The organism is Terriglobales bacterium, assembly GCA_035764005.1.
In the GTDB taxonomy this organism is placed as follows: Bacteria; Acidobacteriota; Terriglobia; order Terriglobales; family Acidobacteriaceae; genus Gp1-AA112.
In genome coordinates this window covers 1-57671 of record DASTZZ010000017.1, presented here as the reverse complement: position 1 = coordinate 57671, position 57671 = coordinate 1, and the positions used below count along the sequence as shown (strand labels likewise).

Genomic DNA, 57671 nt, shown 5'->3' with positions numbered 1-57671 from the left:
GTGTCACCTTGAATCGAAGCTTGAACTTTTAGCTTCGAGTCCTTGATTAGCTTAACGATCTCGCGCGCCTTCTCAATCGGAATTCCCTGCTGCAAGGTGATTTTCTGGCGCACCGTCGATCCCGCCGCCGGCTCTATCGCCTGGTATTGCAAGCCTTTCAGCGGCACTTGGCGCTTCACCAGTTTGGTCTGAAGGACGTCGGTGACGGCCTTCAGTTTGTACTCGTCGGCGGAGGAGAGCACGATTGCGTCCTTCCCTTCCATACCGATGTTCGATTTCGAGTCCTTCAAATCAAAGCGCGTGTGAATTTCTTTGAGCGCCTGCTGAATGGCGTTCGCCACCTCCTGCAGGTCGATCTTGCTCACCACATCAAATGAATTCTCAGAGGCCATAGAGGATTGTGTAGCACTCTAGCTTAATTGGTTCTGCGACAGGATGCACCTGTGGTGTGGAATCTTCGCTTGGATAAAGACCTACGGGCATCAACGGTGTACAGAGCGGACGAGGTCGGGCAGGATTTCGCGATTGCGTGATTTCGTTTATTTCGCGATCGAAATCACGCAATCACAAATCACGAAACGGCGGAACATTCGAAAGGCACACGCTGATTGCTCGTCTTCGAACAAGAGCTTACCGCAACGGAAGATATAGCCTACGATGCCTCTTGCTTCTGCGGGCCTTCGTTGGCGGCGCTGCGTTGCGGGCCCATTTTGGAGCGAGCTGCGGCCGAGTGCATGGCGCGTTGCGCCTGCACAATCTTGTGCACTACGCCTTCGCTGAGGCCGAAGCGGCGTGCGATGTCTGGCGGACGCACACCCATCTCGCGTAGCCGGAAGATTTTTTTTCTTTCGACGTCTGTGAGTCGGAAAATCGCCTTGATCATAGAGCGCCGACATTCTGCACACAGCACTGGAAATTGTGCAGTGGGTCGGAACCCGAGGAGTAAACAGCGCTGCCGATTTCCACTCTAGTGGTTGCACAGAGTCTACGGCGTGGAGGGGTGGATCTTCTCTCACCCCAACACATGTCTTCGGCAACTAACCGACGTGGCGGCGCCCGAGGGAAGACAATCTCAAAGGCAATGTCTAAGCTACGAGTTGCAAGTAGCGTGGCGTTTTACTCCCCGATAAAGTCCTGCCACACCGAATGTATAACGCTGCCATCGAGCTTTCATATAACCCGCTGCTTCCATTCGGCCGATGATCTCTGCAGGAGGAGGAAACCGCGACACCGAGGCCGGCAAATACGAATAAGGGCCGTTTACGCCAGAAATAGCGGCTCCTATTTTGGGAAGCACCCTTCTGAAATAGAACCCGTACAATTTTCCAAGTAGCCCGCCGGGTTCGCTGAAATCCAGAATGCCCAGTTCTCCACCAGGACACAGTACGCGATAAATTTCGCGCAAGCCCGCATCGTAGTTGGCGAGATTGCGAAAGCCGAAGGCGGAAACTACCAGTCCGAAGGTCTGATCTGGGAAAGGCAAGCGCAAAGCGTCGGCTTCAACGGGAGCGATATTGTGCTCGTGAAATTTCGCTTCGCCGCGTTTCAACATACCGCGCGAAAAATCTACGCCGACGATAGTCGCTTTCGGAGCTTGCTTCCGAAGAGCGCGCGCCATGTCGCCGGTACCACAGCATAAGTCCAGCGCGCGGGCGCCCGGGTTCTGCAACGCCGAACGCAAAGAGCGTGCGGTGCGCCACCACCACAGGCGATCCACGTTCATCGAGAGCACATGGTTGAGCAGATCGTAACGCGGAGAGATCTCGTCAAACATCTGCTGCACTGCCTGGGCGGCAGCGCGCTCGTCCGTTGCACCTGCGGGGGCAGCGCCGGTCACGTGCTCCTCATGATCTCTCATCGTTGTAGACATTAGCTGCGGGACAATACGTGCAGTTGCTCTACCGCGTGCGCAACGACTTCGTCGGGCACACGATTGGAAATGATCACTTTGCCGATTTCTGTCGCCAGAATGAAATTCACTTTACCGTCGAGCGTCTTTTTGTCTCCGCGCGTGCGGCGCACGATCTCTTCGGGGCGGCTGTTCACTTCCGGAAGCGGCGAATAGGCGAGCACGCAGGAGACGATCCGTTGTGCCAATTCGGGAGATGTTTTGTGCACGGCAGTGCCGATCATTGCTGCGGCGGCCATACCCCACCCGACAGCTTCGCCGTGCAGAAAATGGCGATATCCGGTGTCCGCTTCCAACGCGTGACCGACTGTGTGCCCAAAGTTGAGGATACGGCGCAGGTTAGATTCTTTTTCATCCGCCGCCACGACTTCAGCTTTGATGCGCGCGCAGTCGTGAATTACTCGTTCAAGAAGTGCTGGATCGCGAGCCAGCAGCTTCTCGCGATCTTTCTCGGTGATTTCGAACAGCTTACGATCGCGAATGACTCCGGACTTGATCACCTCGAACAAGCCCGCACGAAATTCCCGATCTGGGAGGGTGGAAAGGACTTCGGGGTCGGAGATCACGATCAGCGGATGGTGAAACGTTCCGAACAGATTCTTTCCTGCGCGCAGATTTACGCCTGTCTTCCCGCCAATGGCTGCATCAACCTGTGCCAGGAGCGTGGTCGGAATCTGAACGAATTCCACCCCACGCATGTAAACCGAAGCCAGCAGTCCGGCGAGGTCGCCGACCACGCCTCCGCCGAATGCGATCACTACAGCATTGCGATCAGCTCCTTTTGTGGCCATCCGTTCTGCCAGTTGCTCGACTGTCGTGACGCTCTTATTGCGCTCGCCGTCCGGCATCTGTAGCACGAAATAATCGATCTTCGCGTCCGCAAGACTCCTCTGCAGCGCTTCTCCCCAGAGCCTCCAGACCGGTTCAACCGTGACCACGAAGCATCGAGACTTCTTACTTGGGAGCAGCTTGGAGATCGTCTTGCCGGCTCGCTTGAGAATGCCTCCCTCCACCAGCACCGGATAAGACGCGGTCTTAGTTTTTACCGTGATCTTTTTCACAAGCTTTTCATCATATCCCACGCGTTCTCGCGCGATTGTGCGCCACGCTAATCCAGTGAGTAAGTAAGCAAATCGCGCGTGCTACCATCGAAGTTTCCTTTTATGGCATCGCTTCCATCCGAGACAGATTTCATCGTGGTCGGAGGCGGAATCGCCGGACTCCGCGCTGCCATAGGTCTTGCCGAAGCTGGCCGCGTTCTCGTTGTGACCAAGCAGGAAGTCACCGAGAGCAATACGCAATATGCACAGGGCGGAATCGCTGTTGCCCTGAGCGACGACGACGAAGTCGCGCTTCACCTGCAGGACACGATCGATGCCGGCGATGGGCTAGTAAATATAGAAGCGGCTCGGGTGCTCGTAGAAGAAGGGCCGCAACGGATCCAGGAGCTGATCAACTGGGGAACGGAGTTTGACCGCAGCGGCAGCCGGCTCAGCTTTACGCGCGAAGGCGCGCACAGCCGCTCGCGCATTCTGCATGCCCATGGGGATTCCACGGGACGCGAAATCGGACGAGCTCTCATCGCTCGCGCGCGTGCTATTCCTAACATTTCCTTTACTGAGTTTGAGTTCACGGCTGATCTCTGCGTCAACGAGGGCGCAATCACGGGCGTCTTCCTGCTTTCCCCGGATGGAACCCGGACCAGCGTCCGTGCTCGCGCAGTTCTGCTCGCCACCGGGGGCGCAGGACAAGTTTATTCCGACACAACCAATCCATCGGTCGCCACAGGTGATGGTATAGCCATGGCCTATCGCGCGGGAGCTGCGATCAGTGACATGGAGTTTTTCCAGTTCCATCCAACCGCGCTCTCAGTACCTGGCGCACCGCGGTTCCTGCTTTCTGAAGCGCTGCGGGGTGAAGGTGCGTTGCTCTTGAATCCCGCGCGCGTACGCTTCATGCCGCAATACCACCCAATGGCTGAGCTTGCTCCGCGTGACGTGGTGGCGCGCGCAATCGTGCAGGAGATTGCAGCCAGCAAAAAAGCCCAGGCGACTGCATATCTGGATATGCGTCATCTCGACGCGGCCATACTGCGCGCCCGCTTTCCGCGCATTTACTCTACGTGCCAACAGTATGGAATTGATATAACCCGCGATCTCATCCCCGTGCGTCCCGCCGCGCATTACCTGATGGGAGGGATCAAGACGGATTTGCATGGGCGAAGTTCGGTGCCGGGGTTATATGCTGCCGGCGAGACCGCCTGCACTGGAGTGCACGGAGCGAATCGCCTTGCCAGCAATTCTCTGCTTGAGGGACTGGTATTCGGCGCGCGCGTAGCGGGGGCGATGCGAGAAGAACGAGGAATTGGTGCAGCACGACCTTGCGGAGAGTCTCAAGGTCACAGCCCCGGCGACGCCGCTCGGATTGCTGCGCAGCTCCGTCACTCAATGTGGGAGTATGCGGGAGTTGTCCGCAATCGAGCAGGCCTCGAGAAGCTTGAGCAGCAATTTCCAGATTGGGAGAGAGTGGCAGGGTCAGGCGTGGATCGGCAATCGATCGAAACCCGAAACCTGCTTACGGTGGGGGCGCTCATCACGCGTTCGGCGTTAGCCCGAGAAGAAAGCCGCGGAGCGCACTTCCGCAGCGATTTCCCTCATCACAATCACAGCGCATTCCTGAAGCACTCGACTGTGCGCGGGGACCAGATCAGCTTTGAGTGACGAAAAGGGCTGCGCTTGTGCGGGTTTAATCTAGCTTCCGAGGTACTCGAGTTCTACGGTGGTGCAGTCGTCAGAAGGGGGAGCGCCTTGCGCGAAGTCGCTGACGGCGGCGAAGAGATCTTTTCCGGCAAGCACGGTCGCTTCGAGGCGTTCATCCCCGAAGAATTCAGCTTCCCGATTTTGCGCTTCGTTCACGCCATCGCTCACGAGCACGATGCGATCACCAGGTTCCAGCCTGAAGGTGTAAGTCTCAAATTCAGCAGTGGGAATGAGTCCTAAAGGCAGATTACCCTCGCTCGGACGCAGGATGTTTCCATTCGCAACGCGAACGGCAGGGACATGTCCACAATTGAGGAACTCGCATTCGCCATTTGGCTTCACTTTCAGCACGTTGCACGTGGCGTATTTCTCGCCGAGCTTCTTCACGCAGAGGAAGCGATTGACCGCCGATGCAATCTCGCTGAGAGGAACGTGCGAAACAAGTTGCGAGTAGATCATTCCTTGCAGAATGGAAGCCAGAATTGCAGCGGAAACGCCTTTTCCGCAAATGTCGGCTAAAACGAGGTAGAGATTTCCATCCGCAATCACGGCGTCGTAGAAGTCGCCGCCGATCTCCTGGCAGGGTAGGCTTCGCGCGCGCAGGCGAGCGAAGTGCACTTCCGGAATCACAACGGTCATCAACCGCTGCTGAATGCTGGCGGCGATGGCGAGTTCTTTCTGATACAGGCGTGCGTTCTGTTCTGACTGGGCCAGTTGGGCGGTTTCGATGAGCGCCGCAGCTTCCGTCGCGACCGTGTTGAGAATGTCGCGACTCAGGCTCGATAGACCACGCGAAGCCAACCGGCTGTCGAGATAGAGAACGCCATTAATCGGTCGCTGCTGCTCGCCTTCCGCTGCTGTTTGGCTCTGCGCTGAAATATTCGTGCGAAACAACGGCATGCAGATCACAGTGCGCAGATCGTGAGCGACGATGCTCTGGCGGGCTGCGAGATCGGAGTGGCTCGCTGTGTCTGTAATGATCACGCGCGACGCGGAGGTCATTGCGTCCTGAAGGATGGAGTGCGAGATAGTGCTGTCGTCCTTGAGTTCGTCGCCTAGCGAATTGCGCCCAACTCCAAGACTGAGCTCTCCGTCCTTCTGCACCAGGAAAACAAAGCCGCGCTCGGCGCCGGTAATACGCAAGGTAGCCTCAACAAGTGTGACTAGAACGTCATCGAGCGCGCCACGGCTGTTGAGCTTGCGCGCTACTTCGAGGAAAAACGCAAGCTTCTCGAGGTCGGAAGCTTCCTTCTCGACCTGAAGTCCGGAAATCTGGCTTAGCAGTTCGCGCGCTGCGCTGCCCGTTTGCGATGTAGTTCCATACTGAAAAATTACAAAGTTGCGATCGTTGTTGCTGCCGAACTGAATGCGATCGTTGTTGATCAGCTTGTGACGCTTGACCGGCGTACCGTTTACGAACGTGCCATGCTTGCTGGCCAGGTCGAGCAAGAAGTATTCGCCACCCATTTGCACGATTTCGGCGTGATCGCGCGAAGCCATCGGATCGGTGATAACCAAGTTCTTCTCCGCACGGCGGCCAATCGTAAAAGGAAACGTGACCAGCGGAACCGCCTGCTGCTTGTCTCCCTCAATGCGGAGAAGCACAGGGAATTCCTGGGCAGCGACGATTGTGTTTTGCGCCGATGATGCCTGGCTGGACATAGCTGAGGAACTCGATAAGCGTAACACTACTTTTCTGGGCTTCGGTATACGGCCCGGTACAATAGCTGGCCTGAACCCAATGCCGAAGCGCGTCGTAATCTCGTGGAGCGGTGGCAAAGACAGCGCATGGACCCTATACACGCTGCGTCGACAGCCCAAGGAGTACGCGATTCTCGGACTGCTGACCACTATTAATCAGCAATACAACCGAGTAGCCATACACGGTGTTCGGAGGGAACTGCTCGAAGCCCAGGCATTGGCGGCAGGGCTTCCACTCTGGGTGGTCCCCCTTCCCTCACCCTGTACCAACGAACATTACGAACGCCGAATGACCAATGCTCTGCATTTCATGCAACGGCTGGGAATCGAGGCCATTGCCTTCGGCGATCTATTTCTGCAGGACATCCGCGCTTATCGAGAGAGCCGCTTCGGCGGCTTGGGGCTGGAGCTGCTATTCCCGCTTTGGGGCATTCCAACCGGGGAGTTGTCGCGAGACATGATCGACTCCGGTTTGAAGGCGCGGCTTACTTGCGTAGATCCGCGCTCTGTTCCGGCCGAATATGCTGGCCGGGAATACGACGAGCGGCTCTTGCGCGATCTGCCACCATCCGTAGATCTCTGTGCCGAGAACGGCGAGTTTCACACCTTTGTTTACGACGGGCCGATGCTTCGTTCTCCTATCAGCATCCGGAGCGGCGAAACGGTGGAACGCGAGGGTTTCGTCTTCGCCGATCTCCTCCCTGCCGGTCAGGAGGCTTCGAAGAGTGTTCCCGATCCCGCGATTCTTGCGGGCTAGGTGGAAACAGTAGTCCAAATCCGTACCCATCCGCTACCACGGACGTACTGACGAGCGCTCCTGCCAAGGTGGGGAACCGTTTACACTAGACCTTGTCCGCTGCAGTGGTGGCGGAGAACTCATATTCAGGCTTCTATTTTCTAATGAATACTCCTGCAACATCGGTGGCCGACTACGTAGCTCGAGCGGTCGGTCCAATTATTCTGCTTGGTCCTCCCGGCGCAGGAAAAGGGACTCAAGCCAAACAAATCGTGGAGCGGTATGGCGTGCCGCAAATCTCGACCGGAGATTTGCTCCGGGAAAACGTGAAGCTGGGCACCGAACTGGGCAAGAAAGCCAAGGCAGTAATGGATTCCGGCAAACTCGTGTCGGACGACATCGTTTGTGACATGGTGGCCGAGCGCGTTGCCCGTCCGGATTGTGCGCGTGGATACATCCTCGACGGTTTCCCTCGCACTGTAGCCCAGGCCGAGTGGCTTGATGGATTCCTTGCCGCTCGCGGATCGAAGCTGCCGCTGCGTGTGATTAAGATCTCCGTCGATTACGACAAGCTGCGGAAGCGTCTTACTGGGCGCCGCACGTGTCCGGTCTGCGGGACTATCTACAACATCTATACGACGCCTCCGAAAAATGACGAAGTGTGCGACAAAGATGGCGCGAAGCTCACCTTCCGCAAGGACGACAGCGAAGAAGCGATCGACATTCGGCTCACCGCATACGATAAAGAGACTCTCCCTCTCAGCGAGTACTACCGCAAACGAGGACTGCTCACGGAAATCGACGGCGATCTCGCGCCGGATCTGGTGACCGGAGAACTCTTCGCCGTGCTGGATAAAGGCACACTCTGATCCTCAAACGATCTCGCGGCCGGATGCTCTAAACCAGAGCGTCGGCCCGCCTCTGTCGCGCGTTCGCGAGCGGAATACCAGGCGATCACCAACCACGAAATTGAGCAGCGAACAGATGAGTATGCTCACCGCATTCGCGAGCAGATAGGGCATTCTGGCCCACGTTACCAGCGTCCACGTAAACACGACGTTGCCGACCATCGAAATTAGACCGTTGGCTGCATGAAAACGAAAGAGGCGACTCCCAACCCCGGCACGACCTGAAATGACATCTGCCCAGGTAACGCGCTCATGCCAGATGAAATTGTGAACCAAGGCAACTTCGACGGCACAGGCGGTCGCCAGCCGATAATCGAGTCCGACAAAGCGCTTGAAGAAGAAAAGCACAACGAGTTGAATTCCGAAGCCGAGTAGCCCTACAAGATTGAATATCCCCCATCGACTCCATTGCGATCGATCTGTTTTCATTTGAGTCTCTCCGCTTCGAAGAGAACTCGTCCATGCTTGATCGCCGAGAACAGAGCGATCCCCGTCATGCCGATCGCGCCAATTGCTCCACCGAAGTCGAGGAGGCTCAGCGGCAATCCAAACGGGTGGGCAGCAGGTTGAAAGAACAGGTACACATTGCCAATACACAGCAGGATGCGCAGCTCAGTAGGACCGAGCCCGCCATATGACATCTCGAATTTGCCCAGCGCGTAGGTAGCCAGAAAGATTTCGGCAGATAGCAGCAAGTACGCGATGAGGACCCAGGCAGCTACAATCGGCTGCATGAAGCCTGAAGCGCTGAGACCTGCAAGCACCGCGGTTACTCCGAAGCAGTCGATGATGTGGTCGACGTAGAAGCCATACCGGGGTCGTTGCCGGTTACGGTGTCGGGCCAGCGTTCCGTCAAGACTGTCGCCGAGCCAGTTCAGGGCGAGAAAAACACAGGCAAGCAACAGCCCATATTGGCCGTAGGCTGCGAATGCATAGGACGCTCCGGTGAGAAGCATGCCCAGTGCACCTAGCGCGGTGAGGTGATCAGAATTCACGGCCTCGGGCGTTCTTGATGCCAGCCACCTCAGGACCTTCTTTTCCGATGTGGCAATAACGTTCTGTTGCACCCGAATGGCTTCCTGAAAAACAGCCACCCTAGTTCCTTCCAGTCTGAGTTGCACTTCTGACATCTCTGCAATCCTCCAATCGAGAGTCGTTCGTTCGCAGCGCAGTGCGAACGTGCACGATTTGAGGGCGGTGGGATTGCGAGAACAATCCAGCGATGCTCGCCTGTGGGTAAATTCGAGGTAAAGCAGGATCTCGCGCGGACTCAGAGAGTTAGAGCTGGGGTGGAGATCGGCAAACGCGCGTTTCGCGATTTGAACGGCGACAGAGCTCTCCCGGATCCGGGGTGCGAGGCAAGAGCGCCTCACCCGTTCGCTACCGCGAACGGTACTGACGCAGCGACCCCGAGAGGATTGAACGTTACGACCAAGTGGCCCTAGCTGATCGTGTACTTCCCTGCCTCGATGGTCCTGGTAGCGATCTGCTGGCGTAGTCCGATCACGTTGGTCGGTTCGTGCTTCATGAGCCGGCGAAGGATCGTCGTCTGAATCCGCAGGTTGTCGCCTTCCGCAGCCGCAGCCAGCACGCGCCGGGCCGCGACTTCGATGCGCGCCATTGCTTCGGACAGATAAACCTGAGTCATAGCGACTGGAAGACCTGCCGTGCTTCCCCCTTGCGCCTGCACCAGCTTCATAGTTCGCAGGAGCGCCGAATCCATGGCAAAGACTTCGATGATTACGTCGGCCAGCGCGGCCATAACCTCCTGCTGATCGGCGAGCTCCATCATGTATCGCTGGGAAGCCACTCCCGCGACAAACAGCGCAGTTTTCTTGGCGTTGCCGACCAGCGTGCGCTCGGATGCAAGCGCTCCTTCCACTTCTTCGCCCATCGATGGGCCGGATAGCACCTCATCCATGAGCTTTTTGATAGCCGGCATCAACGCGAGCTGTCCGCTCATCGCCCGCTTCATCAGCCAGCCGGTGATGATCATGCGGTTGATCTCGTTCGTGCCCTCGAAGATGCGGTTCACGCGCGAGTCGCGATAGGCGCGCTCCGCCGGATACTCTTCGACGAAGCCGTAGCCACCATAAATCTGCACCACGTGGTCGACGACGCGATCGAGCATCTCCGAGCCCCAGACTTTCAGGATCGAGCACTCGACGGCGTATTCCTCGATCCCCTTCCGAATCTGGGTAGAAGCGTCGGGCGATTTCTTGTCGATATCCCGCAAAGCCTCATCGATCATGCCTACTGTGCGATAAGCCAAGGCCTCACCAACGTAAATGCCCGTCGCAATGTCCGCGATCTTTTCCCGAATCAGGCCAAACTCGGACAGAGTCTTGCCGAACGCCTTGCGCTGCTTGGCATATGAGAGTGCGGTCTGCAGCGAGTTTCGCGCGCCACCGACGCATCCGGCTCCCAATTTGAAACGGCCGATGTTCAAAATGTTAAAAGCGATGATGTGTCCTTTGCCGATTTCTCCCAGGACGTTTTCAACCGGTACCTGGCAATCATTGAGAATCAGCGGACATGTCGAAGAACCGCGAATTCCCAGCTTCTTCTCCTCGGCTCCCACTGAAAATCCAGGAAACGTGCGCTCGACGATGAACGCCGAGAACTTCTCGCCGCCAACCTTGGCGAAGATGACGTAGAGGTCGGCAAATTTGGCATTCGTGATCCACATCTTCTCGCCATTGAGCACGTAGTGCTTGCCGTCGGCGGAGAGTTCGGCACGAGAACGACAGTTGAGGGCGTCTGATCCTGAGGAAGATTCTGACAGCGCATACGCTCCCACCCACTCGCCTGATGCGAGCTTCGGCAGATACTTCTGCTTCTGCTCGGGCGTGCCGAAGTAAACGATCGGCAGCGTGCCTATGCCGACGTGCGCTCCCCAGGTAACGCTGAAGCTTCCCGATTTGGCAATGTAGTCGGCGATAATGGCGGAGGTGACTTTGTCCATGTCCATCCCGCCGTACTCTTCGGGAATGTCGACGGACGCGAGGCCGAGTTCGCTGGCTTTCTTGATGAGCTCGCGGCTGACGGAGTAGTCCTTGTGCTCGATCTTCTCGATGTTCGGGACAATCTCTTTCAGCGCAAATTCCTCCGTGGTCTGAGCGATCTGGCGATGCTCGTCGGTAAAGTCTTCAGGCGTGAAGACCTCGTCAGGACGGCGATCTTCAATGAGAAAGCTGCCACCAGCGATTTTCGTTTTAGGAATTGCTGCCGTTGCCATGAGAAACCTCCAAACCGGGAGTTAACACGAAGGTCACGAAGTTGTAATTCAAGGTCACGGAGAACTACTTCCAGTTGAAGCCGTTCACCACCCTGCGAATGCCTTCTTTCAGGTGCTCTACGTGAAAGTTGATGATCAATCCGAGTGGCCGATCTGTCAGACGCAAGTACGAAAGAAGCTGTGCTTTGTGCACCGGCGCGATTGCTTCTACACACTTGATTTCTACGATGACACAGTCTTCGACAATGAGATCGATGCGGTATCCCACATCTAACTTCAACCCGCGATAGACGAGCGGAAATGGAACCTGGGAACGAACTCGGAGACCACCTTCTTGGAGCTCATGCAAGAGACAAGCTTCGTATGCACTCTCGAGAAGACCAGGACCAACGGCTGTATGCACTCTCATCGCAGCGGTGATCACTCGACCACTGATCTCCTGAGCAGTCAATGCGCGCTTGGCACCCGATTCCATATCAGCACTCTCCGTGACCTCCGTAAAACCTCAGTGACCTTCGTGTTAACTCCCCGGCCTTACGCGATATTCTCGAAAATCCCCGCCGCGCCCATGCCACCGCCGACGCACATCGTCACTAAACCGTAGCGTGCATTTCGACGTTTCAGTTCGCGGATGATGCTCGCCGTCAGCTTGGCTCCGGTGCAGCCCAGGGGATGGCCAAGCGCGATCGCTCCGCCGTTTGGGTTCACTTTGGCCGGATCCAGCTCTCCTGCTTTGATGACGGAAAGCGACTGCGCGGCGAAGGCTTCGTTCAGCTCGATTACATCGATCTGGTCCAGTTTGAGTCCGGCAATCTTTAGTGCCTTGGGAATCGCGTACACCGGACCAATGCCCATTTCTTCAGGCTTGTATCCAGCGGTGGCGAACGCTATGTAGCGAGCCAGCGGCTTAATGCCGAGCGCCTTCGCTCGCTCGCCGGACGTAACGATCGTTGCCGCCGCACCGTCTGACATTTGCGACGAATTGCCGGCCGTCACGGTCCCTTTGGCGTGGAAAGCCGGCTTCAATCCTGCTAGAGCTTCGAGCGATGTGTCCGCTCGCGGCCCGTCGTCGATCTTGAATTCGATGTCGATTCGCTTCGGCTTGCTTCCATTCGGTGTGGTGAAGCTGACTGGAACGGGAACGAGTTCGTCGTTGAACTTCCCCGCCGCGATTGCGGCCAACGCTTTCTTATGGCTCTGGAGCGAAAATTCGTCGGCCTGTTCGCGCGTGATCCCAAAGCGCTGCGCCAGGCGCTCTGCTGTGAGTCCCATCGAAAGATATGCGTCCGGATAATTTTCGATCAGCCACGGATTGGCGCTGACTTTGTTGCCGCCCATGGGAATCATCGTCATCGACTCGACACCGCCGGCGAGGACTACATCGACGCTTCCCGATCCAATTCGCTCCGCGGCCATCGCAATCGCCTGCAGCCCGGAGGCACAGAAGCGGTTGATGGTCATCGCTGAGCACTCGACGGGAAGTCCGGCGCGTAGCGAAGCGATCCGCGCTACGTTCATCCCTTGTTCCGCTTCGGGCATCGCGCAGCCAAAGATTACGTCTTCAATTTCTTTCGGGTCGACCTGCGGCACACGCGCAAGCGCGCCTTTGATGGCCACGGCGGCCAGATCGTCTGGACGCGTATTGCGCAGACCGCCCTTGTAGGCACGACCCACGGGCGTGCGCACGGCACTGACGATAACTACTTCTCTCATTTCAAAACCTCCGGGGGTTAACACGGAGGTCACGAAGTCTGTACGAAGTTCACGAAGAACTCCGTGCCCTTCGTTCAACCTTCGTGACCTTCGTGTTAACCCCCGTTTTTAGTTCCTCAACGTCTTCCCTGTCTTCAGCGTGTATTGAATCCGTTCCTGCGTCTTCTTCTCCCCGCAAAGTGATTTGAACGCCTCGCGCTCCAGGTCGAGCAGGTACTGCTCGCTCACAGGCGTACCGGGCGTGACGTTTCCGCCGCAGAGCACTTCTGCCACTTTGTTTCCGATCTTCACTTCATGATCGCTGATGTATTCACCCTGACGCATAAGATGTACGCCGAGTTTCAACGTCGCAAGGATGCTCTCGCCCGGAGCGGGAACGTCGGTGCGCATCACCGGCGCGCTGTAGCCTTCTTCGACGAGTTCGAGCGCGCGGCGTTTGGCGTCGCTGAGCAGGCGGTCGCGGTTCATGGTAATCACGTCAGCTTCTGACAAGAATCCGATATGTCGCGCTTCGGCTGCGGAGGTCGAGACCTTCGCCATCGCGATGGTCTCGAAGTTCTTCTTCATTGCCTCCGTTAACTCGACCGACTCGCCGCGTCCGGCGGGACGGATGCTCGAAGCAGCATCGACGGCACGCAGCAGCATCTCTTTGCAGCCGCCTCCGCCGGGAAGGAGTCCGACTCCAACTTCAACCAGCCCCATGTAAAGCTCCGCATGAGGCTGGCGCGCAGCAGCATGCAGGCTTACCTCAGTTCCGCCTCCGAGGCACATTCCGAACGGCGCCGCGACCACAGGCTTCGGGCAAAACTTAATCGCCTGCGTCATACCTTGAAAACCGCGAATCGCGAGATCGACCTCGTCCCACTCGCCTTCCTGAATGGCCATGAGCAACAGCATAATGTTGGCGCCGACGGAGAAATGCTGCGCGTCGTTGGTGATGACGAAGGCGTCGAATTGTCCCAAAGCGGGACTGCCGGGTTTCAGCGTCTGGGTGACGAACTGAACGATATCGCCGCCGAGTGAATTCATTTTGGAATGGAACTCGATGCAGCCGACGCCATTGCCCAAATCCACCAGCGAGGTCGAGGCATTTTTCTTGACTACGCCATTGGATTTCTTGGCGACTCCAACTGACCACACTCCCTCGGGTACCTCGATCGGTGCATAGGACGAGCTTCGGACATCGAAGTAGCTGCGGCCCGAAGCTGCGTTCTTATCGTCCGCATACCAGCTCGTTTTTCCGCTCGCCAGCAGCTTCTCGACATTGGAGGCCACCGGACGGCCTTCCTTCTTCATGCGCTCGACCGTAGCGCTGACGCCGGCTGCGTCCCACATTTCAAATGGGCCGAGTTCCCAGTTGAAACCCGTGCGCATCGCACGATCGATCTCGACCACCGAATCCGAGATCTCGGGAATGCGATTGGCGGCGTAGGTCCAAAGTTCGGAGAGAGAAGTCCAGTAAAACTGAGCAGCTTTGTCGCGCGGATCGGCCGTGATGAGCATCTTCAGCCGCTCGGCCGGCGCATCGACGTTCTTCCCCATCTCCAGAAGTTGGAATCGCGCTTTGCCGCGCGGATGATATTCCAGCGTCTTCCAATCGATCGCGAAGCGCTCTTCGCCTGATTCCGATTTGGTCTTTTTGTAGAAACCCTGCCTGGTTTTGTCGCCGAGCCACTTTCGCTCGAGCATCTGGTTGTAGAAATCCGGGAGCTTCAGCTCCGAGCGCTCGTCGTGGACACTCTCCGTCATGTTGCCGACGACATGCGCGAGAATGTCGAGACCGACCAGATCAATGGTGCGAAACGTCGCCGACTTCGGCCAGCCGACGGCTGAGCCGGTGAGCGCGTCGATGTCCTCGATCGAGAATCCCATCTCCTGCATGATGCGCATCACGTTCAGCACTGAAAACGTGCCGATGCGATTGGCGATAAAGTTCGGCGTGTCCTTGGCGCGGACGATGGTCTTGCCTAGGCGCTGATCGCAAAAATGCGCGATCGCCTCCATCGCTGCGAGATCTGATTCCGGAGTGGGAATGATCTCTAGCAGCCGCATGTAGCGCGGAGGATTGAAGAAATGCGTGCCAAACCAGTTGCGGCGAAATGCCTCGCTGAATCCTTCGGCGATGCTGCCGACCGGCAGGCCGCTGGTGTTAGTGGTTACGATCGCCGTCGGCTTGCGGACCGCCTCGACTTTCTTCAGCAGCGCGCGCTTGATTTCGAGGTTCTCGGCAACAGCTTCGATGATCCAGTCGGTATCGGCGAGGAGTTTGAGGTCGTCTTCAAAGTTGCCGGTCTTAATGAGGCGCGCCAGCGATGGATCGAAGAACGCGGCAGGCTTTGACTTCTTCGCTCCTTCGAGTCCGCTGAGCACGATCTTGTCGCGCTCGGCGCTGCGCTCCCCTGGCTTCGGCGCCGGAGCTCCGGGCGGGACGATGTCGAGTAAGTAGCTGGGAATTCCAGCGTTTGCGAGGTGTGCCGCGATGCGGGAGCCCATGGTCCCCGCGCCCAAAACCGCAACTTTGTTGATCTGAATCGCCATGCCCCGGCTTTCGCTCGCCATAGGCGAGGTTCCCATCTTATCGGAGCTAAAGGTCAGCGTGGCTATACGGGAAAGGTTCGTGTCCAGGGTGGTCGGCATGGCCTTAGTGAGATGCTACTGAATGAGTATTCATTCAGTCAATTAGATGCTGGATCGCAGTTAACACGAAGGTCACGTCCGTGTCAGTAGCGTCCCGCGTTAGCCGGGATGAGTGTGGCGGCTCTGAGGGCTCGGGGTTCTCGAGGGTGATCGCTCATCTGGCACTTTGACTCGATAATCATCAGATTTCGCTATTCAGCTTTCGAAACCGCTTGATTGGCGCAATTCAACGTATGACTCCGACGCAACTAGCGGAGATGATTTTGCCTATGAGAGAGAGAGAGAGAGAGAGAGAGAGAGAGAGAGAGACTCGACAACGAGCTACAGCACGTAATAACGAGAGTGCAAAAGATACGTGAGAGGTCTCGCGCCACACGCCAACAATCCGCATGGCTGAGAGAGCAGAGCCTCATGCTTGCCAAGTTGACGCTCAAGAACTCAGGCAAGGACCGCGCAAGACGCAGTGGAAATGCTGGACTGCTCGCATAGACCCATTCGCTTACCCGCGAACGGTACTGACGGCTTCTGTGGCCCTCTCATAGAGTGCACCCGCATGGAGGCGCGGGAACGTATTTCTTCAGAAAGTCGGCCACTCGCGTGTAGGCGTCAATCTGATTTTCGACACGAGCGAACCCGTGGCCTTCGTTGTCGTAGATCTTCAACTCCACGGTCCCGCCGCGCTTTTTGATGGCATCGGCCACCTGCTGCGCCTCTGACTTCGGACATCTCGGGTCATTGCCTCCGGCCAGCAGCAGCACCGGAGCTTTGATGCGATCGACAAAATTGATCGGGCTGCGGTCCTCCCAGAGCGCCTTGTTCTTCACCGGATCGCCCATGGTGGCGAGATCGTATTCGTGCAGTAGAGGATCTTCGTTCTGTACCTCGGTGAACCAGTTCACAAATGGGACAATCGGCACGCCTGCGGCCCACACATCGGGAGCTTTGGTGAGCGCCATCATCGTCATGTATCCCCCATAGCTGCCGCCCAAGACAACCAACTTCTTGGGATCGACATAGCCCGTCTTCTGAATCCAGTCCGCGGCAGCCAGTACGTCCTCGAGATCGCCTCCGCCCATGTCGAAGCGATTGGCATCCATGAATTCCTTGCCGTAGCCGGTCGAGCCTCGGTAGTTGGGCGCGATCACCAGGTATCCCTGATTGGCGAGATACTGAATCACACGATTGAAGCCGTTGACGATCTGCGACGTTGGCCCGCCGTGGATATACACAATTGCGGGATGGGTATGATCGCGCGGCGCATTGTGTGGGACGTAAACAAAAGCGGAAATCTGCCACTTGCCGTCGCGGCTCGGATAATGCACGAGAAACGGCTCAACCATATCATCGGCGCTCAAGCCGGCGAGCAACGAGTGCGTGAGTTGCTTTGATTGCTTGCCGGCGAAGTCGTAAACCCAGACATCGTTCGGCGAGTTTGGACCGTTATGGTAATAAAGCAGCCGCTGACCGTCGGGCGAAAATGAAGTCACAGATCCTGCCGGCGTGTTGACGCCGGCGGGCAAAGGCAGCATCGTCGTCTGCTTCGAAGCGATGTCGTACACAAAGATCTGCGTATTGCCATCGACGTTTTCGATCCATGTGAGTCGCTTGCTGTCAGGAGAGAACGTGCCGGACCCAACCTCCCATTTCTCATCGGTGAGCCAGTCAATCTTTGTGTTAGCGATTTCCAGCAGCGCGGCATTGTCGTAGCCCTTCGCGTTGGAGGTGATGAGCAGATATTTGCCGTCTGGCGAAAACGCCGTTGCCTGGTAGTTGTGCTCGTCAGAGTGCGGTGTCAGCAGCGTAGTTTTACCGCTGGCTACTTCGAGCAGAAAAATGTTCGAGTTCTTCCCTGCTGCATCCTGCTGCGTGTACGCAATCGTCTTACCATCGCCGGACCAGATTGGTCCGGTGTTGCTCAGGTTCTTAAGCGTGTCCTTGGTCAGGGCGCGGTAGCGCTTGGTGAGCACGTCCATCAAGTCGATCTCAAAATTGGGCGAGCTGCGCGGCTTCCACATATAGGCGAGATAGCGCGAGTCCGGCGACCATGCCTGTCCTTCTTCGGCAACGTCGGGAGTGTTGGTGAGATTCACGACTTCGCCGGTATGCGGCGAAACCAGGAACAGATCCCATTGCTCGTCGCCATCATGATCGGAGGCGAAAGAAATCCATTTCCCGTTCGGGGACCACGCAGGATCGGTCTGCCGCTGGTCGCTGATGGTGAGCTGCGAAGGCCAGCCCCCGTCCGACGACATCAGCCAGACGTTGTTTCGTCCCGAGATGTTTGTGACGAATGCGACTTCTTTGCCGTCAGGCGACCAGCTTGTGGCGCCAACCACACGTGTCATGTACAGCTTCTCGATCGAGAAAGGCTGTACTTCCCTTTTCAGCACTCTGCTCGTGATCTGCCTGGGATCGGTGATCGGAACAGTGATCGGAGGTGTCGAAGCTGAATTTTGGCAAGAGCCCGGAAGGGACAGTAGAACGGTGAGCAACAACAGCTTGAACATTGCGATGAATTTACCATGAAGATGAAAGCGAATGGCTGGGGCGATGGAGGAACCCAACGCGTGCTCCTCACGCATTACGGCCGCGTTTTGTTGACCAGGCGTTGTAGTGAGTCAGTGTTCGCGCTCGGAAGATCCTTCAACGCGATGCGCACCAGGGAACCGTAGAGATCGAGCAGATCCGGATGTTCGTCCAGGACCTTGAGGTGCTTGCGAATGGTTTCCACGTCTCCGCGCCGAACTGGTCCGCTGAATGCCTGTTGCGGTGAAGTGCGGAAGCAATTGTCGATCGTCTGTCGCACGATCGGCTCCATTAGCGCCCGAACTCGTTTTCCTTCCAGCCCGGCCAGCTTGCCAACTTCGATAGCGGCTGCGATGAGCGCCACGATTCCCGGCGACGAAAAGAAACCGAAGGCGTGATACGCCGCTTTTTCTGTCCTCGCAATTCGAAACGCGTGCGCTTCGAAATCACTGATGATGGTCTCGACCGCAGTCAACGCCTTTGCGGTGCCTTCGAGCGCGAATGGCACGCCTTTCAGCTTTGGTTGGGAGGAACTAACGAAAGTCATCAGCGGGTGTGCCGAAGCGACCTCCGCGCCCTTGCGTCGAAGAAGCTCCAACGTATCGGAGCTGAGAGCGCCGCTCGAATGTACGACGATCTTGCCGCGCCAGTCGCGTTCGTCGGTCATTTGTTCAGCCAAGGCGGCAATCGCGTCGTCGGGCACACAAATCCAAACGATGTCGGCGGACATCTCGGCAGCTTGTATCGTTGTAGCCGAACTTTGAATCCGGTTGGCCAATATGCGCGCGCGCCGCAGCGACTGCGGGTTCGATCGCGACACGATCTCCGAGACTCGGTACTCCTTCGAATGGAGCGCGCGCGCCAGAGCGCTGGCCAAAGTTCCGGCGCCGATGATCGCAATTTCATATTTTTGACTTTTCGATCTAGCGGGCATGAAGACGGTACGTTTCGATGGGAACCGCGAGGGAATGTTAACCTATGCCTTCATGCCCGCCTCTCGTACGAGCAGTAAGAAGAAAAGAAAGCTCGATCTTCCCAAGCCAAAGCACGCCAAAATCCTCTCGCGCAAGATCGGCTACCGAGGCAAGGTGTACACCGTCGTGGCCGACAAAGTTCGCGAGCCCAAGGGAGTCGTTGCGCTTCGCGAAATCATTCGGCATCACGGATCAGTGGTAGTTCTGGCGGTCGACGATTCCACGTCTCCGCCGCGGGTCCTGCTGGAGCGCCAATACCGGTACGCGGCTGACGATTATTTATGGGAGCTGCCGGCCGGGCACATCGATCCGGGAGAATCCCCTGCAGTTGCAGCGAAGCGCGAGCTGCTGGAAGAAACTGGCCTGACTGCGAAGCGTTGGAAACATGCGCTGCATTTCTATGTAAGTCCGGGCATTCTGGACGAGACCATGGACGTCTATCTCGCGACCAGTCTCACCCGCGGCAAGGCTCAGCCCGAGGACGACGAGCGCATCCAGACGCGCTTCGTTACCCTGCCCTCCGCTCTGAAGATGGCGCAGAATGGAAGTATCCGCGATGCCAAGACGCTGGCCTCGCTATTCTGGTTAGATTCAGCGGTTTAGAAAACGCTTTATCAAGCTTTCCTTTGCGGCTCTTTGCCGCTGTGTACTACTTTGACAATACCTCCAAAGTGATTGATAATTTAGCTAACCAGTAACCTCACTAGGACCCCCAAGAATTACGGGCGTGCCGTTCCCCTCCTCTTCTCGGGCATGCGAGTAACTCTCCTTGTGCAGTCCCCAAGGGATGTTCTGGATAGTTCGGGTCCCAACGCACAGTTCGGCCCCAAAAAGGAATAAATGGAAGGTATGCAAGTGACGCGCATTAAAGGCACAGTCAAGTGGTTTAACAATGCCAAAGGGTTTGGATTCATCGGCCAGGAAAATGGGCCGGATGTCTTCGTTCACTACAGCGCAATTAAGACTGAAGGCTACAAGAGCCTTCAGGAAGGCGATCAGGTCGAGTTCGAGATCGTGCAGGGCCAAAAAGGTCCACAGGCCGACAGCGTGACCAAGGTTTCCTAGTGAGTTTGAGCCTTCTCAGGAACCCAGCCGATCTGGCTGGGTTTTTTGTTGGAAAGAAAGCTCCGGAGCCACGGAGCTCCGAAGCTTCGCAGCACGATTCTGAAAGTATTTAGAATCGTTCAAGCCTAAGACATGGAAAACCGGAATATTGCCGCGGTGTTCTACGAAACCGCCGATCTGATGGAGATTCGCGGAGACGATCCTTTCCGCATCCGCTCGTATCGTCGCGCGGCCGAGGCGATCGAAGGACTTCCCTACCGCGTCGCGGACCTAGCTTCGGACACGAAGAAGCTGCTCGAAGTTCCTGGCATCGGCAAAACTATGGCTACGAACATTCAGCAGCTTTTGAAGGAAGGCAATTTCGGCCTTCACGCCGATTTGCTGCAAAAATATCGTCCGTCCATGCTGGAGTTGCTGAAAATCCAAGGGCTCGGCCCGAAGACAATCGCGCTCATCTGGGACGCTTTCCAGATTTGCGATGTTGATGGTGTTGAGAAGCTCGCGCGCGAAGGTAAGATTCGCGAGCTCCCGCGAATGGGAGAGAAACACGAGCAGAAAATTCTGAAAGGCATTGAAGAATATCGGCGAATTTCCGGACGCTTTCTGCTCGATGCCGCCGAACGCACAGCGGAAAAAATCAAAGAGTTTCTAGCAGAGATGCCTGGCATTGAGAAGATCACTGCGGCAGGATCGTTGCGCCGTGGACGCGACACCGTTGGCGATCTCGACATCCTGATTACAGGCCCATGCTGTGCGGATGAACGGCTCGACCCATTGCTGGATCGAATTGTGACTTTTCCCGGAATTTCCGAAGTCCTTGCCAAGGGCGGTAACAAGGTCAGCTTCAAATTGCGCAGTGGGATGCAGGTCGATGTGCGCACGCTCAAGCCGGAATCGTTTGGCGCGGCGTTGCAATATTTCACCGGCTCGAAGACGCACAACGTTTCCATCCGCCAACGGGCGCTCAAGATGGGTTATACCCTAAGCGAATACGCGCTAACGCGTGTCTCCGACGGCAAGCACATCGCCAGCGCCACCGAAGAAGAGGTCTATGCCGCGCTGAAGCTCGACTACATTCCTCCCGAGCTTCGCGAAAATCAGGGCGAGATCGAAGCCGCTGCACAACACGCGTTGCCGAAGTTGATCGAATTGAGCGACATTCGCGGCGACGTGCACATGCACACCGCAGAGACTGACGGCCGGTGCACCATCGAAGAGATGATCGGCTCCGCACGCGAACGCGGTTACGAGTACATGGCGATCACCGATCACTCGAAGAATCTGGCCTTTGCTAACGGTCTCGACGATACGCGCGCGGCGGAACACATCAAGAAGATTCGCGCGGTTGGAAAGCAGACCGAAGGAATCAGAGTCCTGGCTGGAATTGAAGTTGATATTCTTGCCGACGGCGAACTCGATCTTTCCGGCTCCGTCCTCGACGAAATGGATCTGGTTATTGCCAGCGTCCACTCACACTTCCAGCAAGAACCGAAGCAGATGACCGACCGTCTGCTGCGGGCGATCACCAGCGATCACATTTCCATTCTGGGACACCCAACCGGGCGTATCCTATTGCGGCGCGAAGGTTACGATTTCGACCTCGATGCCATCATGCGCGCTGCCGCCGAATACGGAGTTGCAATGGAGTTGAACGCATATCCCGACCGTCTGGATCTATGCGATCGCCACTTGAAGATGGCGAAGGAGCGTGGCGTAAAGATCGTGATCAATACTGACTCGCACCACACTTCACATCTGGAGAAGATGCGTTACGGCGTTGTGCAGGCTCGCCGTGCCTGGCTTACACGCGACGACGTTTTGAACACATTACCGGCGGCGCAGTTTGCAGAGGCTATGCAGCGACGTGTCCATACGTCGGTGACACGGAAGCAGCATTCAGCATCTTAGCTTCAGAGCACCAGGTGAGGCATCTCGAGGAGGCGCTATGTCGAGTCCATCCAGTCCAGTAGTAAAGAAGGCGGAAGATGCGCGTCCCGACGCCGGGCACGTGCCGATAACCGAAGAGCTCGACAGCGCACGCTGGAGTCTGCCTCCGGTTGTGCCGGTGGTGGTCGCTGCTGCCGTGCTCGCAATCGTCCTCGGCATCTATCTCGCATCGTCGCGAAAGCCCCCGACCTCAACGGGCACTGCCGTCCGTGTGGTTGCACTGCCGATGCACATTGAGTCGAAGGGCTCGATTGCTCCGGGCCAGGAAGGAACAATCGATCAAAACGTAGAAAAGAGCGACTCCGTGCTGGTGAACATCGCTCTCGACGTGAAGAACGCGATTGGTAAGCCGATGTACATCAAGGGACTCCAGGCGAAGTTGGTTACCGAAAAAGGCGAGTTTACCGATGACGCCGCTCCAGCATCCGACCACGGACGCATCGTGCAGGCGTACCCGCAGTTAGCGATTCCCGATCTGAAACCTTTTCAAGTCGAATCCAGCATTCCTGCGAACGTTGATCAGAAAGGCCTGGCCATCTTCAGCTTTCCTGTACCACGGGATGATTGGGACAAACGTAAGTCCTTGCAGGCAACCGTCAACTTCTACGATCACTCGCCTTTGGTGATCGACGCGACCCAAGCTGCTGCAGCCCAAGATGCGACCCTTCCAACGAAGGTCATCAAGTAGTCTCTTTAAGGCTCGCGTAGCTAACAAGCGGATGTTTCTCGCAGACGCATTGCAGGGGCCCAACGCGTCTGCGCCGAACTCTCCTGGCTGAAAAAAATTCAAAAGGTTCTACTCTGGGCAGGAGCTTAGGCTACGGAATTGCATAGGGTATACACAGGTGCCGGTGTGAGAACCGGCTCAGTACCAGCAGTATTAAGGAAAGTAAATATTTGATTCTGCTGCTTTTGTCCGGCTCAGGTCAGCAATTCCGGAGGCATGAACGCAATGGAATCGCCAGGGACAGAGGTGGTATTTACGTTCTCATAAATAGTAACCAGGTAATAACGTACGGGCGCCATGAAAAACTTTCGTATCGCCGTCCTCATATTGCTGATCGCGATTGCGACACCTTTTGCCCTGCATCGGCGGGCATGGGCACTGCACCACGCTGTGGATACTGAGGTGGCCTCGGCTGCTGCAACTCCAGTGCACATCATTTCCCCGGCGGCGGGCGAAGAACTGGGCCGAGCCTACGCTGTCGTGCAGTATCGGCAAGTGTCGGCGAAGGCTGCGAGTAGCCCTACTTATGAACTCCGGATCGATGGCCGTGATCCGGTCGAGACGACCGAATCGAACTATACCTTCAACGGGCTCAAGCCGGGTGCCCACGACGTTGTCGTTCAGGTCGTAGATGCAAACGGTGCTCCCGTTTCGGGAACGCGATCCGAAGTCCACTTTAGCGTCGCCGCAACTGCGACTGCGGCAAACGCAACCGGAGCACAAAGCTCAAACCTTCCGCCACTGCCGCAGCCTTTGGCGAATGACCTGCCAAACGGCAATGGCTCGCTGCCGCTGCTCTCCATTATCGGATTCGGTATTCTCGTAGGCGGCGTCATCTCTGCCCTGCGTACCCGCCCAGTTCACAAATAATCGCGCTGCTCTGGATTTCTGCATCCAAACCTCTGCGGCGCTTTTGTGTCTCCTATGCAGAGATTTGACCCAGCAAAGATGCCCAACATTGCTCAGTCAATTTGGGCTCATCGACACGAGCTGACGAAGCGCCCGGAGTGGCAGAAGCTGCGCCGGCTGGTTGTTCGCCAGCGACTCTCGGCGATCCTGATGCTGATCGGGGTTGGCATTCTCGGCTACGTCGGCTCGGAATACTGGGCGATGTACCACGAGCAGAAGGTGCTCCAGCGCGAATGGCAGGAGCAGCAGAAGAGCGTAGCAACAACGAAGACCAGCGTGAAGGCTGTCGAAGAGGACGGCCTCACCCGCGTCTCGATCCCGAAAATCAATTTAGACGTAATCGTAGTGGAGGGCACCAATCATCGCGCGCTGCGCGTTGGTCCTGGTCATCTGAAGAGCACTCCAGCTCCCGGCGAAACGGGCAACTCCGTCATCTCCGCTCATCGCGACACGTTCTTCCGGCATATTTACGAACTAGCAAAGGGCGATGAGATCCAGGTTCGCCGCGGCGGTCACACCTACACGTTTCAAGTAACGGGAAAGAAGATCGTGGAGCCCAGCGATGTCTCCGTGTTGAAGAATTCCCCGGACGCGCGCCTCACGTTGATCACCTGTTACCCAACGTATTACATCGGACCGGCGCCACAGCGGCTGATTGTCTTTTCCAAACTGGTAGGCGACTCGCAAACAGGAGCACAGCAAGCGCAGACGGCGTCAGTTGCAGCTGGACGACAAGGTTCCTGAGAACGTTTCTATTTACAATCCTAGAGTGCACACTTCCGATGTAGTCATTGCCGGCGCGGGCATCATCGGGCTATCGATCGCTATTGAGCTGCGCAAGGCCGGCGCGACAGTTACCGTCCTTGATCGCGGAGAGCCCGGGCGCGAGGCGTCCAGTGCGGCCGCGGGGATGCTGGTAACCGGAGACCCCGATTTGGGAACTCCCATGCGTGAACTCGCACAGGCGAGCGCCGCACTCTATCCATCGTTTGTTGAAGAGTTGGAACTCCGTTCGGGCCTGCACTGCGACCTTCAGGCGCACGGTGCCTTGTATGTTGCGGTCGAGTCAGAGTGCGTCGATGGCCCGACTCTCTGTGCATCGGAAATAGCTGAGCAGGAACCTGGTCTCGCCGAGCATCCACGAGTTCACTTTCTTTCTGAACAGAGTATCGATCCGGCGCTGCTGACACGGGCTGCAATCGAAGCTGCCAAGAAAATGACAGTTAGCGTTCATCACGAATCCCAGGTTGAAGGTGTGACGCTCACGCGCGAGCATCTGCTTGAGGTACGCACGTCTCGAAATCAGTATCAAACCGCAACTTTCGTGAACTGCGCCGGCGCATGGGCGAATGAGATTTCCGGAGTGGCAGCCCCGGCACGTCCGCGAAAGGGCCAGATGCTTAGTGTGATTCCGCGCGATTGCAAGCTTCGCCATGTGATTCGCTCGCACGAGGTCTATCTCGTTCCGAGGAAAGATGGGCGTGTGATCGTCGGAGCTACGGTTGAAGATTGCGGGTTCGATAAGACGATCGATTCGACGAAAATTCAACAACTGCACCAGAAAGCCGCGAATCTTGTTCCGTCGATCGGTGAGGCGAAGATTCTGGATGCCTGGGCTGGCTTACGTCCAGGCTCTCCAGATGACCTGCCGATTATGGGAGCTGGGCGTCTGCCTGGAACTTACGTGGCAACGGGACATTTTCGCAACGGCATCCTGCTCGCGCCAATCACGGCAGTGCTGATGGCGGAGCTAATTCAGGGAAAGGATCCGCGCATGGACTTGCACACGTTCTCTCCGGCGCGTTTCGCTCCTGCGCACGTCTTAGCAGGATAGCCGACGCATCGCAGTACAACTTATGCTGGATGGTTTCAATCCATCACCTTCGTAAAGCAACTGTTGTTTCGAGCGTGGAGGTCACAGTGGCAACGCAGATCAAGTTTGGAACGTCGGGATGGCGGGCGATAGTTGCCGACGAGTTCACGATGGAGAATGTACGCCGCGCAGTCACAGGCATCGGCCGCTATGTAGCGTCAAAAAACAACAATGGGGCAAAACTTCTGGTGGGCCGCGATCCGCGTTTCATGGGCGAAGCTTTCGTGGCTGAAGCCGCCACCGTTCTCTCGCGCAATGGCGTGAAGCCGCTGGTTATTCCCGAAGCTGCTCCTACTCCCGCGATCGCCTACTCGGTTATTACGCGCAAAACCGATGGCAGCATCAACTTCACCGCCTCGCACAATCCGCCTGAATACAACGGAATTAAGTACTCAACACCGGACGGCGCACCTGCGCTGCCGGAAGTGACTAAAGCCATCGAGCAGGAAATTTCCGGGGTAAATCCCGGATCCCCCAACGGCACGGGCGAGCAAAAAGTCGCGAACGAGCAAGTGGACGTTCGTCCCGCGTACTTGAAGCGTCTTGGCGAACTGGTCGATCTTCCCGCAATCAAGAAATCCGGCATCAAAGTGGTCTTCGATCCATTCTGGGGCGCGGCTCGCGGATATTCCGACGTTCTGCTGCGAGAAAACGGGATTTCCGTTGCGTCCGTGCACGACTATCGCGACGTGCTTTTCGGTGGCCATGCTCCCGAGCCAGAGGGCAAGCTGCTGGACGAATGCCGTGCCAAAATGAAACAGACCGACGCAGCGATCGGAATTTGCACCGATGGGGATGCCGACCGCTTCGGCATCGTCGATCAGGACGGAACGTTCATCCAACCCAACTACGTCATCGCGCTGCTGTTCGACTACCTTCTCGCAAGCCGCAGCTGGAAAACCGGCGTGGGAAAGTCTGTCGCAACCACAAATCTACTCAACGCCATCGCGGACAAGAACAAACTGGAGCTTTACGAGACGCCAGTCGGATTCAAGTACATCGGCGAATTGATCAAGCAGGACAAGATCACCATTGGGGGCGAAGAAAGCGCCGGACTGACGATCCGAGGACACGTTCCCGAAAAAGACGGAGTCATCGCCGGACTCCTCTGCTGCGAGATGGTGGCAACGCGCAAGAAATCGATTCGCGAACTTCTTCAGGAGCTATTTGCCAAAGTTGGTTCCTTTTATCCGGTTAGGGAGAACTTTCGCTTGACGTCGGAAGTGAAGGAGAAGTTCACTAAGAAGGTTGCGGCCGATCCTGCTGAATTTTCAGGACGTAAGGTCTCGCAGGTCGTCCGCACCGATGGACTGAAATTGATTTTTGGCGACGGCTCCTGGGTGGCGTACCGCATCTCTGGAACCGAGCCTGTGGTGCGTGTTTACACCGAAGCTCGATCCGAAAGCGACTCGGCAAAATTGAGCGAAGCTGCAAAACAGTGGGTCCTGCAATAGCGAATGGAAAAACTTAAACCGGTTCTCGAAGCAGCGTGGCAAAAGGCATATGACTGGCGGCGTAGAGGTGCAACCTTAGCCTTGTGTCTCGTCGCCATGTGGGTTGCGTATCACGTGATCTTCGGAGCCAACGGCATGCTGATCTATTCCCATAAACGTACCGAGCATCGCGCGCTCAATAAAGAGATACTCGAACTCAAGCAGGAAAATCAGCAGCTAAACCAACGAGTAGATGCTCTCAAGAATGACCCGCAAGCCATCGAGAAGGAAGCGCGTGAGCAACTGCGTTTAGCCCGACCGGGAGAAGTCATCTATACCTTGCCCCAACCTGCGCGTACTCCTGCCACCGTCACCGCACAGAAACACTGACCAAAATCCAGTCTCGCTGATATCATCGGGCTTCTTTCCTCTCAATCCTTGGTTGTTCCCGCAATCTTCGAGGCAAGTATGCGTCCAATATTGATCGCGTTTACCGCAGTAGTGTTCACAACCGGAGCATGGGGACGATCTGCAGATGCTCCCCAACAGCTTTCATCCGCCGACGTACAGGCCCTGCTCACGCGCATCGAAAGGCTGGAACAGCGTGTTGCGGAGCTGGAGGCGAAGCAATTCACGACTGCGGCTACCGCAGCTCCCCATCCGCCATCATCGAGTTCCGAATCGGCGCCGAGTGCAGCTGTTGCTCAGTCGCCGCAGCCCAAGCCTGCACCGGCGATCTCCACGGCGGAAGAGATGCAAGGCATGCACACCGTGCTGGCGCGCGCCGGAGAGGAATACCCGAATCTTAAGATTCGGGGCTTTGCCGATGTAGATTTTGGCGCGAACAGCGCACGCGGGATAAACAGCGGATTCCAACTCGGACAATTCGTGCTGCACTTCGCTTCTGCGCTCTCTCCAAAGGTGAGTTACTTCGCCGAGGTCAGCCTCAGTGCGACGCCCGGTGTCTACAACGTCGATCTGGAGCGAACCATTATTCGCTATGACTGGAACGATCTGGCAAAGTTCTCGTTCGGCCGCTATCACACGCCGGTGAACTACTGGAACACAGCGTTCCATCATGGAGCTTGGCTGCAGACCACCATCGCTCGCCCGGACATGATCGTCTTCGGCAGCCGCTTTATTCCGGTGCATTTCATCGGCGCACAGTCGGAAGGATCGATTCCATCGGGCCCGCTCGGCGCTGGTTACAATTTGGGAATTGGCAATGGGCGTTCTTTCAACGTCGCCCGTGCCGGGGACAGCGGAGATGTAAACAACAATCGTGCGTGGCTGGGCAATTTCTATTTGCGCCCGCCGGCGCTCCGGCATTTTCAGATAGGCGGATCGGTTTATCACGATGAGATCACGCTCCCGGGAGCTCCTCTTCTTTCCGATGGCCAAAACTTCCGCGAGTGGATCGCCTCCGGGCATCTAATCTGGACAGGTGAGACACCTGAGTTCTATGCCGAGTTCGCGAACGTGCATCATCGCAGCGAGCTCACGGGACGTACCTTCGATAATCAAGGTGGCTACGTACAAATCGCGTATCGTCTTCCGTTCGACGCGAGGAAGTGGAAACCGTATTATCGATATGACTATCTGCAGGTGCCCACGAACGAGCCCACGCTTCCTGACTTCGTGAACGTGCGAAAATCGACGTTCGGCATGCGTTACGACATTTCTGATTTTGCTGCATTCAAAGCTGAATATCGCAACGGCAGAGGCAATCCTTTGCCGCAGCGATCCAATGCCTTGGCATTGCAGACCGCATTTACTTTCTGAGGAGCCACATGATTCGGAGAACAAGACCATTCGAACTGCTCTTGCTGACGGTCGTGCTCCTCGGAGGCGTGCTGAGCGGGAATGCGCAATCGAAATCGAATGACGTCGCCGTTGTCGTAAATCCAGCGGCGCCGGTGAGTGACTTAACGTTAAGCCAGGCACGAAGAATCTTTCGCGGCGATCAGCAATATTGGAATGCCGACCTGCCTATCGTCCTTCTGGTGCGGAATCCACCCAGCCGTGAGCGCGACATTATCCTCAAGCAGCTCTACTCAATGACGGAAGCGGAATTCAAGCAGTACTGGATCGCTAAAATCTTTCGCGCCGAAGCCACCTCCGGTCCGAAAATCGTCTATTCAAACAGCATGGCCGCAGACCTGGTAAAGGTGATTCCCGGAGCGATCGCGTTCATGGCGGCAAGAGATGTGGACCCCGGGTTGAAGGTCGTAAAGATCGACGGCCATTTGCCGGGCGATCCACAGTATCCTCTGCGATAATCAGGCTCGCTCCCGGAACAGCTAACTGGCGACTGCAACCGCCGCAATTGTTGCTTCGGCTGGACGTCCTAAAAGAGCGATCTCCACGACGGTACAGTCGTCGTTGAGAGGGGTTTCGCCGCAGAACGCGGTTACTTTGGCGAAGACCGCTTCGAAGGCGTCATCGCTCGCCACTGCGGCCTCAAGCTTCTCGTCACCGAACATTTCATCTTCGGCGTTTGCCGCTTCGGTTACACCGTCGGTCACGAGAACGATCTTTTCTCCCGGCTCAAGTTCGATCGTTCGCGATTCGTATTCGATGAACTCGAGCAGTCCCACTGGAGCGTTGTTCGATTCGAGACGCTCGACGCGGTCTTTACGAATAATCACCGGAGACACATGCCCGCAGTTCACGTATTCAATTCGTCCGCTCTCTTCAATAGCAAGAATGCAGATGGTCGCGTATTTTCCTGCGACATCGCGCTGAGTGAAAAAACGATTCGCGCCGGCAACGATCTCGGCGAGGGGTACATGGGCCGCGAGTTCTGCTCTCATCATTCCTTGCAGCATTGAGGCCATGATTGCTGCCGACATGCCTTTGCCTGAGACGTCACAGATAATGACCGCGACGCCGTTTTCGATTGGCACTACATCATAAAAGTCGCCGCCGATCTGCGTGCAGGAAATATTCTTGGCGCGAATCGTCGCGAACGGCAGCTCTGGCATGCGCACTGCCATGAGCCCTTGCTGGATCGTCGCGGCCATAGCTAGCTCTCGTGCTTGACGTTCGCGAATTTCCTGATTGCGATGCTCAAGCTCAACGTTTGCTTCCGTCAACTGCTTGCGCGAGACGTCGAGCCTCTCAGCCATGATGTTGAAGGTTTGGGCGAACCGGCCTAACTCATCTTTGGTCTGGAGATCGATGCGGTGTTCCAGGTTCATATTACCGATGAGGTCGGCGCCGTTTTGCAACGCGGCAAAGCCGCGTACGATGGATCGCGAGATTACGAAGGCGACGACTACGGCCACCAAAACGAAGAGGCTGAATGTAATCGCGTTCAGCCGAGTGGTTAGCTTTCCCACGCGCGCGAACTCTGCTTCGTCATTCTGCACACGTTGCTTTTCCGCCGTTTGCATCTGCGGCAAGGTGGACATCAGCAGCTTGTAGCTGAGTGCGTCGGCCTTGGCGGCGTTAGCGATCGCCCAACTCTGTTCGGCACCGAGCTGGTCATAGAATGCCCGCCAGCTCTGAGCAACGAGAGCATAGGTCGTGTCCAATTCGTCGATCAGCGAACCTTCCCCCGCCACTCTCAATTTCTTGAACTGTGCGATCTCCGTCGTGACATCATTCAGCTTGGCATCGAACAGATCGCGCGCTGATGAATTCGGCGCACCCTGATCGCTTTCCGTCGCCAAATTGCTCAACAGTGCAACCTCTTTGTGCAGGTTGTCGATGTCCTGCTGAATGCGTCCAAGCGTTACTTGGCGATTCAACGAGCGGTCCAGGCGTTCCATGGTCAGAGTGCGCAGGTGCGCGCTCCACAGGTAAACGAGAATCGTCGCCGCAAAGAGCAGGATCAGACTGGCAAACGAAAGATTGAGGCGATGGCGAATGGTCATCGGTGCGCAGCGGCGTCCGGGTGCTTGGGAGGGAGCAGCGCTATTTTACTGCCAGTTGGGACGGCCGGGCAGACTTTATTGCCGCCGCAAACGGACTTCCTTCAACTAGCGACCGAACAGCGTTCATCTGCCAGCACGCGACCTCGCACGGGAACGTCTGTGAACGAGCAAGCCGGTGTTCCGAATCGAAGTTGAGTCTCCGCAGTAACCTTGAGGTAAAAATAGCGGCTGTCTCCAAAAAAGCAGCACAGCTGTTATGTTGAAGATGCGCGGAAGCGAATGGGATCCGGTGATCCTCCCGGTCTTCAAAACCGGCGCTCGACACCTTCGCGGTGCCGAGGGTGTGTTCGACTCGCACACGCTTCCGCCAGATTAACCGGAGGATGACCTTCTTAGAGACCACTTCATTTCCGGTAATCTGCTCAGCCGTTCAACTGCAAAATCGCGAAATCACGAAATCACGCAATCGCGAAATAACAGCAGGTCGTCGGACTTTATATACTCGATTACATGATGAAGCAGATTGCGCAGTGGGCGATCGACACCGCCACCAAGCGCGGCGCCACGTACTGCGACGCACGCGTCGTTAACGACCGCCAGCGGGCTCTCGCTACCAAGAACGGCAAGATCGGCCATGCCGCTGACTCCGAATCGCTGGGCATCGGCATTCGCGTGATCGTGAACAACGCGTGGGGATTTGCCTCGACTGATGATCTCTCGCGCGAGTCGGTGGAGCGGACTGCAGCCCGTGCGGTGGAAATTGCGCGCGCCTCATCGCGCGTGCAGCAACATCCGATTCGGCTCGCACCCGAGAAGCCGGTCACCGCCGACTGGACCAGCCCATACAAGATCGATCCATTCAGCACCTCGATTGAGCAGAACCTCGCGCTGCTCATGGCCTGCGACAAAGAGCTGCGTTCCGTTTCGGGAGTGACGCTGGCCGAAGCGCAGATGACGCTTCGCCGCTACGAGCAATGGTTCCATTCGAGCGAAGGCTCCGACATTCATCAGACGCGCTTCATCACTGGCGCCGGATATGACGCCTATGCCTTCGCGGGAACCGAGATTCAGAAGCGGTCCTATCCCAATTCTTTCGGCGGGCAATATCAGAACAAAGGGTACGAATTGATCGACGAGCTTCATCTGGTCGAGAACGCGCGCCGCATTGGTGAAGAAGCGGTGGCGCTGCACAAGGCCGATCAGTGTCCGGAAGGCAAGTTCACCATCATTCTTGGCTCCTCCCAACTTGGGCTGCAGATTCACGAGTCCGTCGGACATCCCATCGAACTCGACCGCGTGCTTGGAATGGAAGCTAATTTCGCCGGCACATCGTTTCTGACCATCGACAAGCTGCGCAATCTGCGCTATGGCAGCGATCTCGTCAACGTCGTCGCGGACGCCACCGAGCAACACGGTCCCGGATTGGGAACGTTTGCTTACGACGATGAAGGCGTTCCGGCACAATGCACGCCCATCATCACTCATGGCCAGTTCACCGGATATCTCTCCTCGCGGGAAACGGCACATACTATCGGCGAGAAGCGCTCCAACGCCACCATGCGTGCAGAAGGCTGGAACCGCATTCCGCTCATTCGCATGACGAACGTCAGCATCCTTCCCGGAACGAAGCCGCTCACGCTCGATCAGCTCATCTCCGACACCGATCACGGAATCTACATGGAGACCAATCGCTCCTGGTCCATCGACGACAAGCGCTACAACTTCCAATTCGGCTGCGAGATCGGCTGGGAGATTAAAAACGGAAAGCTCGGACGCATGCTCAAGAACACGTCCTATTCCGGCATCACCACAGAGTTCTGGAACTCGATGGATGCCATCTGCTCACGCGACCAATGGCAGCTCTGGGGCACGCCTAACTGCGGCAAAGGACAGCCCATGCAAACCATGGGCACCGGCCACGGCGCCGCTCCTGCGCGGTTTCGCAATGTCACCGTCGGCAGCGCGTATAAAGGGACGTAGAATCCGGAGATCAGTTCTGGTTCGGGAACGAGATTTGCAAGCTGACCCTGTTCGTGTAGACTCGCCCGCAGCTCGGTCTAATCTCCTCCGACTCGCACTCGTATGGTTGCCCAGGAACAAACCACCAAGAGAGCCCTCGATCTACTTATCGCTTCAGCCGCGATACTGCCGGCAATTCCCATAATGGTCATGGTTGCTCTCTGCATCTGGTCGAAGATGGGCCGCCCGATTCTGTTTTGTCAAAGACGTCCCGGCCTGAATGCAAAGCCGTTCACAATCCTGAAATTCCGAACCATGAAGGCCGGTGCGGAGTGCGATGCAGAGAGGATCACTCGCCTGGGGGCTCTCCTCCGTCGAACCAGTCTCGACGAATTGCCCGAACTATGGAACGTGATCCGCGGAGAAATGAGCCTTGTAGGACCGCGACCGCTCCTGATGGAGTATCTCAATCGCTACTCGCCAGAGCAGATGCGCCGTCACGAAGTACGGCCCGGAATTACTGGCTGGGCGCAGATCAACGGACGCAACGCCATTTCCTGGCAGAAGCGGCTTGGATTAGACCTGTGGTACGTCGACCATCGCAGCCTCTGGCTCGATGCCAAGATCCTTTTTGGAACTCTCTCTTATCTCTGGACGCGACGTGGCATCAGCCACGGCGAACATGCGACCATGCCGCAATTCCTGGGAACTGTTGGAGCTGAACAAGACACAAGCACCACCATCGCGGCAGCCGATTGACCGTTTTGACGTTCCCAAAATGGGAATTTGAAAGCGGCAACACAATCTCTAGTGCGCACGAGATTATTCGCTGACGGCAGCGCCAGCAATCGCCGCGGCGGACTCATCAGGAATTTGGCCCTTGCCAGAGCCCTGGAGCAGCCGGTGATGGATGCAGTAGAGAGCCAGCTCAAGCCGGTCGGAGACTCCCAGCTTGTCATACACCTTGCGCAGATAGTTCTTCACTACCTGCTCGGTCGTGCCGATTTCGTTGGCGATTTCCTTATTCCGCATTCCCTGCGTGACGCAGGAGATGATGAGCAGTTCTTTATCCGAAAGTTTCGTTTTGGGACGCGGCGATGTAAGCTGCGCGGCCTGCGCGCGATAGGCTTCGATCACCCAGTTGACGCTCTGATTGTCGATCCAGGTTTCGCCGGCAAAGACTTTGCGGACGCACTTCACCAGCATCTCCGGAGCGATGTTGCGAGGCAGAAGTCCGCGCACTCCGCGGCGGAAGTATTCGACGGTTGTGTCCTCATCGTTCTCCGGCGAGAGCACAATCACCTTCAAATGCGGTGAGCGCTTCAGAACTTCGCCGATGGCTTCCGGCGAATTGGGAGATATGGATGCTTCAAACAGAAGAACGTCGGCAGGAAATTTGGAGACGGCTGCCAGAACCTGGCCAAGATTTTCCGCCTGAGAAACGACTCGAATGTCGTCCTCGAGAGCAAAGATCTTCTTCGTGCCGACGCGATAAATCGCCTGGGTATCGGCGAGGATGACGCGAATCGTCGGCAGGCCGATCGAGCTCTTGTCAGCGCCATTGACGGCGACGGATTCCTCTTCGCGCTGAGGTGCTGAATTGTCTGGCGATTTGGAACCGCCGCTGCTACTCATGATTTCTATCTACTGGGAGCGATCAAAATGGTATTCGTCGATCACTGCTGCGACTGCCGTTCGATCGCCGTGTTTGGAGCAGCGTACCACACGTCCAGTGCATTTCACTACCACATCGGTAGCGGTGCCAAGAACACTGCACGGCATAGAAATGCTGAAGTCGATGATCGAGCCGATCTCGAGCGCCGCATCCATGTAGAACAACACGCCGCCCGCCGAAATGTCCTCGGTCTGGCCGGGCACGCCGCCGGGTTCAGCTTGAACTTCAACCGGAAGCTTCAGAGGAAACCGAACTGAACTTCTTAATTCGTCCACGGTGGATCCTTGGGGGATGGAGTTGGCTGGAGTTATATCTGCTGTCATCGGCTGATTAAAGTTACTAAAGTACATCCCTGCCTGCGCGAAAGGACACAGAGGACATGTACTTCCGGGTGTTACCCTCCGTCGAACTCCCTCCTCTTCAGAATTTCGTTATCTCCGTGAAATTGAAGTTGTTCACCTTCATCGGCGGCACCACCATGTCGAACGACTCCTCGCCGCTGGCCCGCACCGAGGTCCCCAAAGCTGCAACATTTTGCAACATGTCCACCAGGCTTTGATTGAAGCGGAAATTCCGCACCCCGCTGACCAGTTTCCCATTCTCGATGAGGAACGTGCCGTCGCGGGTCATGCCGGTGAGGATCTTCTCGTAAGGATCGACCTCGCGGATATACCACAGACGTGTAACGAGAATCCCGCGCTCGGTGGACGCGACCATCTGGTCGACAGTCTGCGCATCTTTCTTCCCTCCCTCGTTTCCACCTTCGACAACGATGTTCATCGGCGCGTCGCCAATCTCGTTGGGCAGCGGAAAGCCGTGGCCGGTAGGAGCGATCTTCCCTAATTGGGAAGCCAGTTCCGATTTCTGCATCTTCTGAGCCGTTGCGCGGGAATAAACCAGGTTCTTGACAATTCCCTTCTCTACCAGCGTCACGCGCCGGCGCGGAACGCCTTCGCCGTCAAACGCCGCTCCCGATTGCAGCGGATGGTAGACATCGTCGTGAATCGTGATGTTCTCTCCAAACAACTTCTTCCCAATCCGGTTATTCAGAAATGATCTTTGCTCGAGCAGCGCAGTGCCGCCGAAGTCAAAGAACATGAAGCCAAGCAGATCGAGGACGGCCGCCGGCTCAAGTACGACCGTGTACTTCCCTGCCTGCACTTCGCGAGGATGAGCCGAACGCGAAGCCTTCTCCGCCGCAATCTCCGCCAGGCGCTTCGGATTCAGATTGGCAACATTCGGCGAGTTCGCCTTTTGCCATCCCGAGGAGTCGGGAGCGAGCATGGTGATGGAAACTTCCGAACTCGTCTGCCGATGCATATGCATCACGCCGCGTGAATTCACCAGCGCTTCCAGATGCTCGGAAGTCGAGTAGATGCCGGCGGTCGTCTGATTATGCTGCTTGGCGACGGCCACGATCTGCTCCACAGCGGCAGCCCGATCCTCCGGCTTGATCGCCGCCGTCTGCGCAAAATGGCGCTGCACCGAGCTCGCCTGCTTGGCTTCATCGGGCGTAGCGAGCGGAAGCAGATCGGCATCGGACTCCTGCACGCGCGCAATCTGCTCGGCAGACTGCACCGCACGCTTCAGACTCTCATCGTCGAGCTTGTTAGTGCTGGCCCGCGCCGTCCTATGATCGAGCGCAACGCGAATAGAGACGACGTATCCTTCCTCCGCAACGTTTTGATGAATGGTGTTGTTGGCGAAGCGAGTAAGCGCGCTGCTGCCTCCGCCAATGATGGCTTCCACCCCGTCAGCCGAGGAGAATTTCTGAATGCGCGAGAAGATGTCCTGAATGCGTTCTTCGGAGAGCATGACTGTCTATAGTATTCGACGCCTTCGGCTGCTTTTCGATTGCTCGGCGCTTGGGAGCAGACTCTTCGATTTTTTGAAATCAAAATCTCACGAAATTTGTCACTGGATGGCCAATCAGATTGGCGAAAGCTTTGAACATCTCACAAGCTATCAATGATTTGCGAGCAAGCAGAAACCTGGTTCTCGGCGCATTCCAACCGTGGGGTTAACCCCGAATTTTCCACGGCGTTAACCCCAGCATCTCGTGGGGTTAACCCCACAGCCGAAGCATCAAAGCCATTGGCAGGCTGATCCAAAAGTTGCGAAATCTCATCCGATCCCATCCAATCCCATCCGATCTCATCAGACATCCCATCGCGACGGACGAGATATCTCATCGCCAAGCGTGAAATATCCGATGCCTGATCTCATGCGAATCTCATCGGATCTCGTGAGATCCATGGATCCAGCTGTCCGACAGTGATGCCCCCGACGGGACCCGCAGCCACCAACCTCGCCTTGAGAGAAACCATGAACATACTCCCTGTGCCGCGATCCATTCTGACCTCTACCTCTGTGCTATGACGAAATCGGGCGAAAGTCAAGCGAAATCTTGTGGACTTGTCATACCACAATAGAAATGTCCCCGTCCTTGCCACAATAGAAATGTCCCCTTGGTTGTAGGTTCAAACAGATGCATTGGAAGATCTGTTGGTAGATGAAAACATGCATTTGTTGAACTTGCGATTGCAGCGTCGCCCCGAAGTCCGCGTACCGCTCCCGCACTCGCTTCATCACCTGTTCACGAAACTCCACTTTGCAGGCTCGGTTCGATCCTCGCCCACAGTTGCCGTGCTGTGAGCCTTCTGCCCCGCGGCTCTGAAACATCTTCCAGATCCGCTTGGCCTGCCGATAGCTCACCTCCATCAGCTCCCTGGCTTCCGCCAGCTTCAGTTCTCCGCTCTTGACTCGTCCCAGCACCTCTACCCGGTTCAACTCTTTCCCGCTCAATCCGGTTCGCCCCAATCTGCCTCCTCCTCACTCCCGGAGGCACTCTAAAAGGGGACATTTCTATCGAGGTTTCAAGGGGACATTTTTAATGTGGTTCAACAGCGAAATAAACTTCGAGCAAGGTGCCGCGTTGCGGAGCTTTCGTGCAACACCGGCTGACCTGTTGGTTTCCAAGAGGAAAGTGTGGTATTGTGGACGCGTCCTGTAGCGTACCTACATGAGTGCGAGATGAAAGACCGAATCGAAGTGCAGCAGGGCACCGTAGCTCTCATGGTGCTGAAGACGCTCGACGTAATGGGCTCGTTACACGGGTATGGCATCGCGCGGCGAATTGAGCAGATCAGCGGCGACTTGCTGGCGGTAAATCAGGGGACCCTGTATCCGGTATTGCTGAAGCTGGAGCAGGAAGGCGCGATCGCTTCCGACTGGGGCGTCTCGGAGAACAATCGCAAGGCGCGCTATTACCGACTCACGCGCGCCGGACGAAAGCGGCTTGAAGCGGAGACTCGAGACTGGCAGCAAACCGCGGACATCATCGCGCGGTTCTTCGCAGTCAAAGCGGAGGATCTGAAATGAATGCTCTTAGGCAGATGTTTGTCCGCTTCGCCAACCTTGTCCTGCGGCGCCGGAATGACGAGCGGCTTCGCTCCGAGATTGAAGAACATATCTTCCTGCAGACTGAAGAAAACATCCGCTGCGGCATGTCGCGCGTCGAAGCTCGCCGCCAGGCGCTCCTCAAATTCGGAGCGGTCGAAGCGATCACGGAAACTTACCGCGATCAGCAAAGCATTGCCTTTGTCGAAAGCCTATTGCAGGACGTTCGCTATAGCTTTCGCTTCTTGAAGAAAAACGTTTGGTTCACGGCGGCAGCAGTCGTGACGCTGGCACTCGGCATCGGCGCAAACACTGCAATCTTCAGTGCTATTTATGCGATTTTGCTGGCGCCGCTGGAGTATCCCAATTCCGACCGCCTCGTTGTCATTTTTGCCAAGGACCCAACTAACCAGGAATTGCCGCTCTCACTCCCGGAAGTAGATGCCATCGCTGCCCGATCAACCGCGATGGAAGGCATTGGCACGTTTGAGAATCAAGTATTTTGGCTGGAAGGAAGCGGCTCGGTCCGGGCTGGCCGAGTTAGCGGAAACTTCTTTTCCATTCTGGGAATTAAGCCGGAGGCGGGCCGTTGGATTTTGTCCACGGACGCACAGCAAGGTCGAGACCATGTTGTCGTGCTCAACCATCAGGCATGGGAAAAACTATTCGGCGGTGATCCCGATATCGTCGGAAAGAGCATCGTTCTACGAAACGGTGGTGACGCTCTCGAATACGAAGTGATTGGAATCATGCCCGCAAAGTTCGCATCCTCGAGCGGATACCTGGGCCCAAGTCTTTACTTTCCTATGGTGCCCACTGCTTCCGAGAAGCTGGCCTTCGGGTGGCGCGGAAAATTCGCGATCGCGCGCCTCAAACCCGGGGTAACTCTGAATGAAACGCGAACGGAATTGCAGGTGATTGCGTCCGCACTATCGCAGGAGTATCCCAAGACTTACCGCAACGCGACGCTATATCCCAAGTTGCTTCAAGACGATCTGGTCGATCGCGGCAGGAAGCCGCTGCTAGTACTGGCCGGCGCAGTTACCTTTCTGTTGCTAATCGCCTGCCTGAACGTCAGCAATCTCGTGCTTTATCGCGGCTGGTCGCGGCGACGCGAAGTCGCTCTCCGGCTGGCGCTTGGCGCCTCGCGCTGGCGCGTTGTTCGGCAACTCGTGGTCGAAACAGTCTTGCTGTCGTTGATTGGCGGCGCACTTGGCGTACTGCTCGCACGCTCAGGAGTGGAAACATTGCGTGTGATCGCTCCCAGCGGCACCCCGCGCATCGAGCAGTTGCACTTCCACCCAATTATGTTGTGGTACGCACTCGGCGTGTCGCTCTTCTTCGGCATTTTCTTCGGAACTGTCGCCGCCTGGCAGGTTTCGGGTGTGAATATTGAGAGCGGATTGAAGCAAAGCGGCACAATCAGTCCGTCAGCGCTCGAATCGCGTCGCCCGCACCGGCTGCGCTCGGCATTGATTGTCGCCGAGATCGCCTGCGCTATGGTCCTGCTAGCCGGCTCGGCGCTGCTCATACGAAGTTTCATCAAGCTGACAAATGTCGATATCGGTTTTCACGCCGATCACCTCCTTACCATCAACGTGAGCACGCAACCTGGAAGGTGCGGCAAGGACCGGCCTTGTTTACCTTTCTTCGATGAGGTGTTGCAGCGTGCGCTTGCCGTGCCCGGCGTGAAGAATGCGGCGCTGATGCCATCGTTTCCGTTGGAGACGGGATCAAAGATGATGTTCTGGCTGTGGGCGGTTGAAGGTCGGGGAAAGAATGACGGCACCTGGAAGTCCATACAGTACACGGAGATTTCGCCGGGATATTTCGATACTCTCGAAATTCCCGTGGTACACGGCCGCGCCTTTACTGCCGCCGATCACGCCGGGATGCCTGCGGTCGCAATCGTCAATAAATCCTTCGCGCGGCAATATTTTGGAGGCGCCGCCGTCGGCAAGCACCTGGCACTCGGCGCCGACAAGCAGAGCAAGCCCGAGTGGATTGAAATCGTCGGACAGGTCGGCGATGCCCGCGACATCATTCCCTGGGAAGCACCCGACGCGGCGTTTTATCTCCCACTCGCGCAAACCAAACACAGCCTCATCTCGACAGGACTGTTTGTTCGCACCGCCCTCGAACCAAAGCTGGTTGCGGCAGCCATCCGGGAGCAGGTAGCGAGCGTAGATAAGACCGCTATCGTCAGCGAGCCACAAACCTTGCGTGATCAGTTGTGGCGCGACATGGCCGAACCGCGCTTCCGCACGGCGCTGATGTCTTCGTTCGGATTGCTCGGCCTGTTGCTCGCCGCGGTAGGCATTTATGGCGTGATCGCCTACGCCGTCACGCAGCGCACGCATGAGCTTGGCGTTCGCATGGCGCTTGGGGCACGCGCTTCCGATATCGCGCTGATGGTCTTACGCGAAGGTTTGCTGCTTGCACTGGTCGGAGTGCTAATTGGGCTGGGCGCCGCAATGGTCTTGAGCCGTTACATGCAAACGCTGTTGTTTGAAATCAAACCGCTTGATCCGCTGACATTTGGATTATGCACTTTGATTCTTATTGGGATAGCGTTGCTCGCCAGCTTCGTGCCTGCACGCCGCGCCAGCCGCCTGGATCCGATGGTGGTGCTGCGCTACGAGTAAGACGGTGGCGGGAAACTTTGTGGTGCCGGGGTGCCCCACCGGGTGCCCCACCCTTTCCCATATTGATATGCTGTTCTGGATGTCTAGGACTCGGGTGCCCCACTCTCGCGTGCCGTTCGCGAGGGTGGGCTGCGATGAGGGTGGCAGGTCTATAATTTGGCGCCATGCCTGCGCGTCTAAAGCGCATTTACGGTCATGGTGACCTTCATTTCGTTACCTGCAGTTGCTACAAACGGGAGCCGCTTCTGGGAAGCCGGCGTTGTCGCGATGTCTTCCTTCGCATCTTCGAGCAGGTTCGGCGCAAGTATCGGTTTGAGGTTGTCGGCTATGTGGTCATGCCCGAGCACTTCCACGTTTTGATCGGTGAGCCTGAAATCGGGACGGCTTCTACTGTGCTGCAGGTCTTAAAGCAAAGGGTCGGTCACCGTCTGCTGCCGCCTCGACGAAAGAGCCAGAATCAACTCGGCTTGTGGAGAGAAAATGGAAAGCAGAAGAAGCGTCATTTCTTTCAGCCTCGCTTTTATGACTTCAACGTCTACACTCGCAGAAAGATCATCGAGAAGCTGCGCTATATGCACAGAAATCCAGTTAAGAGGGGACTGGTACCATCGCCAGAATTATGGGCCTGGAGCAGTTTCCGAGCCTACTATTTTGGCGAGAAGAGCGTGGTCTGGATCGAGGGACTAAACCCAAACCCTAGACTGCGCATGGTGAAACCGACTACCGTGGGAGGCGATTGACCTTATACCCCACCCTCGCGAACGGCACGCGAGAGTGGGGCACCCGATGCGTGGAAGGTGAACAGGATGTATCAGGATGGGAAAAGGATTGGGCACCCGGCGGCGGACACGGGCCTTTACTCAATGTGCCAGCGGTAGACGGGTCAAGTGCGGGAGGCGGTATCGGCTCCGTTCCGGGTTCGGGATTCGATCCATGTCCTCATGGCGATTGCGGCCCCGGCACTGGACATCCTGGATCTCCACCCGTCTTAGTTCCGCGGGGCGGTCAGTAAACAGGAATTGCAGTCCTATGGCGAACGAAATACAGCGCATAAGCCACAGTTGCGAGGGATACACCGTGAGCATGAAAAAATGGATCATTCCGCTTGCCTTATTAGGTTTTTTCGGTGCAGGGTTGTTTTACTCCCCCTATTTGGGACTAGATGCTGGGTCCAGAATAGCCTGCCCTTTGTGCCCACATATAACTGTGGTCAATGGGAGCAGGCTTGCTAGGTACCTGAACACAGTTCTGGTGTTTGGGAGTTTAAATTCTATTCTGCTTATAGCTGCTGTCTTTTTAGTGCTGAAGATAAGTCGCGCCCTGAGCGCATGGCGACGGCCGGGTAGAGCAGTCTAATGTGTTTTGGGAAACCGGGGACAGAAAACTGGGACGATACCGGTTGCGATTCGTCGTACTATTGCTGGCTAATGTTCTTCGCAAATTCGTTTTTCCAAGGATATGGTGGATCCTCGACTGGCGGAGCGCAAAAATCAGAAGCTCCTCCCGTCGTTAGGAATTTTTCTCGCTCTTTCCGGTGTACCCAATCGACCCAGGGCGTTATTTCGAAGCTTGAATCGAATTTTGGGCAACTCGCGAATTTCTCGGGAACGGCTCAATTGCCCACTAACATCGACACCTTTGGCGGAGCCGACACTGTGGTTCCTGAAAATGTGACTTTTCTTCAGCATGGGCCGTTGAGTGTGGGTCAAGTGATACCGATCGACGGACCATTCGGTTTCGCTCTTCCGCTTAACTCTTCGGCCGTGTCCGTGTCCAGTGTCTCCAGCACAAGCTTTTCGTTTACTACAATTAAGGGAGCTCACCCATTCGATCACGGAACAGTGACATTCAGTGCTGCTGACACATCAAACGGAGTGAGCTTCAATGTATCTGTTCAGGCAAGGTTCTCATCGGCGTTCTCGAAGCTATTCTTCAAGATGGGTGGTGCTCAACTGGAATCTTCCATCTGGAACAATCTGCTGAACAATGTCCAGAACACTATATGCAAACAGTGATTAAGATGAACACCTGCCTAAGCTATATCTTGCGTATGGTCGTTTTGCTGGATTTCATTTTGACGGCAACGCTTCCCGTAAACCGTCATGCTCAAATACCAGCGGTTTGTTTGAATTTCATTGGGTTTTCTCTGATCACAGTTCCCTTCCTACTGTTGGCGATTCTTCTGACGAAATCTTCAGAGCATCGCAGAAAGAGCAAGTTTATCGACGTATTGTTCGCTTGTGCTGGCGGCGGTCTCTTCGCGTTCTTAGCTACGAGCTCGCTGCCCGTAATTTAATGAGTTGTTCAAACAGCGACGAGCACGACTCGGAGTCGAATACCGAGCACACGCAATTCCGCCAGTTGAGCACAACGGAAGGCCGCTGGCTCTCGCCCGATCCCTATATGGGAAGCATGGATCTCGCCAATCCCCAGTCCCTCAACCGCTATGCGTATGTGAACAACAATCCCCTGCGCTTTGTGGATCCATTCGGTCTTGATTCGAGTGAATGTCACGCGAGCGGTGACGGAGCTGATCAAGAATGCAACGTCGTTGGCGACGACGGTGGATGGGCTCCAATTTTCGGAGGGGGTTGCTGTGGAGGCGATGGCGGTCCACTACCCCTCCGGGACGGACCATTCGGCGGAGATGACGGCGGAGGCAGTGGCGGCCCGGGCGGACAAATCATCCAGATTCCACTTAAGCCACTTATAAAACCCTCCTGCCAACAGCTTGCTGCAGGTCAGACTGCTGCCACGGATTTCAAAACTTGGCTTGCGGCTTACACAAATGCAAGTCTGATGTTGGATCAGTGGCTAAGCGGGACTGGACCAGTGAACAGAGACTTTGGCCCAAATACTCCAGAATCACAGATGATGATGAGCGCGTATGGACTCGCAGGACATGTCAGTGAATATCTTGCGGGCGGTCGCTCATCAGGCAACCAAGACTTCGGCCTCCACGGACTCGTCTCCTCTGGACTAAACCCGACCACTCAGTTTGTTGGTTCTCATCAGTGGAGCATGTCCCAACTGGGTGGAAATCTCAACATAACAATCACAAACTCGACGACAGCGTGGTCGTTTTTTTATCACCTTCCAGGATTGAACCCAAATCCTCCAAACCGCTTTGATTCCGTATTGAATCCGGGCTGGCATGCGATGGGTAGAGTCAATCAAACTTTCCATATACAGGTGCCGTGCTCATGAAAAAGATTAACGTTTTGCTGGCTGTCGTGTTCTTTTCGTGCGGGATGTTCCTAGCCAGCTGCAGTTCGCAGGTGAGCACGAATCCAGCAGACTATGTTGGTGAATATGTTTATCGGCCAGATTTCTCTGATCCTGGCAAATTTGCCAGCTTTATTATTCTCGAAAAGGATCACACTGCTATTGAGATACGTTTTATCAAAGCCACCGGGGAAGTTGTCCAGAGTCAACGAAAGTGGGATTTGTATCACTCATCTGATACAAAAGAAGAGCATCTCGGCATCGGTGACTTCAGTCACTCAATTGAAGGCTCAATGCCACACGTGAAGCTTGGCATCAATGATGACCTCGGCCAGTACTACGAAAAAGTGCGGTGAGGTCTCGAGCACACGCAATTCCGCCAGCTAAGCAGCGCGCAAGGCCGCTGGCTCTCGCCCGATCCCTACATGGGAAGCATGGACCTCACCAATCCCCAATCTTTTAATCGCTACGTGTACGTGCTGAATAATCCGCTCAGTTTTGTCGATCTTGATGGACGAGACTGTTACATTCCGAGTGAAGGAGGGGTCATCGAACACGACACAGATTACGCCGGTCCAATGGAGGATCCCGTTCAAAAGTGCGCGGATCTAGAAGGGTATTACATCGACGATTACGGTGCCGCCAATGTGAACGACACCGCCGATCCTGTGCCTCTAGAGGCGGGTGCTACTCCGACAGTGTTCGTGCCGTTTGTGGGAGAACAGCCTGTCTTTGATCCGATCCTCTTGTTATTAAATGGCGGTATCACTCCGAGCGGCAGTGGATATTTTGTCTCTGCAGTTCCATCTTCCATTCCTTTGGAAGCTTCGAACCCGAATCCGTCCGCTCCGCAAAACCCATGCAGTTCTATTGCGAAGGATGCAATTCTCAAGTTTCTTTCCAGTTACGCTCCCCCGTTGGATGCGGGACAAGTAGGTTCCGATGTGGTAGGTGCCTACGCTGGAACACAGAAGCTATTCAACGCTCTCACGACAGCAACTCGCAAGGTGGGCGCTAAAACGTATCAGAAATTAGCCGGCAAGGCTTTGAACTTCTCCGCGGGGGTTGCAGTAACATTGAACGCAGCGTATCAGCTCGGGGCGGCTCAGGTTGATGCCGCACGGGATGGAAGGGTATGCGATAGTTTCCTGCCGATGGGGCCATCGGTCTTTTAGTATTTGATAATGAGGAACCCTTTAACGATCTTCAGTGTAGTGGCATGGACTCTCATTCTCTTCGGGTTTGTGCTCCGAATTTTCCGCGCGCATCTGAAGAAGAGATCGTTTCTTCTACTGCTGACCACCGCATTTGCTCTGCACGTTCTTCTAGCGTTGGGGGTAGTAAAAATGTTCGGTAGGGTGCCCCCGTTTTTTCCGATAGTGTTCTGTCTCGCTGAATTCTTGCTGATTGTCATTTTCTTCGAAAAGAAAGGATTTCAAGCAGCCCGAAAACAAAATTTGGCCAAACAATAAAACAATTCTGACTGGATGGTGTGGCTAGCTAGAAATGGCGTGAATGTGAGTGGATGGACACATTTAGGACCAGTTTATGGACAGGCACTCAGCCGGGGGCCCATCCCAGTTCCCAGTTTGATACACCGTCTTCGACCTCGACATGCGCGGGTTCTATAAAAGGCGATGTCAAGAGCAAACACTTGTCCTGATCAGATGGGAACACCGTGCTCTGGCATCGAGCCCTGGTGGGGATCTGCCTGCTGTCGGTTCGAGCCTGGGTTGAGACTTCGAGATTCCCGTCTTGGTACTGTATCGATAACTGCGTCAGATCCTGAGGCTACACAAGCCGTATGGGTTGTGTGCTTGGCACTTTCCTGGTTCGCCGCGCCAGCCGCCCTGGATCCGATGGTGGTGTGCGATAGGAGTAGCTGATTCCGAGCTTTTGTCCTGCATTGTTATCGGCCGGCTATTCTGCCTGTGTCCGATTTTGCCTAAAATCAAGGGGTTATCGAGCAACCTTAAATCCAAAATAAGGTAAGGCACCGCTTCCCAATTTGGGGCGTCAGCGTATATGCTTTTCGGACATGGTTCAGAGTAGAAGCTGGCTGCGGTTGATGGCCGGCTTGGCCTTCCTCGTTTTTGTGGCATCCACATGCGCTTCGGCTCAAAGAGGCGCGCTCACTGCGCCGGAATCGATTGACGAACTCACGCAGCAATCGACACTGATTGTTCACGGCTACGTCACGTCGGCGAAAGTGGAACCGCATCCGCAGTTCCATAATCTGATGACCGTTCTGGTCACCTTGAATGTCGAAGACACGCTCAAAGGATCTCCGCAAAAGAGCCTGCAATTCCGGCAGTACATCTGGGATATACGCGACCAGCTTGACGCCGCGAAGTATGCCAAGAATCAGGAATTGCTTCTCATGCTTGGACCCACATCGCCGTACGGACTTCGAAGTCCCGTAGGACTCGATCAAGGTCGCTTTCGCATTACGCACGACAGCAAAGGACAGGCTTTCGCGGTGAACGGTCGCGGGAACCTGGAGTTGTTTCGGGCTACGGAGCAGCGCGCCGGCGAACGCGGGATCAAACTGTCAACCCGGGTAACGACTCTGGCGAGGCGCGCAAATGCAGGGCCCATTCCTCTTGCCGATCTCAAGGATGCAATCCGCTCGTTTTCAAAGGTGAAGTGATGCAAAGCCGAGTGGCTGCTGTCGTACTTGTTCTACTGATGAGTCCCATTCTGGGATTTGCCGGCGGGCCTCTTGTCGTGGGTGGTCCGAACTTTGGCATTCCGGGTCAACCGTTCACGTGGGATCCGGCGAAGATGCCGATTCAATATCGCGTCGATCCCGGTCCCATGGCTGTGAATCCCAGCGGGACAACCGTCATCGACAATGCCACGGGATTGCAGCGCGTGCAGAGCATGTTCGGAGTCTGGCAGTCGGTCTCGACCGCAGCGATCTCGTATTCCAATGTGGGAACGATCCTCCCGGTCGGCAGTTATGTGCAGGGTGCAGATCTAAACACTTTGACCCAGTACAACGACGTAGTCGGCTCGTGCCAAAAAGGGATACAGAACCCGGTGGTCTTTGATGCAGACGGGCAGCTCATGTCGAATCTCGGGCTTTCTGCAAGCGTGATCGGATTCGCCAGCCCTTGCGCGCTCGATCCCAGTTCGGGACATATCGTCGGCGCTCTCCTGGTAATGAACGGCAAGTTTCAGAATGGCGTAAATACCTCCTCCGATCGCGAGTTGAGCGCAAATGGATTCGATGAGGCGATCACCCACGAGATTGGACACTTTTCCGGGCTCGACCATTCGCAAATGAACGTAGATCTGTTGACGAATCCTTCCTCTCCTTGTGACGTCGATAAACTTGCCGGCCTTCCTCTGATGTTCCCGATAGAACTCTGCCAGGCGCGCAAAGACGCTGGCCTGCCGGTGCTTTCACCTGACGATGTCTCGGTCATTTCGAGTCTCTATCCAAATCAGAGCTTCGTCAGTAATTACGGCACGATTACTGGAACTATCTATTTCAGCGATGGCGTATCGCAGGCGCAAGGAATCAACGTAATTGCGCGTGCCATTGACGATCCTGCTACCGGGCAGGATGAGTCGCGCCGCATCGCAGTGTCTGCCGTCTCCGGATATCTGTTCACCGGAAATCCCGGGCAGAGCATTACCGCGAACATGCCCGATTCCCAGGAGAACAATACCGGCGGGGATAAGACCGGTTCTCGAGATCCAAAATTCATCGGGTTCTACAAAATTGCAGTGCCTCCTGGGATTTATACCGTCGAAGTCGAGGGGATAAATTCCCAGTTCGTGAGCGGATCAAGTGTGGGACCGCTTGATCCTCCAGTCGCTTTGCCCGGCGGCGTACCCAAGTTCTGGAACAAGAACAGTTCGGCATTCGATTTCCCTCAACAGCGCGACACCATCCAAGTGAATCCCGGAGACCAGATTCAGGGAATCGACATCATCCTGAACAGTACGCCGCCGCAGTTCGATCAATATGAAGACTCTGGAGCTCTCTTCGGGGTTCCAGCTCCGTCGTCTGACGCCGAGTGTGAAGAGAGGCGCGCGTGAGGTCCCTTCGGCTCGGCATTATTTGTTTTTGCGCTGCTGTGGCGCTCAGCGCCTGCGGTGGAGGCGGAGGAAACAATAATGGGGGAGGCGGCTCTCCACCACCACCACCGCCTCCAGCCCTGACGATTACCACTGCTTCGATACTTTCCGGGACGCTGCAAGGGCACGCCTACTCGACCACGCTGAGCGCGAGCAACGGACAGGGAGCGCTTCATTGGTCAATTGCACCGGTCTCCTCGACGGCATTGTTTGTAACTGGTCTGACGATGGACGCCAATACGGGAACGCTTTCCGGTACGGCGAACTTTGGCGGAACAGCGGGATTCATCGCTACGGTCACGGACTCCGCCTCAACTCCACAGTTAGCGACGAAGAGCTTCACGGTAACGGCTTATCAACCCTTGACCTCAGCCCAGAGCCAAGCGGCTACCGTTACAGAGTTTCAGACGTTCCTGAATGTACATGCAGGCATTCAAGGAGGCTTTCCGCCTGTCGCATACAGCGTCAGCTCGGGCACCATGCCGCCGGGATTGAAATTCGACAGCACCGGACAACTTGTCGGGAGCGCATATCAGACTGGGACTTTTCAGTTCACGCTAGCAGCGCAGGATTCCTTCTCACCGCCGGAAAGCGCTTCTCAGCCGTTCACAATCACAGTGACATCTGCGACCTTGACGCTGCAGAATTCACTGCCGTCGCGGATCGCTGTAAATCGGCCCTTCAGTGGACGACTAGTTGCGTTAGGGGGCACTCCTCCTTATTCGTTCGCGCTTGCGAACGGGAACAGCTTGCCTTTTGGGCTTTCACTGAATCCAAACACCGGGGTTGTCAGCGGCACTCCGACAATCGCGGGAGATTATCCGTTTGGACTTATTGTGACTGACAGCAGTTCGCCGATGCACACGGCGAATCAGCAGTTCAACATCGACGTTGAGGCCGCTCTTGGACGAAATGATAGTCCTGCAACGGCCACACCAATGGACAACGGGTCGATTCAGGCCTCGATCAGCCCCTACATCGATCCGCCAAATGGAGCACCAACGGCGGGCGACAATGACTACTACAAACTGGTATCACTCGGCGGTTCTGTGGTGCACGTGGAGACAGTTGCCAAGAGAAGCAATCCCAATAACCCACTAGATACAGTGATTGAAATCGTCGATGCCAATAGCGCCCGGCTTACCTTATGTCGGCAACCGGGAGACACGAGCACGACCTTCGCTTCCAGCTGCATCAACGACGATATCAGCGCCAGCCCACACGTTCAGGACTCTGCGCTAGATTTTCAAGTACCAGGTCAGCCCAACATAGCGAACACGTTCTACGTGCATGTCTTTGATTGGCGTGGTGACGCCCGGCCTGATATGACGTACTCGTTGGAGGTTTCGGGAGTAGTCGATCCGCTCACAGTTCAGCCACAGACTCTCCCCCCGGCAGAACGCGGCGTGGCGTACGGGGCTACGGTGTTTGCAGCGAACGCCAAAGGAGCTGTTTCATGGTCACTGCTTTCTGGAAGCTTGCCGCCCGGGCTCTCGCTCGATACCAATGAAAACATCATTGGGACCCCCACCACGACAGGTACATACAAGTTCACTTTGCAGGCAACGGATTCATCGAATCCCCCGCAGACGGCAACTGGACAAGAGACGCTCGTGGTCGTTGATCCATTTCAGATAAATTTGCCTGCTTCTCCTGCGGCACTGCCGTCGGCTTGTTTAAGTCAGCCGTACAGTTTCCAGATACCGACGACAGGAGGCGCAGCACCGTTGTCGTGGTTTTTCTTTGCGGACTCAGGCATTAACTGGCCGGGTTTTGCTTTCGAACCCCATTCCGGATCGTTCAGTGGAGTGCCGACTCAAGCGGGTTCATTCAGCGGATCAGTACAGGTTCTCGACGCAGCGCACGCCTCGGATTCGCGGCAGATCACGTTGACTGTTTCGACCTGCCCGTGATTCGCTTCGCTAGCTGCCAGCCTTCTCGGCGCCTTCGCCTTTCTGCTGAGCTACGTTTACCGGCTGGCCATCCTCGAGCGAATCCGCGGGATTGACGATGATGCGGTCGGTAGGCTCGAGGCCGTTTACGACTTCAACGGCAGTGCCATAGTCGCGGCCGATGGTGATCTCCTTGAGATGAACTTTGTTGTCTGAGCCGACCACCGCAGCGCGTGGCCCTTCGGCGCGGAACAGCAACGTGTTGATGGGCACGGTCAAGTGCGGAGCATCGACCTTGGCAGCAAAATGGACCTGCGCATACGCTCCCGGCAGAATCTTGCCGTCCCGGTTTGGAACATCAATCTCTGTCAGTAGAGTGCGGGTTGCCGGATCGATGGCTTCTGACGTGCGCACCACTTTGCCTTCGAACTCCTGTCCTGCATATTCGCGCTGCTCGAGGAAAGCTTTCATTCCGACTTTGATTGCTGGGCTGTAGGTCTGGGGGACGTTCACATACACGCGCAACGGGTCGACTTGTGCGATGTCAAACAGTTCCTTATCGGGACCGGCGTTGCCGGCGTTGATCAGCGCGCCTACATCGATGTTGCGTTTGGTGAGCACTCCCGAAAAGGGAGCGTAGATGTGTTTGAAAGACTCCATCTGCTCGAGGCGGCGGACGTTCGCGTCAGAGGCGGCAAGGTTTGCCTGTGCCTGCTGATACGCGCTCACCTGCTGATCGACTTCCTGCTGCGAGACCGAGTCGCTGCGGCGGAGATTCTGCCAGCGTTCCGCAGAACTCTTCGCCAGTCCTAACTGAGCCTGGATTTGCTGACGGGTGGCGCGTGCCTGCAGCAGTTCCTGATCAACTTCAGGAGTATCGATGTCCGCGAGCAGCTCGCCTTTCTTCACCTGCGAGCCAATGTCCTTATACCAGCGCAGAACGTAACCGTTGGTGCGCGCGTAGATCGGAGACTCTTTATAGGCCTGGATGGTACCGGGCAGGACTAATTCTTCGTGCGCCTGCTCCTGCTTCGGCGTGGTGACCGCAACGCTCGGTTTTGCCAGACGCTCAGTCTCCGCGGCAAGAGCCTTCTTTTCGCCCAGCTTGCCGGCGATAGTGATGGCTCCAGCGATGAGCAGGAGCAGAACAAAGGCGCCGATGATCCACGCAGTTTTGCGCGCAGGTGTGCCGCGCTGCGGATCGTGCTGCGGCGTTTGCTGTCCCGTTTCCGACGGCGAATTGACGACCTGAAGAGAACTCACTTCCTGCTTATCGAATCCTTTCGTTAAACCAATTCAAAGTGTCGAGCGCGGATAACAGAACCGCCGGCGGTAGCCGGTGGGGCAGCCGCTTGTTTTGCGGCTGCGCGTTTCGAAATCCGACCGAGCATCGCTATTCCCGGAGCTGGCCATTCGGCCATCTCCGGCCCACCGCGTATCACCCCACCAATCGCAACACCGGCGATTGCTGGGGACCCCGCCTACCGGCGGCGGTTCTGTTATTCCTCGTGTACCCACTCCGGCTCCTGTCCCAGATTGGTCGCGTGGGCTGCTCTTCTGCCATGGATCATTGTAAAGACTGCGGGCACAAAGAAGAGTGTCGCGACCGTAGCAAATAATAGTCCGCCGATAACCGCGCGTCCGAGCGGCGCATTCTGCTCTCCGCCTTCACCTAAACCGAGAGCCATAGGAACCATGCCGATGATCATGGCCAGCGCCGTCATGATGACCGGACGAATACGCGTGAATCCCGCCTCGAGCGCGGCCTGGAACGCGGGTAATCCGTCGTCCATGCGTTCGCGCGCGAACGAGACGAGCAGAATGCTGTTCGCGGTCGCAACGCCTACGCACATGATGGCTCCGGTCAGCGAGGGCACGCTCAAACGCGTATGCGTGAGCAGCAGCATCCATAGAATGCCGGCCAGGGCTCCCGGTAGTGCAGTAATGATGATGAACGGATCGAGCCACGACTGGAAGTTCACGACGATCAGGAGGTAAACGAGAACGATCGCCATGATCAAGCCAAAGGCGAGGCCGCGGAACGATGAGGTCATGGTTTCGACTTGTCCGCGCAAAATGATCTGCGTGCCTTTCGGACGCTTCGACTCGAAGTCTTCCACGATCCTGGTCACGTCGCCGGCTACTCCGCCGAGATCACGTCCCTGCACCGAAGCGTACACGTCCACCACCGGAGTGATGTCGTAGTGATAAACGGCTGCGGGAGTAGAAGCCGGTTTAATCGTAGCCAGATTGGCGAGCACCTGGGGCGCCGGCGCTGAAGGAGAGCCTACCGGCGTATTCATCAGCGCCTGCACCGAGTCCATGCGATAGTCGGGCGTCAGGATGGCAACACTGTACGTAACTCCGTTCTTCGGATTCAGCCAATAGCTCGGCGATGTCTGGAAGCTGCCGCTGAGTGAGACCAGCAGATTGCGCGCCACGTCTTCCTGATCGAGCCCAACTTCCTTCGCGCGCGAACGGTCGATGTTGAGGTCGATTTCCGGACCATTCATCAACTGCTGCACATGCACGTCGGCCGCGCCGGGCACATGGCGCATGCGATTGGCGATCTGCTCGGCAATCGCGTAATTCCCTTCCAGATTGCGGCCGACTACTTGAACATCAATCGGGGAAGGCAGGCCAAAATTCAGGATTTGACTAACGATATCCGCCGGCTGGAAGAAGAATTCCACTCCGGGAAAATACAGCGGAAGATCTTCGCGCAGCTTCTTTACGTACTCGTCGGTCGGACGGTGATGCTTCTGGTTGAGCGAGACCAGAATTTCGGCATCAGAAGTGCCGATTGTTCCGCTGGTGCTGTAAGTAGTGTTGATTGAGCTGAACGGCAGTCCGATATTGTCGAGAATCGTGACTAGTTCATTTTTAGGAATCTCTTTGCGCAGGACGTTCTCGACCTCGTCGCACAGGCGAGCGGTTTCCTCGATGCGCGTGCCGGCGCGCGCCCGAACGTGCAGACGAAAGACTCCGGCATCGACGCTGGGGAAGAAATCCTCTCCTAAAAAGAAAATCAGGCCGAAGGAGATCACGCAGAAAGCGAGGAAGGCTGCTGCAAAAATCTTGCGATGCTCGAGGGCGCTCGCCAGCATGTCGCGGTAGCTCGTGCGAAAGCGCTCGAATCCACGTTCGAAGCCACGCTGGAAGCGTCCCAAAATGGTCTTCGGCTGCGCTGCCTTATGCTCGTGTCCGCGCATGATGTACAGCACCATGGTGGGCACGAGCGTTCGCGAAAGCAGGTACGAAGCCAGCATCGCGAAGACTACGGCTTCGGCGAGCGGAACGAAGAGAAATTTCGCCACGCCCGTGAGGAAGAACATCGGCACGAAGACGATACAGATGCAGATGGTCGAGACGAATGCCGGCAATGCGATCTGCTGCGAGCCGTCAAGGATCGCCTGTTTCATCTCCTTACCCATGGCGATATTGCGCTCGATGTTCTCGATGGCCACAGTCGCATCGTCGACAAGGATTCCCACGGCGAGCGCGAGGCCGCCGAGCGTCATGATGTTGATGGTCTCGCCCAGCGCGCTCAGCAGAATGATGGAAACGCAGATCGACAGCGGAATAGAAACCGTAATAACCAGCGTGGGCCGCCAGTCCCCAAGGAAGAGCAGGATCATGAGCGCGGTGAGCGCGGCGGCAATGGCGCCTTCGCGCAACACTCCGTCGATCGATCCACGCACGAACAGCGACTGATCGAAGAGTGTTTTGATCTGCAGATCTTCAGGCAGCGACTCGGCTATGACCGGCAGCCGGTCTTTGATTTCTTTGACGATGTCGAGCGTCGAAGCCCCGCTGTTTTTCATGATGCTCAGCAGAGTTCCGCGTACGCCGTCCTGGCGCACGATATTGGTTTGCGGAGTGAAGCCGTCGCGCACGTGGGCCACATCGCGCAGGTAGGTAGTCACGCCGTTCTTACTGCGGACCGGGAGATCGTTCAGTTCGGCGACGGTCTGCGTGCTGGCGTTCATGCGCACGTTCATTTCCAGCGCACCGATCTTTGCCGTGCCGGATGGGAGAATCAGATTCTGAGAATCAACGGCATTCACCACGTCTACCGGAGTCAGTCCATGCGCCTGCAGCGCCTGCGTGTCGAGATCGACAGCGATGACGCGCGACTTGCCTCCGTAGGGATATGGAATGGCCGCGCCTTTCACGGTTGTAAGAGGTGAGCGGATGAAGTTGAGCGTGATGTCCTGAAGATCCTGCTCGGGAATACTCTTGCTGCTCACACCCACTTGCACGATCGGTACGCTGGAGGCCGAATAGACGATGATGAGCGGTGGCTGCGTTCCCGGCGGCAGTTGGCGGACTGACGTCTGCGTGATCGCCGTTACCTGCGAAAGCGCCAACGGCAGATTCACGCCAGGCTGGAAGTACACCTTCTCAATCGCACGTCCCTGCAGAGCGACGGATTCGATGTGCTGGATGTCGTTGACCAGCGTTGTGAGCCCGCGCTCGGTATTGCTAAGGAATCGATCGGCCATCTCCTGCGGCTGCATGCCGTTGTATTGCCAGACGATGCTGATGACAGGAATGTTGATATCCGGGAAAATATCGATCGACGTTCTAAGAATGACGATGGGCGTGAGAATGAGGATCAGCAGCGCCATCACGACAAAGGTGTAGGGACGGCGCAGCGCTAATGAGACGATCCACATTTTCCGACAGGGCTCCCGACTTCGGTATTGATTCCGCTACTCAGGCGGCAGATTCGCAGATTTGATTATTTCCGAAACAGAACGTATCGAATTTAATTTTATGTTAACGTCACTCCATGCCGCAAACCTACGCTGCCGAATTGGCGCAGGAGAAAATTACTGGCAATCGCCGCACGCCGGGGCGTCCGCGCAGCGAGGATGCGCGTAAGGCCATCCTTCGTAGCACGCTGCGGCTGCTGCAGGAAACCGGCTTTCCTGATCTATCGATTGAAGCCATTGCAGCCGATGCCGACGTAGGGAAAGCAACGGTCTATCGCTGGTGGCCAAACAAAGCGGCGCTGGTGGCCGATGCATTTTCGTCGAGCGCCGATGAAGAACTACGTTTCCCTAACACCGGTTCAGTCCGCGACGATGTCAGCATTCAGATGAAGCATCTGGTTCGCGTTCTGCGGGGACGCCGTGGACGCATCGTCGCCGCACTGATCGGCGGCGGGCAATCCGATCCCGAATTGATACAAGCCTTCCGCGACCGCTTCATGATGCCTCGCCGCCAGGAAGCTTATGAGACTCTGCGCCGCGGAATCTCGCGCGGCGAACTGCCGGCCGATCTTGACCTCGACCTCACACTGGATACCCTCTATGGCGCACTCTATATGCGCTTCCTCATCCGCCAGAGCGGACTTACGGAAGACTATGTGGATGAAGTTGTCGGCTTGGTCATGGATGGCGCTGCCAGGTAAAGTTATTTGCTTTGCTCTTTAGCCTGGAGCGAGAATAGTTGCCGTTCCGAAGCTCGGCGTCCGCAGGAGGACTCGATGGTTTTCCGTCTCCTTGCTCTGTACTTCGTTTTTATAGCACCACTATTCCTCAGTAATGCTACTGCTCAAGTAATCGCATCTTCCGGGATCGGATCCGGTTCCTCTGTACGACATGGCATCCAACAGAATCCTCTTTCCGCCGAGTTCGTGAATCACCGATCCACGGTCTTGTCAGATGGCAACCGAATCGAGCAGGAAACGCGTGAGAAGCTTTACCGTGACTCTGAAGGCAGGACTCGAACTGAGCACGAAATGCTTATGCCGAACGGTCAAAGGCATCAGACGGTAATGATCAATGATGTAGTAAAAGGCATGAATATCTTCTTGGATTCCGATAGAAAGACCGCTCAGGTGCATCAATATTCCACACAACCTGTCATCGGCAACGCCATGCCCAGGCCATCATCGGTTCCACTGCAGCGCCGCTCCGAGGATCCTCCAAAGTTTGAAAATCTCGGACACATGACTATCGAGGGCGTGGATGCGGTTGGAACCAGAGCCACATGGACCATACCAGCGAATGCAATCGGGAATTCACAACCAATCGTACGTGTGAACGAGACTTGGTTCTCTCCCGAACTTAGAATGCCGGTATTAACGATGTATTCCGATCCCCAGTCCGGGGAAACTACTCACAAACTTGTTAGCCTCTTGCGCAGCGAGCCTGACCCTGCACTCTTTCAAATTCCGTCTGATTACACGGTGACTCAGATATCAGAAACGCTTCCGCAACCGCAGCGCTAGCTTGCTTTTGGCAGCAGACTCGTGATGGCGTCCTTCACTCGCTCACCAAAGCCTGCGGTGAGCGACCACGGACTTGGCTGGCGAATCACGTGCAGCTTGCCCTTGAGATCCGTGACTTTGTAGTGCGTTTGGCCATCTCTGTCGCGAGTGAAGCGCAGACTCACGCGTGCATCACCTATGCTCATGTTCTCGATTGAAAACTCCGGCAGCCATTCCGGCAGCCAGGGATCAAGAAACAACGTGTGCAGCGGCGCATAAGGGAAGATTCCCAACAAAGCTTGCATCACCGTGAACGGCGCCGAAGCCGACCACGCCTGCGGCCAGTTTGCTTTCGGATACATTCCCGGAAAGGGATGCTCCTCGTCGCGCTGGTGGCCGGCGAAGACCTCGGGCAGGCGGCGGTACTTGAATATCTCGGCAGTCTCGAACATGGCTCGCGCCAGCTTCTGCATTTTGTCGTGCAGGCCGTAACGCGCGAAGGCCAGCACGAAGACGGCGTTCTCAACCGGCCATACCGATCCGCGATGATACGAGAATGGATTGAACGCCGGATGATCCGCAGAGAGTGTACGCACTCCCCAGCCGGAGAACATATCGGGCTGCATGATGCGATCGGCAACGCGAGCAGCGAGAGAATCATCGACGATGCCGGAAGCCAGGCAGTGTCCCGGATCGGAAGCGACTGATCGGACCAGGCGCTTCTTCGAGTCGATCGCCATCCCGATGTACTCGGCATCGGTCATCCAGAAGAAATCATTAAAGCGTTTCTTCAACTCTTCGGCTTCGTGATAGAGCTGGAGTGCCGTTTTGGGATCGTCGAGCCACCACAGCATTTCCGCCAGATGCATTTTCGAAGCGTAAACGAAAGCCTGCATCTCGCAGGTGCCCAACGGGTCTTTCACCTGTGATCCGTCGGAGTGAACAATTGCGTCGTTCGAATCCTTCCAGCCTTGATTCTTTTCTCCCTGGCTGGAACGTGTGCAGTAGCGGTAAAAACCACCGTCGCCGCGCAAGTATTTGTCTGCCCAGGCAAGTCCGGCAAGCGCAGGGTTGATGTACTTCCGCACTAAATCTTTGTTGCCGGTCCAGTGCCACACTGCCGAAGCGACGACCGGATAATAAATCGAGCCTGTAACACCTCCGTAGTAGCGGCCATGCGGCGCGAAGTTGAGCACGGAGCGTGGATCAGTGTGCAGCTCGTGGACAAAACGTCCGGGCTGCTCGTCGCGCCAGTCGTCAATCTTTGCCCCTTGCGTCCTCGGTAGTTGCAGGAGCGAGCCGCGCATCATCGCCGTGCTCAGAAGCGACGCCTGCCATGTGGATGCGAGACAGTCGCGCCCAAACAGGCCAACGTAGGTAGGCAGACCCGCAGCGGGAATCCAGGTACCGCCTTCGTCATCACGGGAATCCAGGTCAAACAGCCGCAATGCGGCAAGATCGCGTTTCGACCGTTCCAAGGTATTGAGTACCGATGCGGGAAAGGTAGGCGATCCAGGAGAACTAAGTTCCGTAACCGCAGGTTTTGGCGGAATCGCAAAAAGCCCGGCATCGCCGAACTCCCTGTCCCCTGTCCCCTGTTCCCTGTACCCTTTTGCCTTCTCTGCGTGTGCTCC

47 protein-coding genes, 1 tRNA gene and 1 pseudogene (1 of these 49 running past the window's edge) are annotated in these 57671 nt (G+C 56.2%); 28 read left to right on the top strand and 21 right to left on the bottom strand.

All coding sequences use genetic code 11. The features are described from left to right. From VFU50_02115 to aroB, 4 genes are all read right to left on the bottom strand, one after another. Positions 1 to 392: the 5' portion of a YajQ family cyclic di-GMP-binding protein gene (locus tag VFU50_02115; GenBank protein ID HEU5231625.1), read on the bottom strand. Its footprint begins 109 nt before the window's first position; the window shows 392 of its 501 coding nt (coding positions 1-392); the start codon lies at positions 390 to 392; the stop codon falls past the left edge of the window. Between the two features lie 260 nt (positions 393 to 652). Further along, the gene (locus VFU50_02110; protein ID HEU5231624.1) at positions 653 to 883 is read right to left on the bottom strand and encodes a hypothetical protein; all 231 of its coding nucleotides are present in this window, start codon (positions 881 to 883) and stop codon (positions 653 to 655) included. Positions 884 to 1090: 207 nt separating this feature from the next. Further along, positions 1091 to 1858 carry a ubiquinone/menaquinone biosynthesis methyltransferase gene (locus tag VFU50_02105; protein ID HEU5231623.1) on the bottom strand — a complete coding sequence of 256 codons (768 nt, stop codon included), beginning with the start codon at positions 1856 to 1858 and terminating at the stop codon, positions 1091 to 1093. Between the two features lie 11 nt (positions 1859 to 1869). Further along, on the bottom strand, positions 1870 to 2991 hold the full coding sequence (gene aroB, locus VFU50_02100; GenBank protein ID HEU5231622.1) for a 3-dehydroquinate synthase: 1122 nt from the start codon (positions 2989 to 2991) through the stop codon (positions 1870 to 1872). Between the two features lie 81 nt (positions 2992 to 3072). Here aroB and nadB point away from each other — a divergent pair, with 81 nt between their 5' ends. Continuing rightward, on the top strand, positions 3073 to 4629 hold the full coding sequence (gene nadB / locus VFU50_02095; protein ID HEU5231621.1) for an L-aspartate oxidase: 1557 nt from the start codon (positions 3073 to 3075) through the stop codon (positions 4627 to 4629). Between the two features lie 30 nt (positions 4630 to 4659). Here nadB and VFU50_02090 read toward each other — a convergent pair whose 3' ends face one another. Next, positions 4660 to 6330 (bottom strand): SpoIIE family protein phosphatase, encoded by a 1671-nt coding sequence (locus tag VFU50_02090; GenBank protein ID HEU5231620.1) that lies wholly within the window; start codon positions 6328 to 6330, stop codon positions 4660 to 4662. 79 nt (positions 6331 to 6409) lie between these two features. Between VFU50_02090 and VFU50_02085 the strand changes: the two genes are divergently transcribed. Together VFU50_02085 and VFU50_02080 are read left to right on the top strand one after the other, a co-directional pair. Then, positions 6410 to 7126, top strand: coding sequence for an ATP-binding protein (locus tag VFU50_02085; GenBank protein HEU5231619.1), 717 nt, complete (start codon positions 6410 to 6412; stop codon positions 7124 to 7126). A gap of 143 nt (positions 7127 to 7269) precedes the next feature. Then, on the top strand, positions 7270 to 7974 hold the full coding sequence (locus VFU50_02080) for an adenylate kinase (GenBank protein HEU5231618.1): 705 nt from the start codon (positions 7270 to 7272) through the stop codon (positions 7972 to 7974). Between the two features lie 3 nt (positions 7975 to 7977). Here VFU50_02080 and VFU50_02075 read toward each other — a convergent pair whose 3' ends face one another. The 8 genes from VFU50_02075 to VFU50_02040 all read right to left on the bottom strand — a co-directional run bounded on the left by VFU50_02075 (position 7978) and on the right by VFU50_02040 (position 19061). Further along, a complete protein-coding gene (locus VFU50_02075; protein HEU5231617.1) occupies positions 7978 to 8442 on the bottom strand; it encodes a GtrA family protein in 465 nt (154 codons plus the stop codon). Then, on the bottom strand, positions 8439 to 9107 hold the full coding sequence (locus VFU50_02070; protein HEU5231616.1) for a CDP-alcohol phosphatidyltransferase family protein: 669 nt from the start codon (positions 9105 to 9107) through the stop codon (positions 8439 to 8441). Before VFU50_02070 ends, VFU50_02075 begins: the two co-directional genes overlap by 4 nt. 347 nt (positions 9108 to 9454) lie before the next feature. Then, positions 9455 to 11251 (bottom strand): acyl-CoA dehydrogenase family protein, encoded by a 1797-nt coding sequence (locus VFU50_02065; protein HEU5231615.1) that lies wholly within the window; start codon positions 11249 to 11251, stop codon positions 9455 to 9457. Positions 11252 to 11315: 64 nt separating this feature from the next. Then, positions 11316 to 11726 carry a GxxExxY protein gene (locus VFU50_02060; GenBank protein HEU5231614.1) on the bottom strand — a complete coding sequence of 137 codons (411 nt, stop codon included), beginning with the start codon at positions 11724 to 11726 and terminating at the stop codon, positions 11316 to 11318. Positions 11727 to 11785: 59 nt separating this feature from the next. Then, the gene (locus tag VFU50_02055) at positions 11786 to 12964 is read right to left on the bottom strand and encodes an acetyl-CoA C-acyltransferase (GenBank protein ID HEU5231613.1); all 1179 of its coding nucleotides are present in this window, start codon (positions 12962 to 12964) and stop codon (positions 11786 to 11788) included. Between the two features lie 108 nt (positions 12965 to 13072). Then, positions 13073 to 15601 (bottom strand): 3-hydroxyacyl-CoA dehydrogenase NAD-binding domain-containing protein, encoded by a 2529-nt coding sequence (locus tag VFU50_02050; GenBank protein ID HEU5231612.1) that lies wholly within the window; start codon positions 15599 to 15601, stop codon positions 13073 to 13075. 536 nt (positions 15602 to 16137) lie between these two features. Then, a complete protein-coding gene (locus tag VFU50_02045; protein HEU5231611.1) occupies positions 16138 to 18165 on the bottom strand; it encodes a S9 family peptidase in 2028 nt (675 codons plus the stop codon). 17 nt (positions 18166 to 18182) lie between these two features. Beyond that, positions 18183 to 19061, bottom strand: coding sequence for a DUF2520 domain-containing protein (locus tag VFU50_02040; protein ID HEU5231610.1), 879 nt, complete (start codon positions 19059 to 19061; stop codon positions 18183 to 18185). Here VFU50_02040 and VFU50_02035 point away from each other — a divergent pair. From VFU50_02035 to VFU50_01985, 11 genes are all read left to right on the top strand, one after another. Beyond that, complete coding sequence (locus VFU50_02035; protein HEU5231609.1) at positions 19060 to 19704, top strand: NUDIX hydrolase; 645 nt, start codon at positions 19060 to 19062, stop codon at positions 19702 to 19704. The two genes, VFU50_02040 and VFU50_02035, sit on opposite strands and share 2 nt — an antisense overlap. A gap of 237 nt (positions 19705 to 19941) precedes the next feature. Then, entirely contained in the window at positions 19942 to 20166 is a 225-nt protein-coding gene (locus tag VFU50_02030; GenBank protein ID HEU5231608.1) for a cold-shock protein, read from the top strand. Positions 20167 to 20298: 132 nt separating this feature from the next. Further along, positions 20299 to 22074: a DNA polymerase/3'-5' exonuclease PolX gene (gene polX / locus VFU50_02025; protein ID HEU5231607.1), complete on the top strand. Its 1776-nt coding sequence runs from the start codon at positions 20299 to 20301 to the stop codon at positions 22072 to 22074. A gap of 37 nt (positions 22075 to 22111) precedes the next feature. Beyond that, positions 22112 to 22801 carry a hypothetical protein gene (locus VFU50_02020; GenBank protein ID HEU5231606.1) on the top strand — a complete coding sequence of 230 codons (690 nt, stop codon included), beginning with the start codon at positions 22112 to 22114 and terminating at the stop codon, positions 22799 to 22801. Between the two features lie 336 nt (positions 22802 to 23137). Beyond that, a complete protein-coding gene (locus VFU50_02015) occupies positions 23138 to 23710 on the top strand; it encodes a hypothetical protein (protein ID HEU5231605.1) in 573 nt (190 codons plus the stop codon). 78 nt (positions 23711 to 23788) lie between these two features. Beyond that, entirely contained in the window at positions 23789 to 24493 is a 705-nt protein-coding gene (locus VFU50_02010) for a class D sortase (GenBank protein HEU5231604.1), read from the top strand. Positions 24494 to 24518: 25 nt separating this feature from the next. Beyond that, positions 24519 to 25583: a glycine oxidase ThiO gene (gene thiO, locus VFU50_02005; protein HEU5231603.1), complete on the top strand. Its 1065-nt coding sequence runs from the start codon at positions 24519 to 24521 to the stop codon at positions 25581 to 25583. Positions 25584 to 25669: 86 nt separating this feature from the next. Continuing rightward, complete coding sequence (locus tag VFU50_02000) at positions 25670 to 27076, top strand: phosphoglucomutase/phosphomannomutase family protein (protein HEU5231602.1); 1407 nt, start codon at positions 25670 to 25672, stop codon at positions 27074 to 27076. Between the two features lie 3 nt (positions 27077 to 27079). Next, positions 27080 to 27445 carry a septum formation initiator family protein gene (locus tag VFU50_01995; protein HEU5231601.1) on the top strand — a complete coding sequence of 122 codons (366 nt, stop codon included), beginning with the start codon at positions 27080 to 27082 and terminating at the stop codon, positions 27443 to 27445. Positions 27446 to 27523: 78 nt separating this feature from the next. Then, positions 27524 to 28837 (top strand): hypothetical protein, encoded by a 1314-nt coding sequence (locus tag VFU50_01990; GenBank protein ID HEU5231600.1) that lies wholly within the window; start codon positions 27524 to 27526, stop codon positions 28835 to 28837. Between the two features lie 8 nt (positions 28838 to 28845). Next, positions 28846 to 29334, top strand: coding sequence for a substrate-binding domain-containing protein (locus tag VFU50_01985; protein HEU5231599.1), 489 nt, complete (start codon positions 28846 to 28848; stop codon positions 29332 to 29334). A gap of 21 nt (positions 29335 to 29355) precedes the next feature. Here VFU50_01985 and VFU50_01980 read toward each other — a convergent pair whose 3' ends face one another. Further along, positions 29356 to 30933, bottom strand: coding sequence for a SpoIIE family protein phosphatase (locus tag VFU50_01980; protein ID HEU5231598.1), 1578 nt, complete (start codon positions 30931 to 30933; stop codon positions 29356 to 29358). 271 nt (positions 30934 to 31204) lie between these two features. Here VFU50_01980 and VFU50_01975 point away from each other — a divergent pair. The 3 genes from VFU50_01975 to VFU50_01965 all read left to right on the top strand — a co-directional run bounded on the left by VFU50_01975 (position 31205) and on the right by VFU50_01965 (position 33651). Beyond that, positions 31205 to 31303, top strand: a tRNA-Sec gene (locus VFU50_01975). A gap of 140 nt (positions 31304 to 31443) precedes the next feature. Further along, positions 31444 to 32913 (top strand): TldD/PmbA family protein, encoded by a 1470-nt coding sequence (locus tag VFU50_01970; protein ID HEU5231597.1) that lies wholly within the window; start codon positions 31444 to 31446, stop codon positions 32911 to 32913. 102 nt (positions 32914 to 33015) lie between these two features. After that, positions 33016 to 33651, top strand: a complete 636-nt coding sequence (locus VFU50_01965; GenBank protein ID HEU5231596.1) for a sugar transferase — start codon at positions 33016 to 33018, stop codon at positions 33649 to 33651. A gap of 63 nt (positions 33652 to 33714) precedes the next feature. Here the strand turns inward: VFU50_01965 and VFU50_01960 are convergent, their stop codons facing one another. The 4 genes from VFU50_01960 to VFU50_01945 all read right to left on the bottom strand — a co-directional run bounded on the left by VFU50_01960 (position 33715) and on the right by VFU50_01945 (position 37387). Further along, entirely contained in the window at positions 33715 to 34527 is an 813-nt protein-coding gene (locus VFU50_01960; GenBank protein HEU5231595.1) for a response regulator transcription factor, read from the bottom strand. 9 nt (positions 34528 to 34536) lie between these two features. After that, entirely contained in the window at positions 34537 to 34842 is a 306-nt protein-coding gene (locus VFU50_01955; protein ID HEU5231594.1) for a PilZ domain-containing protein, read from the bottom strand. A gap of 145 nt (positions 34843 to 34987) precedes the next feature. Then, positions 34988 to 36382, bottom strand: coding sequence for a TldD/PmbA family protein (locus VFU50_01950; GenBank protein ID HEU5231593.1), 1395 nt, complete (start codon positions 36380 to 36382; stop codon positions 34988 to 34990). A gap of 603 nt (positions 36383 to 36985) precedes the next feature. Further along, positions 36986 to 37387 carry a hypothetical protein gene (locus VFU50_01945; GenBank protein HEU5231592.1) on the bottom strand — a complete coding sequence of 134 codons (402 nt, stop codon included), beginning with the start codon at positions 37385 to 37387 and terminating at the stop codon, positions 36986 to 36988. 213 nt (positions 37388 to 37600) lie between these two features. Here VFU50_01945 and VFU50_01940 point away from each other — a divergent pair, with 213 nt between their 5' ends. The 9 genes and pseudogenes from VFU50_01940 to VFU50_01900 all read left to right on the top strand — a co-directional run bounded on the left by VFU50_01940 (position 37601) and on the right by VFU50_01900 (position 49838). Continuing rightward, positions 37601 to 37948 (top strand): PadR family transcriptional regulator, encoded by a 348-nt coding sequence (locus VFU50_01940; GenBank protein ID HEU5231591.1) that lies wholly within the window; start codon positions 37601 to 37603, stop codon positions 37946 to 37948. Then, positions 37945 to 40611 carry an ABC transporter permease gene (locus VFU50_01935; GenBank protein ID HEU5231590.1) on the top strand — a complete coding sequence of 889 codons (2667 nt, stop codon included), beginning with the start codon at positions 37945 to 37947 and terminating at the stop codon, positions 40609 to 40611. The genes VFU50_01940 and VFU50_01935 overlap by 4 nt, the downstream gene beginning before the upstream one ends. A 164-nt stretch (positions 40612 to 40775) precedes the next feature. Continuing rightward, the gene (locus VFU50_01930) at positions 40776 to 41351 is read left to right on the top strand and encodes a transposase (GenBank protein ID HEU5231589.1); all 576 of its coding nucleotides are present in this window, start codon (positions 40776 to 40778) and stop codon (positions 41349 to 41351) included. Between the two features lie 1555 nt (positions 41352 to 42906). Continuing rightward, complete coding sequence (locus VFU50_01925; protein ID HEU5231588.1) at positions 42907 to 43818, top strand: RHS repeat-associated core domain-containing protein; 912 nt, start codon at positions 42907 to 42909, stop codon at positions 43816 to 43818. Further along, complete coding sequence (locus VFU50_01920; GenBank protein HEU5231587.1) at positions 43815 to 44192, top strand: hypothetical protein; 378 nt, start codon at positions 43815 to 43817, stop codon at positions 44190 to 44192. The genes VFU50_01925 and VFU50_01920 overlap by 4 nt, the downstream gene beginning before the upstream one ends. A gap of 12 nt (positions 44193 to 44204) precedes the next feature. Next, positions 44205 to 45011: pseudogene (locus tag VFU50_01915) on the top strand (RHS repeat-associated core domain-containing protein). A gap of 893 nt (positions 45012 to 45904) precedes the next feature. Beyond that, positions 45905 to 46486, top strand: a complete 582-nt coding sequence (locus tag VFU50_01910; GenBank protein ID HEU5231586.1) for a hypothetical protein — start codon at positions 45905 to 45907, stop codon at positions 46484 to 46486. Between the two features lie 38 nt (positions 46487 to 46524). Further along, positions 46525 to 47886 carry a hypothetical protein gene (locus VFU50_01905; GenBank protein ID HEU5231585.1) on the top strand — a complete coding sequence of 454 codons (1362 nt, stop codon included), beginning with the start codon at positions 46525 to 46527 and terminating at the stop codon, positions 47884 to 47886. Beyond that, on the top strand, positions 47883 to 49838 hold the full coding sequence (locus tag VFU50_01900; GenBank protein HEU5231584.1) for an Ig domain-containing protein: 1956 nt from the start codon (positions 47883 to 47885) through the stop codon (positions 49836 to 49838). Before VFU50_01905 ends, VFU50_01900 begins: the two co-directional genes overlap by 4 nt. A 9-nt stretch (positions 49839 to 49847) precedes the next feature. Here VFU50_01900 and VFU50_01895 read toward each other — a convergent pair whose 3' ends face one another. Beyond that, positions 49848 to 51080 (bottom strand): efflux RND transporter periplasmic adaptor subunit, encoded by a 1233-nt coding sequence (locus VFU50_01895; GenBank protein HEU5231583.1) that lies wholly within the window; start codon positions 51078 to 51080, stop codon positions 49848 to 49850. A 236-nt stretch (positions 51081 to 51316) separates the two neighbouring features. Then, complete coding sequence (locus VFU50_01890) at positions 51317 to 54496, bottom strand: efflux RND transporter permease subunit (GenBank protein HEU5231582.1); 3180 nt, start codon at positions 54494 to 54496, stop codon at positions 51317 to 51319. A 116-nt stretch (positions 54497 to 54612) separates the two neighbouring features. On the opposite strand from VFU50_01890, the gene VFU50_01885 reads away from it, so the two are divergent. Then, the gene (locus tag VFU50_01885) at positions 54613 to 55236 is read left to right on the top strand and encodes a TetR/AcrR family transcriptional regulator (GenBank protein HEU5231581.1); all 624 of its coding nucleotides are present in this window, start codon (positions 54613 to 54615) and stop codon (positions 55234 to 55236) included. 75 nt (positions 55237 to 55311) lie between these two features. Then, positions 55312 to 56058 carry a hypothetical protein gene (locus VFU50_01880; GenBank protein HEU5231580.1) on the top strand — a complete coding sequence of 249 codons (747 nt, stop codon included), beginning with the start codon at positions 55312 to 55314 and terminating at the stop codon, positions 56056 to 56058. Here the strand turns inward: VFU50_01880 and VFU50_01875 are convergent. Beyond that, positions 56055 to 57671: amylo-alpha-1,6-glucosidase (locus VFU50_01875; GenBank protein ID HEU5231579.1), on the bottom strand; the 1617-nt coding region annotated here is incomplete at its 5' end. The two genes, VFU50_01880 and VFU50_01875, sit on opposite strands and share 4 nt — an antisense overlap.

What these genes read in the sequence shown, in the direction of transcription:
- VFU50_02110 (HEU5231624.1), bottom strand. Translation starts at nt 883, where the DNA reads ATGATCAAGGCGATTTTCCGACTCACAGACGTCGAAAGAAAAAAAATC.
- VFU50_02105 (HEU5231623.1), bottom strand. Translation starts at nt 1,858, where the DNA reads ATGAGAGATCATGAGGAGCACGTGACCGGCGCTGCCCCCGCAGGTGCA.
- nadB (HEU5231621.1), top strand. Translation starts at nt 3,073, where the DNA reads ATGGCATCGCTTCCATCCGAGACAGATTTCATCGTGGTCGGAGGCGGA.
- VFU50_02090 (HEU5231620.1), bottom strand. Translation starts at nt 6,330, where the DNA reads ATGTCCAGCCAGGCATCATCGGCGCAAAACACAATCGTCGCTGCCCAG.
- VFU50_02085 (HEU5231619.1), top strand. Translation starts at nt 6,410, where the DNA reads ATGCCGAAGCGCGTCGTAATCTCGTGGAGCGGTGGCAAAGACAGCGCA.
- VFU50_02080 (HEU5231618.1), top strand. Translation starts at nt 7,270, where the DNA reads ATGAATACTCCTGCAACATCGGTGGCCGACTACGTAGCTCGAGCGGTC.
- VFU50_02075 (HEU5231617.1), bottom strand. Translation starts at nt 8,442, where the DNA reads ATGAAAACAGATCGATCGCAATGGAGTCGATGGGGGATATTCAATCTT.
- VFU50_02065 (HEU5231615.1), bottom strand. Translation starts at nt 11,251, where the DNA reads ATGGCAACGGCAGCAATTCCTAAAACGAAAATCGCTGGTGGCAGCTTT.
- VFU50_02060 (HEU5231614.1), bottom strand. Translation starts at nt 11,726, where the DNA reads ATGGAATCGGGTGCCAAGCGCGCATTGACTGCTCAGGAGATCAGTGGT.
- VFU50_02055 (HEU5231613.1), bottom strand. Translation starts at nt 12,964, where the DNA reads ATGAGAGAAGTAGTTATCGTCAGTGCCGTGCGCACGCCCGTGGGTCGT.
- VFU50_02050 (HEU5231612.1), bottom strand. Translation starts at nt 15,601, where the DNA reads ATGCCGACCACCCTGGACACGAACCTTTCCCGTATAGCCACGCTGACC.
- VFU50_02035 (HEU5231609.1), top strand. Translation starts at nt 19,060, where the DNA reads ATGAAGACGGTACGTTTCGATGGGAACCGCGAGGGAATGTTAACCTAT.
- VFU50_02040 (HEU5231610.1), bottom strand. Translation starts at nt 19,061, where the DNA reads ATGCCCGCTAGATCGAAAAGTCAAAAATATGAAATTGCGATCATCGGC.
- VFU50_02030 (HEU5231608.1), top strand. Translation starts at nt 19,942, where the DNA reads ATGGAAGGTATGCAAGTGACGCGCATTAAAGGCACAGTCAAGTGGTTT.
- polX (HEU5231607.1), top strand. Translation starts at nt 20,299, where the DNA reads ATGGAAAACCGGAATATTGCCGCGGTGTTCTACGAAACCGCCGATCTG.
- VFU50_02020 (HEU5231606.1), top strand. Translation starts at nt 22,112, where the DNA reads ATGTCGAGTCCATCCAGTCCAGTAGTAAAGAAGGCGGAAGATGCGCGT.
- VFU50_02015 (HEU5231605.1), top strand. Translation starts at nt 23,138, where the DNA reads ATGAAAAACTTTCGTATCGCCGTCCTCATATTGCTGATCGCGATTGCG.
- VFU50_02010 (HEU5231604.1), top strand. Translation starts at nt 23,789, where the DNA reads ATGCCCAACATTGCTCAGTCAATTTGGGCTCATCGACACGAGCTGACG.
- VFU50_01995 (HEU5231601.1), top strand. Translation starts at nt 27,080, where the DNA reads ATGGAAAAACTTAAACCGGTTCTCGAAGCAGCGTGGCAAAAGGCATAT.
- VFU50_01990 (HEU5231600.1), top strand. Translation starts at nt 27,524, where the DNA reads ATGCGTCCAATATTGATCGCGTTTACCGCAGTAGTGTTCACAACCGGA.
- VFU50_01985 (HEU5231599.1), top strand. Translation starts at nt 28,846, where the DNA reads ATGATTCGGAGAACAAGACCATTCGAACTGCTCTTGCTGACGGTCGTG.
- VFU50_01980 (HEU5231598.1), bottom strand. Translation starts at nt 30,933, where the DNA reads ATGACCATTCGCCATCGCCTCAATCTTTCGTTTGCCAGTCTGATCCTG.
- VFU50_01970 (HEU5231597.1), top strand. Translation starts at nt 31,444, where the DNA reads ATGATGAAGCAGATTGCGCAGTGGGCGATCGACACCGCCACCAAGCGC.
- VFU50_01965 (HEU5231596.1), top strand. Translation starts at nt 33,016, where the DNA reads ATGGTTGCCCAGGAACAAACCACCAAGAGAGCCCTCGATCTACTTATC.
- VFU50_01960 (HEU5231595.1), bottom strand. Translation starts at nt 34,527, where the DNA reads ATGAGTAGCAGCGGCGGTTCCAAATCGCCAGACAATTCAGCACCTCAG.
- VFU50_01950 (HEU5231593.1), bottom strand. Translation starts at nt 36,382, where the DNA reads ATGCTCTCCGAAGAACGCATTCAGGACATCTTCTCGCGCATTCAGAAA.
- VFU50_01940 (HEU5231591.1), top strand. Translation starts at nt 37,601, where the DNA reads ATGAAAGACCGAATCGAAGTGCAGCAGGGCACCGTAGCTCTCATGGTG.
- VFU50_01935 (HEU5231590.1), top strand. Translation starts at nt 37,945, where the DNA reads ATGAATGCTCTTAGGCAGATGTTTGTCCGCTTCGCCAACCTTGTCCTG.
- VFU50_01930 (HEU5231589.1), top strand. Translation starts at nt 40,776, where the DNA reads ATGCCTGCGCGTCTAAAGCGCATTTACGGTCATGGTGACCTTCATTTC.
- VFU50_01925 (HEU5231588.1), top strand. Translation starts at nt 42,907, where the DNA reads ATGAGTTGTTCAAACAGCGACGAGCACGACTCGGAGTCGAATACCGAG.
- VFU50_01920 (HEU5231587.1), top strand. Translation starts at nt 43,815, where the DNA reads ATGAAAAAGATTAACGTTTTGCTGGCTGTCGTGTTCTTTTCGTGCGGG.
- VFU50_01910 (HEU5231586.1), top strand. Translation starts at nt 45,905, where the DNA reads ATGGCCGGCTTGGCCTTCCTCGTTTTTGTGGCATCCACATGCGCTTCG.
- VFU50_01905 (HEU5231585.1), top strand. Translation starts at nt 46,525, where the DNA reads ATGAGTCCCATTCTGGGATTTGCCGGCGGGCCTCTTGTCGTGGGTGGT.
- VFU50_01890 (HEU5231582.1), bottom strand. Translation starts at nt 54,496, where the DNA reads ATGTGGATCGTCTCATTAGCGCTGCGCCGTCCCTACACCTTTGTCGTG.
- VFU50_01885 (HEU5231581.1), top strand. Translation starts at nt 54,613, where the DNA reads ATGCCGCAAACCTACGCTGCCGAATTGGCGCAGGAGAAAATTACTGGC.
- VFU50_01880 (HEU5231580.1), top strand. Translation starts at nt 55,312, where the DNA reads ATGGTTTTCCGTCTCCTTGCTCTGTACTTCGTTTTTATAGCACCACTA.